53 protein-coding genes (2 of these 53 only partly in view) are annotated in these 54,979 nt (G+C 74.0%); 15 read left to right on the top strand and 38 right to left on the bottom strand.

Annotation, left to right across the window (positions count from 1 at the left end; genetic code table 11):
• From hpnH to K8Z49_RS37485, 10 genes are all read right to left on the bottom strand, one after another.
• Positions 1-778, bottom strand: partial view of an adenosyl-hopene transferase HpnH gene (gene hpnH / locus K8Z49_RS37530; protein ID WP_021595756.1) — the 5' portion only. Its footprint begins 227 nt before the window's first position; the window shows 778 of its 1,005 coding nt (coding positions 1-778); it begins with the start codon at positions 776-778; its stop codon lies beyond the left edge, outside the window.
• Positions 775-2,259, bottom strand: coding sequence for a 4-hydroxy-3-methylbut-2-enyl diphosphate reductase (ispH, locus tag K8Z49_RS37525; protein WP_412516383.1), 1,485 nt, complete (start codon positions 2,257-2,259; stop codon positions 775-777). The genes hpnH and ispH overlap by 4 nt, the downstream gene beginning before the upstream one ends.
• Positions 2,256-4,121 (bottom strand): squalene--hopene cyclase, encoded by a 1,866-nt coding sequence (gene shc, locus K8Z49_RS37520; protein ID WP_412516382.1) that lies wholly within the window; start codon positions 4,119-4,121, stop codon positions 2,256-2,258. Before shc ends, ispH begins: the two co-directional genes overlap by 4 nt.
• Before the next feature lie 35 nt (positions 4,122-4,156).
• Positions 4,157-5,167: a polyprenyl synthetase family protein gene (locus K8Z49_RS37515; RefSeq protein WP_075023639.1), complete on the bottom strand. Its 1,011-nt coding sequence runs from the start codon at positions 5,165-5,167 to the stop codon at positions 4,157-4,159.
• Positions 5,164-6,522 carry a hydroxysqualene dehydroxylase HpnE gene (gene hpnE / locus K8Z49_RS37510; RefSeq protein ID WP_075023638.1) on the bottom strand — a complete coding sequence of 453 codons (1,359 nt, stop codon included), beginning with the start codon at positions 6,520-6,522 and terminating at the stop codon, positions 5,164-5,166. The genes K8Z49_RS37515 and hpnE overlap by 4 nt, the downstream gene beginning before the upstream one ends.
• Positions 6,519-7,379: a presqualene diphosphate synthase HpnD gene (gene hpnD / locus K8Z49_RS37505; protein ID WP_021595762.1), complete on the bottom strand. Its 861-nt coding sequence runs from the start codon at positions 7,377-7,379 to the stop codon at positions 6,519-6,521. The genes hpnE and hpnD overlap by 4 nt, the downstream gene beginning before the upstream one ends.
• A gap of 9 nt (positions 7,380-7,388) precedes the next feature.
• The gene (gene hpnC, locus K8Z49_RS37500) at positions 7,389-8,246 is read right to left on the bottom strand and encodes a squalene synthase HpnC (RefSeq protein ID WP_412516381.1); all 858 of its coding nucleotides are present in this window, start codon (positions 8,244-8,246) and stop codon (positions 7,389-7,391) included.
• 305 nt (positions 8,247-8,551) lie between these two features.
• A complete protein-coding gene (locus K8Z49_RS37495) occupies positions 8,552-9,457 on the bottom strand; it encodes a helix-turn-helix domain-containing protein (protein ID WP_244938720.1) in 906 nt (301 codons plus the stop codon).
• A gap of 97 nt (positions 9,458-9,554) precedes the next feature.
• The gene (locus K8Z49_RS37490; protein ID WP_021595765.1) at positions 9,555-10,367 is read right to left on the bottom strand and encodes an SAM-dependent methyltransferase; all 813 of its coding nucleotides are present in this window, start codon (positions 10,365-10,367) and stop codon (positions 9,555-9,557) included.
• Positions 10,368-10,510: 143 nt separating this feature from the next.
• A complete protein-coding gene (locus tag K8Z49_RS37485) occupies positions 10,511-11,551 on the bottom strand; it encodes a PucR family transcriptional regulator (RefSeq protein ID WP_412516380.1) in 1,041 nt (346 codons plus the stop codon).
• A gap of 195 nt (positions 11,552-11,746) precedes the next feature.
• Here K8Z49_RS37485 and K8Z49_RS37480 point away from each other — a divergent pair, with 195 nt between their 5' ends.
• Together K8Z49_RS37480 and K8Z49_RS37475 are read left to right on the top strand one after the other, a co-directional pair.
• Positions 11,747-12,442 carry an SDR family NAD(P)-dependent oxidoreductase gene (locus tag K8Z49_RS37480; protein ID WP_075023636.1) on the top strand — a complete coding sequence of 232 codons (696 nt, stop codon included), beginning with the start codon at positions 11,747-11,749 and terminating at the stop codon, positions 12,440-12,442.
• Positions 12,442-13,191 (top strand): SDR family NAD(P)-dependent oxidoreductase, encoded by a 750-nt coding sequence (locus tag K8Z49_RS37475; protein ID WP_075023635.1) that lies wholly within the window; start codon positions 12,442-12,444, stop codon positions 13,189-13,191. Before K8Z49_RS37480 ends, K8Z49_RS37475 begins: the two co-directional genes overlap by 1 nt.
• A 34-nt stretch (positions 13,192-13,225) precedes the next feature.
• Here the strand turns inward: K8Z49_RS37475 and K8Z49_RS37470 are convergent, their stop codons facing one another.
• Positions 13,226-14,662 (bottom strand): FAD-dependent monooxygenase, encoded by a 1,437-nt coding sequence (locus K8Z49_RS37470; protein ID WP_412516379.1) that lies wholly within the window; start codon positions 14,660-14,662, stop codon positions 13,226-13,228.
• 162 nt (positions 14,663-14,824) lie between these two features.
• On the opposite strand from K8Z49_RS37470, the gene K8Z49_RS37465 reads away from it, so the two are divergent.
• Positions 14,825-15,760, top strand: coding sequence for an alpha/beta hydrolase family protein (locus K8Z49_RS37465; RefSeq protein ID WP_081842582.1), 936 nt, complete (start codon positions 14,825-14,827; stop codon positions 15,758-15,760).
• A gap of 6 nt (positions 15,761-15,766) precedes the next feature.
• Here the strand turns inward: K8Z49_RS37465 and K8Z49_RS37460 are convergent, their stop codons facing one another.
• The gene (locus K8Z49_RS37460; protein WP_075023665.1) at positions 15,767-17,035 is read right to left on the bottom strand and encodes a PucR family transcriptional regulator; all 1,269 of its coding nucleotides are present in this window, start codon (positions 17,033-17,035) and stop codon (positions 15,767-15,769) included.
• Positions 17,036-17,292: 257 nt separating this feature from the next.
• Between K8Z49_RS37460 and K8Z49_RS37455 the strand changes: the two genes are divergently transcribed.
• Entirely contained in the window at positions 17,293-18,813 is a 1,521-nt protein-coding gene (locus K8Z49_RS37455; protein WP_412516378.1) for an AAA family ATPase, read from the top strand.
• Positions 18,750-20,102: a LuxR C-terminal-related transcriptional regulator gene (locus K8Z49_RS37450; RefSeq protein ID WP_412516377.1), complete on the top strand. Its 1,353-nt coding sequence runs from the start codon at positions 18,750-18,752 to the stop codon at positions 20,100-20,102. Before K8Z49_RS37455 ends, K8Z49_RS37450 begins: the two co-directional genes overlap by 64 nt.
• A 21-nt stretch (positions 20,103-20,123) precedes the next feature.
• On the opposite strand, the gene K8Z49_RS37445 is transcribed toward K8Z49_RS37450, so the two are convergent.
• Together K8Z49_RS37445 and K8Z49_RS37440 are read right to left on the bottom strand one after the other, a co-directional pair.
• Entirely contained in the window at positions 20,124-21,233 is a 1,110-nt protein-coding gene (locus tag K8Z49_RS37445) for an SRPBCC family protein (protein ID WP_412516376.1), read from the bottom strand.
• A 13-nt stretch (positions 21,234-21,246) separates the two neighbouring features.
• Positions 21,247-22,047: an SRPBCC family protein gene (locus K8Z49_RS37440; protein ID WP_021600237.1), complete on the bottom strand. Its 801-nt coding sequence runs from the start codon at positions 22,045-22,047 to the stop codon at positions 21,247-21,249.
• Between the two features lie 176 nt (positions 22,048-22,223).
• Between K8Z49_RS37440 and K8Z49_RS37435 the strand changes: the two genes are divergently transcribed.
• Together K8Z49_RS37435 and K8Z49_RS37430 are read left to right on the top strand one after the other, a co-directional pair.
• The gene (locus K8Z49_RS37435; RefSeq protein WP_412521250.1) at positions 22,224-24,914 is read left to right on the top strand and encodes an ATP-binding protein; all 2,691 of its coding nucleotides are present in this window, start codon (positions 22,224-22,226) and stop codon (positions 24,912-24,914) included.
• A 188-nt stretch (positions 24,915-25,102) separates the two neighbouring features.
• On the top strand, positions 25,103-25,852 hold the full coding sequence (locus K8Z49_RS37430) for an SDR family NAD(P)-dependent oxidoreductase (RefSeq protein WP_412516375.1): 750 nt from the start codon (positions 25,103-25,105) through the stop codon (positions 25,850-25,852).
• Between the two features lie 41 nt (positions 25,853-25,893).
• Here the strand turns inward: K8Z49_RS37430 and hypE are convergent, their stop codons facing one another.
• The 16 genes from hypE to K8Z49_RS37350 all read right to left on the bottom strand — a co-directional run bounded on the left by hypE (position 25,894) and on the right by K8Z49_RS37350 (position 37,262).
• Positions 25,894-26,961, bottom strand: a complete 1,068-nt coding sequence (gene hypE / locus K8Z49_RS37425) for a hydrogenase expression/formation protein HypE (RefSeq protein ID WP_412516374.1) — start codon at positions 26,959-26,961, stop codon at positions 25,894-25,896.
• The gene (gene hypD, locus K8Z49_RS37420) at positions 26,958-28,082 is read right to left on the bottom strand and encodes a hydrogenase formation protein HypD (RefSeq protein ID WP_021599683.1); all 1,125 of its coding nucleotides are present in this window, start codon (positions 28,080-28,082) and stop codon (positions 26,958-26,960) included. Before hypD ends, hypE begins: the two co-directional genes overlap by 4 nt.
• Positions 28,082-28,351: a HypC/HybG/HupF family hydrogenase formation chaperone gene (locus tag K8Z49_RS37415; protein ID WP_021599682.1), complete on the bottom strand. Its 270-nt coding sequence runs from the start codon at positions 28,349-28,351 to the stop codon at positions 28,082-28,084. Before K8Z49_RS37415 ends, hypD begins: the two co-directional genes overlap by 1 nt.
• The gene (locus K8Z49_RS37410) at positions 28,351-29,022 is read right to left on the bottom strand and encodes a D-sedoheptulose-7-phosphate isomerase (protein WP_021599681.1); all 672 of its coding nucleotides are present in this window, start codon (positions 29,020-29,022) and stop codon (positions 28,351-28,353) included. The genes K8Z49_RS37415 and K8Z49_RS37410 overlap by 1 nt, the downstream gene beginning before the upstream one ends.
• Entirely contained in the window at positions 29,019-29,222 is a 204-nt protein-coding gene (locus tag K8Z49_RS37405; RefSeq protein WP_021599680.1) for a HypC/HybG/HupF family hydrogenase formation chaperone, read from the bottom strand. Before K8Z49_RS37405 ends, K8Z49_RS37410 begins: the two co-directional genes overlap by 4 nt.
• The gene (locus K8Z49_RS37400; RefSeq protein ID WP_024935001.1) at positions 29,219-29,815 is read right to left on the bottom strand and encodes a D-sedoheptulose-7-phosphate isomerase; all 597 of its coding nucleotides are present in this window, start codon (positions 29,813-29,815) and stop codon (positions 29,219-29,221) included. The genes K8Z49_RS37405 and K8Z49_RS37400 overlap by 4 nt, the downstream gene beginning before the upstream one ends.
• The gene (locus K8Z49_RS37395) at positions 29,812-30,354 is read right to left on the bottom strand and encodes a DUF892 family protein (RefSeq protein ID WP_021597127.1); all 543 of its coding nucleotides are present in this window, start codon (positions 30,352-30,354) and stop codon (positions 29,812-29,814) included. Before K8Z49_RS37395 ends, K8Z49_RS37400 begins: the two co-directional genes overlap by 4 nt.
• Before the next feature lie 5 nt (positions 30,355-30,359).
• Positions 30,360-30,491: a DUF6893 family small protein gene (locus tag K8Z49_RS37390; protein ID WP_021597128.1), complete on the bottom strand. Its 132-nt coding sequence runs from the start codon at positions 30,489-30,491 to the stop codon at positions 30,360-30,362.
• Entirely contained in the window at positions 30,488-31,255 is a 768-nt protein-coding gene (locus K8Z49_RS37385; protein ID WP_075023663.1) for a hydrogenase maturation protease, read from the bottom strand. The genes K8Z49_RS37390 and K8Z49_RS37385 overlap by 4 nt, the downstream gene beginning before the upstream one ends.
• On the bottom strand, positions 31,252-32,223 hold the full coding sequence (locus K8Z49_RS37380) for a hypothetical protein (protein ID WP_412516373.1): 972 nt from the start codon (positions 32,221-32,223) through the stop codon (positions 31,252-31,254). Before K8Z49_RS37380 ends, K8Z49_RS37385 begins: the two co-directional genes overlap by 4 nt.
• Positions 32,211-32,924: a DUF6084 family protein gene (locus K8Z49_RS37375; protein WP_412516372.1), complete on the bottom strand. Its 714-nt coding sequence runs from the start codon at positions 32,922-32,924 to the stop codon at positions 32,211-32,213. Before K8Z49_RS37375 ends, K8Z49_RS37380 begins: the two co-directional genes overlap by 13 nt.
• A 158-nt stretch (positions 32,925-33,082) precedes the next feature.
• Positions 33,083-33,286 carry a hypothetical protein gene (locus tag K8Z49_RS37370; protein ID WP_412516371.1) on the bottom strand — a complete coding sequence of 68 codons (204 nt, stop codon included), beginning with the start codon at positions 33,284-33,286 and terminating at the stop codon, positions 33,083-33,085.
• The gene (locus tag K8Z49_RS37365; protein ID WP_021597133.1) at positions 33,283-33,909 is read right to left on the bottom strand and encodes a DUF5947 family protein; all 627 of its coding nucleotides are present in this window, start codon (positions 33,907-33,909) and stop codon (positions 33,283-33,285) included. Before K8Z49_RS37365 ends, K8Z49_RS37370 begins: the two co-directional genes overlap by 4 nt.
• Positions 33,906-34,391 carry a hypothetical protein gene (locus K8Z49_RS37360; RefSeq protein ID WP_412516370.1) on the bottom strand — a complete coding sequence of 162 codons (486 nt, stop codon included), beginning with the start codon at positions 34,389-34,391 and terminating at the stop codon, positions 33,906-33,908. Before K8Z49_RS37360 ends, K8Z49_RS37365 begins: the two co-directional genes overlap by 4 nt.
• The gene (locus K8Z49_RS37355; RefSeq protein ID WP_021597135.1) at positions 34,391-36,199 is read right to left on the bottom strand and encodes a nickel-dependent hydrogenase large subunit; all 1,809 of its coding nucleotides are present in this window, start codon (positions 36,197-36,199) and stop codon (positions 34,391-34,393) included. Before K8Z49_RS37355 ends, K8Z49_RS37360 begins: the two co-directional genes overlap by 1 nt.
• A gap of 13 nt (positions 36,200-36,212) precedes the next feature.
• Positions 36,213-37,262, bottom strand: coding sequence for a hydrogenase expression protein HypE (locus tag K8Z49_RS37350; protein ID WP_021597136.1), 1,050 nt, complete (start codon positions 37,260-37,262; stop codon positions 36,213-36,215).
• Positions 37,263-37,383: 121 nt separating this feature from the next.
• Here K8Z49_RS37350 and K8Z49_RS37345 point away from each other — a divergent pair, with 121 nt between their 5' ends.
• The 4 genes from K8Z49_RS37345 to K8Z49_RS37330 all read left to right on the top strand — a co-directional run bounded on the left by K8Z49_RS37345 (position 37,384) and on the right by K8Z49_RS37330 (position 42,577).
• Positions 37,384-37,773: a hydrogenase maturation nickel metallochaperone HypA gene (locus K8Z49_RS37345; RefSeq protein WP_308209778.1), complete on the top strand. Its 390-nt coding sequence runs from the start codon at positions 37,384-37,386 to the stop codon at positions 37,771-37,773.
• A complete protein-coding gene (gene hypB, locus K8Z49_RS37340; protein WP_412516369.1) occupies positions 37,766-38,509 on the top strand; it encodes a hydrogenase nickel incorporation protein HypB in 744 nt (247 codons plus the stop codon). Before K8Z49_RS37345 ends, hypB begins: the two co-directional genes overlap by 8 nt.
• 243 nt (positions 38,510-38,752) lie before the next feature.
• The gene (locus K8Z49_RS37335; protein ID WP_152563947.1) at positions 38,753-41,473 is read left to right on the top strand and encodes a tetratricopeptide repeat protein; all 2,721 of its coding nucleotides are present in this window, start codon (positions 38,753-38,755) and stop codon (positions 41,471-41,473) included.
• 60 nt (positions 41,474-41,533) lie between these two features.
• Positions 41,534-42,577, top strand: coding sequence for an aldo/keto reductase (locus tag K8Z49_RS37330; protein ID WP_075023621.1), 1,044 nt, complete (start codon positions 41,534-41,536; stop codon positions 42,575-42,577).
• 53 nt (positions 42,578-42,630) lie between these two features.
• Here K8Z49_RS37330 and K8Z49_RS37325 read toward each other — a convergent pair whose 3' ends face one another.
• From K8Z49_RS37325 to K8Z49_RS37315, 3 genes are all read right to left on the bottom strand, one after another.
• A complete protein-coding gene (locus K8Z49_RS37325) occupies positions 42,631-44,781 on the bottom strand; it encodes an acyl-CoA dehydrogenase (RefSeq protein ID WP_412516368.1) in 2,151 nt (716 codons plus the stop codon).
• Positions 44,782-44,878: 97 nt separating this feature from the next.
• On the bottom strand, positions 44,879-45,469 hold the full coding sequence (locus K8Z49_RS37320; protein ID WP_412516367.1) for a TIGR03086 family metal-binding protein: 591 nt from the start codon (positions 45,467-45,469) through the stop codon (positions 44,879-44,881).
• A 102-nt stretch (positions 45,470-45,571) separates the two neighbouring features.
• The gene (locus K8Z49_RS37315) at positions 45,572-46,576 is read right to left on the bottom strand and encodes an oxygenase MpaB family protein (protein WP_412516366.1); all 1,005 of its coding nucleotides are present in this window, start codon (positions 46,574-46,576) and stop codon (positions 45,572-45,574) included.
• A 90-nt stretch (positions 46,577-46,666) separates the two neighbouring features.
• On the opposite strand from K8Z49_RS37315, the gene K8Z49_RS37310 reads away from it, so the two are divergent.
• Both K8Z49_RS37310 and K8Z49_RS37305 read left to right on the top strand, forming a co-directional pair.
• Positions 46,667-47,305 (top strand): TetR/AcrR family transcriptional regulator, encoded by a 639-nt coding sequence (locus K8Z49_RS37310; RefSeq protein ID WP_075023617.1) that lies wholly within the window; start codon positions 46,667-46,669, stop codon positions 47,303-47,305.
• Positions 47,306-47,454: 149 nt separating this feature from the next.
• On the top strand, positions 47,455-48,600 hold the full coding sequence (locus K8Z49_RS37305; protein ID WP_021598082.1) for an NDMA-dependent alcohol dehydrogenase: 1,146 nt from the start codon (positions 47,455-47,457) through the stop codon (positions 48,598-48,600).
• On the opposite strand, the gene K8Z49_RS37300 is transcribed toward K8Z49_RS37305, so the two are convergent.
• Together K8Z49_RS37300 and K8Z49_RS37295 are read right to left on the bottom strand one after the other, a co-directional pair.
• Positions 48,590-50,101, bottom strand: coding sequence for a sensor histidine kinase (locus tag K8Z49_RS37300; RefSeq protein WP_024934993.1), 1,512 nt, complete (start codon positions 50,099-50,101; stop codon positions 48,590-48,592). The two genes, K8Z49_RS37305 and K8Z49_RS37300, sit on opposite strands and share 11 nt — an antisense overlap.
• Positions 50,101-50,838, bottom strand: a complete 738-nt coding sequence (locus K8Z49_RS37295; protein WP_412516365.1) for a response regulator transcription factor — start codon at positions 50,836-50,838, stop codon at positions 50,101-50,103. The genes K8Z49_RS37300 and K8Z49_RS37295 overlap by 1 nt, the downstream gene beginning before the upstream one ends.
• Before the next feature lie 118 nt (positions 50,839-50,956).
• Here K8Z49_RS37295 and K8Z49_RS37290 point away from each other — a divergent pair, with 118 nt between their 5' ends.
• Positions 50,957-51,565 (top strand): PepSY domain-containing protein, encoded by a 609-nt coding sequence (locus K8Z49_RS37290; protein ID WP_021598079.1) that lies wholly within the window; start codon positions 50,957-50,959, stop codon positions 51,563-51,565.
• Between the two features lie 34 nt (positions 51,566-51,599).
• Here the strand turns inward: K8Z49_RS37290 and K8Z49_RS37285 are convergent, their stop codons facing one another.
• The 3 genes from K8Z49_RS37285 to K8Z49_RS37275 all read right to left on the bottom strand — a co-directional run bounded on the left by K8Z49_RS37285 (position 51,600) and on the right by K8Z49_RS37275 (position 54,093).
• Entirely contained in the window at positions 51,600-51,836 is a 237-nt protein-coding gene (locus K8Z49_RS37285; protein ID WP_075023662.1) for a hypothetical protein, read from the bottom strand.
• 402 nt (positions 51,837-52,238) lie between these two features.
• Positions 52,239-53,252, bottom strand: coding sequence for a methyltransferase (locus K8Z49_RS37280; protein WP_412516364.1), 1,014 nt, complete (start codon positions 53,250-53,252; stop codon positions 52,239-52,241).
• Between the two features lie 55 nt (positions 53,253-53,307).
• Positions 53,308-54,093, bottom strand: coding sequence for a DeoR/GlpR family DNA-binding transcription regulator (locus tag K8Z49_RS37275; RefSeq protein WP_021598076.1), 786 nt, complete (start codon positions 54,091-54,093; stop codon positions 53,308-53,310).
• 139 nt (positions 54,094-54,232) lie between these two features.
• Between K8Z49_RS37275 and nagA the strand changes: the two genes are divergently transcribed.
• Positions 54,233-54,979, top strand: partial view of an N-acetylglucosamine-6-phosphate deacetylase gene (nagA, locus tag K8Z49_RS37270; protein WP_412516363.1) — the 5' portion only. Its footprint extends 360 nt past the window's final position; only the first 747 of its 1,107 coding nucleotides appear in the window; its start codon is at positions 54,233-54,235; the stop codon falls past the right edge of the window.

The following is a 54,979-nucleotide window of genomic DNA, read 5'->3' as shown; positions in this document are numbered from 1 at the left end:
TCGCCCAGGCCGTGCAGGGGAAGTCGACCTTGCCTTCCAGGAAATCCAGGAAGAGCGGGGAGTGGTTGAAGCGCCAGCGTTTGCGGTTGCCGTCCGCGAACGCCTTCTTGAACAGTTCCCGGGTTTCCTGGACGCCGAGGAAGTGCTCCTGGTCGGGGGCTTTGTCGTAGGCGTAGCCCGGCGAGATCATCATCTCGTCGACCTTGAGGTCGTCGTTGAGGTAGTTGAGGACGTCGATGACGGTCTGCGGCGTGTCGGTGTTGAAGATCGTGGTGTTCGTGGTGACGCGGAAACCGCGCTTCTGGCATTCCTTGATGGCCGCCACGGCGTCGTCGAAGACGCCTTCCTTGCAGACGGACTCGTCGTGCCTTTCGCGCAGGCCGTCGATATGCACGGCCCAGGCGAAGTAGGGCGACGGCTTGAATTTGTCGATCTTCCTCGGGATGAGCAGCGCGTTCGTGCAGAGGAAGACGAATTTCTTGCGCTTGATGAGTTCGGCCACGAGTTCGTCGATCTGCGGGTGCATGAGCGGTTCCCCGCCCGCGATGGAGACCATCGGGGCGCCGCACTCCTCGATCGCGGCGAGGGCCTGCTCGACCGGCATGCGCTTCTTGAGGACGTCGTGCGGGTGCTGGATCTTCCCGCAGCCGGCGCAGGCGAGGTTGCAGGCGAACAGCGGTTCCAGCTCGACGATCAGCGGGAACTTCTCCCTGCCGCGCAGCTTGTTGCGGAGGATGTAGGTGCCGATGCGGACGCTCTGGCGAAGCGGCATGCTCATGTCCGGACCTCCTTGGGCAGGGTGAACTCGGTGGTCTCCACCGTGACCGTGTGCTCCTTGATGTCGACGGGGCCGAGGCCGCGCAGGGCGTCCACGACCGCGTCGAGGACGGACGGGGGCGCGGAGGCGCCGGCGGTCAGGCCGACGACCCGGGCCTCGCGGAGCCGTCCGAGCGGGATGTCGGCGGGGCCGTCGATCAGCACCGCCGGCGTGCCGCGGCTCTCGGCCACCTCGACGAGGCGGCGGGAGTTGGACGAGTTGGCCGAGCCGACCACGAGGACGAGGTCGGAGTCCCGGGCGACGCCGGTCACGGCCTCCTGCCGGTTCGTGGTGGCGTAGCAGATGTCGTCGGTGTGCGGGCCGACCGCGTCCGGGAACCGGCCGGTGATCGCGGCGGCGACCTCGCCGGCCTCGTCGGCGGCGAGGGTGGTCTGGGTCAGGTAGGCGACGGGACGGTCCGCGGGCAGCGACGCGACGTCCTCCGGGTTCTCGACGAGGTAGGTGGAGGACGGCGCCTCGCCGAGGGTGCCCTCGACCTCCTCGTGCCCGGCGTGCCCGATCAGCGCGACGAGGTGGCCCTGCGCCGCGAACCGGCGGGCCTCGGCGTGCACCTTCGACACGAGGGGGCAGGTCGCGTCGATCACCCGCAGCTCGCGCCGCCCGGCCTCCGCCCGGACGGCGGGCGCGACGCCGTGCGCGGAGAACACCGTGACCGAGCCGGGCGGCACCTCGTCGAGCTCGTCGACGAAGACGGCGCCGCGGCCGCTCAGGTCGTCCACCACATGGGAGTTGTGGACGATCTGCTTGCGCACGTAGACGGGCGGCCCGTGCAGGGCGAGCGCGCGTTCCACGATCTCGATCGCCCGCTCCACCCCGGCGCAGAACGACCGGGGACCGGCGAGGAGGAGGCGGCGCGGGCCGGCGGCGCCCGCCCATTCCCGCAGGGCGGGGCCGACCGTGCGCAGCCGGCGCAGCGCGGCGGTCCCGCCCGGGATCGTCGCGGGGCTGACCAGGGGGCGGCCCGGGGTGTCGACGATGGCGCGCACGACCGCGAACGGCCGCTCCCCCGCCGCCGCGGCCAGCTCGGCGGACTCCATGTCGGCGACGAGCGCGCCCATCGCGGCCAGCGACGCGCGCTCCGAGCCCGTCACCATGTGGTCCACCGTGACGAGCGGCCCCCGGTGGACGGTCGCGCCGGTGGTGCGTTCCAGCAGGCCGGCGAGGGGTTCGGCCGACCGGCACCGCACGGTGCCGGACGCGCCCCGCACCTCGGTCGCGACGAACAGGTCGCCGGGACGCAGCCGGTCGTCCAGCGCGCCGCCGCACCCCACGATGGCGAGCGCCCCGAACTCCGGCAGGTGCCCGGCGGCCGACCGCGCCTTGGCCGGCCCCATGCCGATGCGGACGACGTTCAGGTCGCCGTCCTGGGAGAGCGCGCGGGCCTCGATGCCGAGCGCCGCGCACACCACGAGCCGCGTCATGTGGCACCTCCGAGGTAGCGGCCCAGGGCGCTGACGGGGAACACCAGCCGGTACAGGTGGTAGTTGATGTAGAAGTCGCCGGGGAAGCCGGTGCCGGTGAACGCGTCCTCGTCCCAGTTCCCGTCCGGGCGCTGGTTGTCGACGAGCCAGCGCACGCCGGCGTCCACGGCGGCGGAGCGTTCGCCGGCGGCGAGCAGGGCCAGCAGCGCCCATGCCGTCTGGGACGGGGTGGACGCGCCCCGGCCGATCCACGCCGGGTCGTCGTAGGAGCGCAGGTCCTCGCCCCATCCGCCGTCCTCGTTCTGGTGCGCCTCCAGCCACGCCACCGCGCGCCGGATCGCGGGCTTGTCCGGGCGGACGCCGGCGGCGATCAGCGCCGGGACGACGCCGCCCGTCCCGTAGACGTGGTTGGCGCCCCAGCGCCCGAACCAGGAGCCGTCCTGCTCCTGCGCCTTCAGCAGCCACACGACGGCCCGCTTCACCACGGTCGACTCCGCGAGGCCCTCCTTGGCGAGCGCCTCGACGACGTGCGCGGTGACGTCGGCCGACGGCGGGTCGATGACAGCACCGAAGTCGCAGAACGGCAGCTTGGTGCACAGTTCGCGGGTGTTGTCGGCGTCGAAGGCGCCGAAGCCGCCGTCCCGCGACGCCATGCCGTCCAGCCAGCGGACCGCCCGCTCGATCGGCGCCTCCGCCTCCGGCAGGGCCACCCTCCGCAGCGCCAGGATCGCCTCGGCGGTGTCGTCGGTGTCGGGGTAGACGTCGTTGTCGAACTCGAACGCCCAGCCGCCCGGCGGGGTGTCCGGCCGCCGCACCGCCCAGTCCCCCGGCCCGCGGACCTCCTCCCCGACGATCCAGCGCGCCGCCCGCAGCAGCGCCGGGTCGTCCGGCGGGACGCCCGCGTCGGCGAGCGCGTTCACGGCGAGCACGGTGTCCCAGACCGGCGACTGGCACGCCTCCAGCCGGCGCCCCTTCTCGTCCCGGATCGTGAACCTCTCCAGCCCCGCCAGCCCGCGCTTGATGACCGGGTGGTCCAGGCCGTAGCCGAGCTCGTGCAGCGCCATCAGGGAGTACACCCACGGCGGCTGGATCCCGCCCCAGCACCCGTCGGCCTCCTGCCGCGCGATGATCCAGTCGGCCGCGCGGCGCATCGCGGCGGTCCGGAGCGGGCGCACCGGCCGCTTCTCGTACACGTGCAGGACGCGGTCGAGCGCGTTGAACGCCCGCCCCCAGCCCGTCGCCGCCCGCGCGGGCGCCCGCCCGGCGCGCAGCTCCGGCAGGTCGAACGGCAGGCTCCGGACGGGGCGCAGCGACCCGAGGATCGTCAGCGGGACGATCGTCTGCCGCGCCCAGCACGCCCAGTCGTACACGTTCAGCGGCACCCGGCTCGGCAGGAACATCAGCTCGGGCGGCATGACGGGCAGGTCGTCCCACGACCACTGCCCGAACAGCGCCAGCCAGATCCGGGTGAAGACGCGGCTGCCCTCGATGCCGCCCGCCTCCCGCGCGTACGCGGCGGCCCGGCGCATGTGCGGGGCGTCCACGGGGTCCCCGGCGAGCCGCAGCGCGACGTACGCCTCGACGGTCGTGGACAGGTCGGCGGGGCCGCCGTGGAAGTTCGCCCAGGTGCCGTCGTCCCGCTGCCGGGACCGGATCCAGCGGGCCGCCTCCCGGGTCTCCTCCTCCGAGCCGATGCCGAGGAACTCGCGGAGCAGCAGGTCCTCCGCGTCCATGGTCACGTTGGTCTCCAGCTCGGCCTTCCACCAGCCCTCGGGCGACTGGAGCCCGAGCAGGCGGTCGCGGGCGGCCTCGACGGCGGCGGAGGCCGCGCCGGTGAGTCCGGGAACTTCGGTCGTGGTCATTCAGCGCTTTCCCTTCTCGTCCGCGCGCCGGCGTGTCAGTGGTCCCGGGAGGTGACGAAGCGTGCGATGTCGCGGAACTCGGCGGCGACGAGGCCGTCCATGCCGGAGTCGTCGAGGCACCGGTCCGCGGCGGCGATGCGGCGGTCCGCCTCGGCCGCGGCCCAGTCCCGGCCGCCCGCCGCCTCGACGAGCCGGGCCATCTCCCGCAGGGCGTCCTCGGACGGCGGCTCCGGGTCGGCGTACAGGTCGGCGAGCCTCCGCGACTCCGGCCGGCCGGACGTCAGCGCGTACACCACCGGCAGCGACTTCTTGCGCGCCCGCAGGTCGGACAGGACGGGCTTGCCGGTCGTCTCCGGGCTGCCCCAGATGCCGAGCAGGTCGTCCACGAGCTGGAACGCGAGCCCGAGCTCGGCGCCGTACCCGGTCAGCGCGGTGACGAGGCGGGTGGGGCCCTCGCCGAGCATCGCGCCGATCGAGCAGGCGCAGGCGAGCAGCGCGCCGGTCTTGTCCGCCGCCATGGTCAGGCACTCGTCGAGGGCCACGTCGTCGCGGGACTCGAACCCGATGTCGAGCGCCTGCCCGGAGATGAGCCGCTGGGTGGCGGCGGTCAGGGCGCGCGCCGCCCAGTGCGCGCCCCGGGTGTGCTGGTCGAGCAGCAGCTCCTCCGACAGCGCGAGCAGCGCGTCGCCGCCGAGGATCGCGGCGGACGGGCCGAAGACCGTCCACGCGGCGGGCCGGTGCCGGCGGGTCCGGTCGCCGTCCATGATGTCGTCGTGCAGCAGCGAGAACGCGTGCACGAACTCGACGGCGACGGCGCCGGGCAGCGCCGTCTCGTAGGAGGTCTCGGCGGCCCGCGCGGACAGCAGCGCGAGCGCGGGGCGCAGCGCCTTGCCGCCCGCCGCGGCGGGCCGGCCGTCCTCGTCGGTCCAGCCGAGGTGGTAGGCGACGACGCGGCGGGTCCACGGGTCGAGCCGCTCCGCGGAGGCGCGCATGGCCTGGTCGACCAGGGCGCGCCCGTCGGTGATCGAAGTGGGGACGGTGGTCATCGGCCGTTCACCCCGCCGGTGTCCACCTGCTGCAGGTGCCGCCGGACGAGGCGGGCGGCGGTGAGGCCGCTGCGCACGGCTCCCTCCATCGTGTCGGGCCAGCCCGTGTCCGTCCACGCGCCGGCGAGGAACAGCCACGGCAGCCGGGTCGCGGACGCTGGGCGCAGCGCGCCGCTGCCGGGGCTCTGGCGGAATGTGGCGTGCCGCTCCCGGGTCACGAAGAAGTCGGTGACGCGGGCGCGGCGGGCGGCCGGGAACAGCCGCTCCAGCGCGGTGAGGTACACCTCGCGCAGTTCGGCGGTGGGCGTGTCGATCCAGCGGTCGGCCGCCGAGACCGAGACCGCGAGGTACTGGCCGCCGGTGAGGCCGCTCACCGCGGTGCGGTCGAACACCCACTGGACGGGCGATCCGACCGCGGCGGCGAACGGCTCGCGCAGGACGGGCCGGTCGTAGACGACGTGGACGTTGACGATGGGACTGGAGCCGAGGCCGTCCCATCTCCCCCGGTCCGGGGACGCCTCCGCGGGGACGAGCGCGGACGCGGCCCGGTGCGGCACCGCGACGACGACCGCGTCGGCGCCGACCGGGGAGCCGTTCACGACGAGCTTCGGGCCCGCGTCGATCGCCGTGACCTTGGCGCCGAGGTGGATCCGGCCGCCGTCCCGCTCGATCCTCGCCGCCGGGATCGTGCCGTGCAGGTCGCCGAGCGGGACGGTGGGCACGCCGATGTCGGCGGCGTCCTGGCGGCCGAGGAGCGCGGTCTTGCACACGAAGGCGGCCGGCCCGAGCGCGGCGTCGTCGAGCCGGACGTTGAGGGCGGCGGTGACGAACAGCTCCCAGAGCGCCTCGCGGGCCTGCCGCCGCTGGCCGTGGCGCGCCAGCCAGGCGCCCGTGCGGATCCCGTCGAGCGACGGGTCGGCCGGGTCGAGGCGGTCCAGGGCCAGGGAGGCGAGGGTCGCGCGCAGCCGGTCGGCCGGGGAGAGCAGCTCGTAGCGGGCGAGGGCGGGCAGGAGGTGCAGCGGGCCGGGGGCCTTGGCGCGGCGGAGCCGCCCTGCGGCGCCGTCCGGGGTGAGCACCCGGACGTCGAAGCGGTCCTGGACGCGGACGCGGTCCAGCGCGTCCAGCCTGGCCAGCAGCCCCTGGTACGCCGAGCAGCACTTGAGGAAGATGTGCTGCCCGTTGTCGACGGTCAGGCCGTCCCGGGTGAAGGAGTGGGTGGCGCCGCCGAGCCGGGGGCGCGCCTCGTAGATCGTGACCCGCGCGCCGGTCTCCTGGAGCGCCAGCGCCGCGGTGATCCCGGCGAGGCCGCCGCCGACGATCGCGACCTCTCCCCCGGTGCCGTCCCCGGCGCTCATCTGCGGATCCCGGCCATCGCCCTGGCGGACACGGCCGCCTTCTCCCAGGCCGGGAGGGACGTGCGCTTCTCCAGCGCGGCCAGCGGGTCGGCCGTGATGCGTCTCAGCACCTGCCGGTAGATGCCCGCCATCGCGCCCGCGCAGGCGGCGCTGCGCCGGTCGAGCATGGGCAGCAGTTCCAGGCCGGTGCCGTACCACTCGGCGGCCCGCGCCGCCTCGAACCGGACGAGGTTCGCCAGCCGCTCCGGGTCGTCGGTCAGGCGGCCGGACGCGTCCCGCTCCAGCGTGCACCCGAACCGGGCCAGGTCCTTGGCGGGAAGGTAGACGCGGCCGTTCAGCCCGTCCTCGCGGACGTCCCGCAGGATGTTCGTCAGCTGCAGCGCGACGCCCAGCGCGTCGGCGCGGGGCACGGCCGTGTCCGGGTCGGACGTCCCGAACACGCCGAGGGACAGGCGGCCGACGGCGCCGGCCACGCAGCGGCAGTACCAGTGCAGGTCGTCGAAGGTGTCGTAGGTCTCGCCGCGGACGTCGGCCTCGCAGCCGTCGATCAGCTCGCCGAACGCCTCCAGCGGGATCGGATGGCGGCGGGCCGCGTCGGCGAGCGCGACCAGGACCGGGTCGGACGGGTGGGCGTCCAGGTCGGCGAGGCGGGCGCGCTGGTCCGCCAGCCGGGCGAGCCGGCCGGCTGCCGGCGCGCCGTGGTCGTCGCCGATGTCGTCGATCCGCCGGGCGAACGCGTAGACGGCGCTCAGCGCGCGTCGTTTCCCCTGGGGAAGCAGCCGGATCCCGTACGAGAAGTTGCGCGCCTGCGAACGCACGACGTTCTCGCAGTGCCGGTAGGCGGTGGGTGCGTCCATCTGGTCTTCTCATCTCCTTCCCAAGGTCCGCGACCACTCGGCGAGCAGCCGCCCTTTGCGTGGTCGTGACGGGCCGCCCAGGACGTCGTAGGCGTCGCGTTCCAGCCCGGCGATCGCGGCGAGACCTCCCGCGACGTATCCGGCGACGGCGACGCGTGCGAACCCGCGGAGCCCGCCGGTGAGGGCGGCGCCCTCGTCCAGCATCCGCCTCGCCCGCTTCGCCTGGAGGGCGACGACCCCGCGCAGGCGGGTCGGGGTGACGGGCGCGGCCAGGTCGGCCTCGACGCAGCCGAACCGCCGCAGGTCGTCGCCCGGGAGGTAGATCCGCCCGTTGCGGTAGTCCTCGCCGGCGTCCTGGCAGTGCTCGATGATCTGCAGGGCGGTGCACACCTTGTCCGACAGCCGGAGCCGGGCCGGGGTGGCGGCGCCGAACACGTGCAGGACGATGTGCCCGACGGGGTCGGCCGACAGCGCGCAGTACCCCACCAGGTCGTCGAACGTGGCGTACCGGGTGACTGCCTGGTCCCTGCGGTTGGCCTCGATGAGGCGGCGGAACGGCTCCGCCGGGACGCGGCGGGCGACGATCGTCCCGGCGAGGTCGCGGATGACGGGAAGCTCCGGCGCCGTCCCCGCGTAGACGCGGTCGAGATCGCGTTCGACCAGGTCGAGCAGGTCCGCCCGGTCGCCCGGCGGCGCCTCGTCGCCGATGTCGTCGACCAGCCGGGCGTAGCCGTACACGTTCAGCAGGTGCTCGCGGTGGCGCGCGGGGAGCAGCCGGGTGGCGACCGGGAAGTTCTCCCGGGACTGCAGTTCGGCCCTGGTGCGGCGCTCCTCGTCGGCGTTCCGCAAACGCTCGCTGACGGACATGTGGTTCCTTCGGGGGCGGTGGCGGCACGGAGACGTACATCGATGCCCGATATCCGGGCGGTCACCCGGTAAACGTGGCCATCGAGAGGCTCCTGTGGCGTACGTCCCCGAAGAGCCGCGCGAACCCTCCCGAAATACCAGCATTTATCAATGTAGGCCGGAAGTGGTCAGACGGGAATATGTGATCATTCGCCCCGACGATCACCCTTTGTTATCGGACAATCTGGGCATACAACAATGAATCCGCAGGCAGCGGGCATGGGGCGGGCCGGCGGGGTTACGGACAGGCGCGGCGCGGGCGCGGATCAGTAGGTGGTGAGCATCTCGGCGAGGATGTGCGGCGTGCGCTCGGGCGGCGCCGCCTCCGTCACGAGGGTGTTGAAGACGTGCCAGTACCGTTCGATCTCCGCGCGGCGGGCCGGGTAGTGGGCGTTGTCGGGGCGCTCCAGGTAGACCATGTCCTGCAGCCCCTGCTGCGGGAACCGGACGAGCGTGAGCGGCCCCTCGCACCCCACCCGCCCGCTGATGCCGTACGGCGCGATCTGCACGGTCACGTTGGGGCGCGCGCAGATCTCGACGATGTGCCGGATCTGGTCGCGCATCGTCGCCGGCGAGCCGATCGGGCGCCACAGCGCCGCCTTGTCGAGGACGACCCACAGGTTGAGCGGGCGCGGCCGGCGCCGCAGGACGCGCTGCCGCCGCATCCGGAACGCGACGCGCCGCTCGACCTCCGGCTCGGGGTAGGCGCGGCGGATCACCGCGCGGGCGTAGTCCTCGGTCTGCAGCAGGCCCGGGACGTACTGCGACTCGAACGTGCGGACCAGCTTGGCCGCCTGCTCGGCGCTGAGGTAGGGCCGGACCCAGCGCGAGACGATGTCGCCGTCGTCCTGCCACCAGGCGCGGGCGCCCGTCTGCTCGGCGAGCGCGAGCAGGAGGGTGCGCTCGTCGCCGTCCGCGCCGTAGACGGCCAGCAGCCGGGCGACGTCGGCGGGCCTGGCCGCGGTCCGGCCCAGCTCCAGCCGGGTGATCTTGGACTCGGAGCCGTGCAGCCGCCGCCCCGCGTCCCGCCGGGACAGCCGCGCCGCCTCGCGCAGCTCGCGGAGCCTCCGGCCGAGCAGCATCCGCGGGACGAACGGGTCCCCCTGGGCGAGTGCCGAGCGGACGCGCGCCGAGGGCGACCGCGGGTTGTCGTTGATCGTGACGGAGGCCAAGGGGGACTCCTCAACGGAGGATGGCGAGAACGACCGCTCCAACTATAGCTTCACGCTCCGCGTCGGGAATAAGACCGTCTGCGACCTGTCTCGGGCGTCAGGGTTTGCGCGCCACGGCGCACAGGGTCGGAAGATCTTCGATGTCCATGGACCCCACCTCGGGGCGCCACGCACCGCTCGTGACCAGCCCGGGCTCGACCATCTCCAGGCCGTCGAAGTAGCCGCGGATGAACTCGGGGCTGCGCAGCCGGAACGGGATCGCGCCGGTCTCGTCGTAGGCGCGCTGCGCCGCGTTGAACGCCTCGTTCTGGTCGGTGGAGTCGTGCAGGATCAGGTAGCTGCCGGACGCGAGCGGCTCCATCAGCCCGCGGACGACGCCGTAGGCCTCGCCGGGGTCGACGACGTGCCCCATCACGCCGATCAGCAGCAGCCCGACCGGCCGGGAGAGGTCGAGGATCTCCGCCGCCCGGCCCATGATCGTCTTAGGGTCGTGCAGGTCGCAGTCGATGTAGGAGGTGCGTCCCTCGGGGGTGCCGGTCAGGAGGGCGCGGGCGTGCGCGAGGACGAGCGGGTCGTTGTCGACGTAGACGACCTTGGCGTCGGGGGCGGCGCGCTGGGCCATCTCGTGGGTGTTGTCGACGGTGGGCAGCCCCGTGCCGCAGTCCATGAACTGGCGGATCCCGCGATCGAGGGCCAGGAAACGGATCGCGCGGTCCATGAAATAGCGGCCGGCGCGGGCGATGTCCACGATTCCCGGATAGAGCGCGACGTACTGGTCGCCGGCGATCCGGTCGATCTCGTAGTTGTCGGTTCCGCCGAGCCAGTAGTTCCAGATGCGGGCCGACTGCGGAACGTCGGTATTGATCTTCGAGTCGGATCCCTCTTCGGGGCCGGGGGTGACATCCGTCATCGGTCTGGCGCTCCTTCCGGCATGCGAACTCCCGCCTTCCGCAAACTTAGCCCCGGCTTGACCGGGGCGGCGGGAAACGCGATATTCGGCTCCGTCAGCGGCGCCATTCGGGACATTGATGAATACGCGCGGGAGCCGGAGGATCAGCGTCCCGCCCACACCGCTATCGCGAGCGCCACCCGGTCCTCGAAGCGCAGCGGATTGTGGCCGGTGAGCGCCTCGATCCGGGAGAGCCGGTGGCGCAGCGTGTTGGGGTGCAGGAACAGCGCGCGGGACGTCGCGCCGACCGCGCCGCCCATGTCCAGGAACGTGCGGAGCGTCTCGACGAGCCGCGTCCCGTGCGCGCTGTCGTAGTCGCTCAGCGGCCGGGCGATCTGCTCGATGAACGGGGCCAGCTGGTCCTGGTCGAGCCGGCCGAGAAGGGCCGGGAAGGTGGCGAGGTCGGAGGCGTGCACGACCCCTCCGGAGCGGCGCGCGGCGTCCAGCGCGGCGAGGCTCTCGGTGAGGGAGACCGGCAGGTGCTCCAGCCCGCCGGGGCTGCCGATCCCCGCGGGCTCGGTCCAGGCGTGCGCGTCGTTGGTGATGAGCAGGGCCGTGTCGCCGTCCAGGCCGAGCACCCCCGGCAGCTCGTCCTCGACGCCGTCCATCGCGATCACGAGCAGGGACGCGGGGTCGAGCCCGGCGTCGTCGACCCGCGTGCGGAGCGTCTCGGCGGAGGCGAGCCCGTCCCGGACCATGCGCAGCAGCCGCCCGGTCTCCTCCCGCTCGTGCCGCTCGTCGGAGGTGGACGCGGCCTGCTCGGCGAACCACTCGGTGAAGCCGAGGAACGGCACCTCGGCCGGCACCTCCAGCAGCGGCAGGCCGGTGCGGTCGCAGGCCCGGCACAGCGCCTCGGGGACGGTGTCGGCCACGTCGCCGACGCCGTAGCCGATCGCGCTGCCGCGGCCGGCCTTCACCGAGTCGGCGAACGCCGCGCACGTGCCCGCGTCCCGCAGCGACGCGCCGGCCGTCAGGACGAGCTCGTGGCCGCGCAGGTAGGGGCCCGGGTCGAGCAGCTCGGTGGAGTGCGCCCAGCGGACCGGGCGGTCGAGCCCGGCCTCCCCGGCGACCAGGCGCAGCCGGAAGCGCGGCACCGCCAGGAGCTGCCGGACGGTGACGCGCGGCACCACGGGATCGCTGGTCACAGCCTCACCTTCTCACCCCGCCCCGGCGATGGCCCGCGCCCGTGACCGACTTTTTGGAGAACGGCACGAAAGGCCGGGCGTGGCGCGGTGCGTTCGGCCAAGAAATCCCCACGTCCCTTGTCACCTGGTGCGATGCCGGGTTTGCCTGGAGCTTTCCAGGGTGAGCCGGAGCTTCGGCGGAGGCGGGGTGATCGGATGCGGGGACGGGTCGCGCTCGTCACCGGCGCGGCCGGCGGCATCGGCGTCGCGACGATGCGCGAGATGTCCGGGCGCGGGTGGCGGACCGCCGGGCTGGACCTGCGTCCCGCCCCCGAGGCCGACCAGTCGGTGAGCGTGGACGTGGCGGACGAGGCGCAGGTGACCGCGGCGGTCCGGCGGATCGAGCGGGAGCTCGGCACGGTGGAGGCGGTGGTCTGCGGGGCCGGGCACTACGCGATCGTCCCGGTGTCCGACATCGCCTGGGCCGACTGGCGACGGATGCTGCGGGTGCACCTCGGCGGCCTGGTCAACGTGTGCAGGGTCGTGACGCCCGGGATGGTGGAGCGCGGCCGCGGCAGCGTCGTCGCGGTCGTCTCCGACCTGGCCGTCGGCGGCGGGCACGCCGAGGCCCACTACACCGCCGCCAACGGCGCGATGATCGGGTTCGTCCGGTCGCTGGCGGCCGAGCTGGCGCCGTCCGGCGTGCGGGTCAACGGGGTGGCGCCCGGCCCCACCGACACGCCGCTGCTGGCGTCCGACTCGCCGTGGCGCAGGCCGTCCTACCTGCAGACCCTGCCCACCGGGCGGCTGGCGGCCGCGGAGGAGATCGCGCTCGCCACCGCGTACCTGATCGAGGACGGGACGTTCTGCACCGGCGAGATCCTCTCCCCGAACGCCGGGGCGGTGATCTGATGACCGTCGCGCTGATCACCGGGGCGTGCGGCGGGCTCGGCGAGGCCGTCGCGCGGCGGCTGGCGGCCGGCGGCCGCCTGGTCGCCGTCAACGACCAGCCCGGCCGCGACGTCGCCGCCCTCGCCACCGAGCTGGGCGGCGTCGCCGCGCCGGCGGACGTGTCCGACCCGGGCGCGGTGGCCGCGATGGTCGAGCGGCTCGAACGCCAGACGGGCGAGCACGTCGGCCTCCTCGTCACCGGCGCCGCCCAGATGACGATGGCCCCGTTCCCCGAGATCGACGACCTCGCCGGCTGGTGGCGCGCCATCGACGTCGACCTCGGCGGGACGTTCGCGTGCGCGCAGGCCGTCATGCCGGGGATGGTGGAGCGCGGCGGCGGCCGGATGGTGTTCGTCGCGTCCGAGTGGGGGCTGATCGGCTGGCCGCACGCGACCGCCTACTCCGCGGCGAAGGCCGGCATCGTCGCGCTCGCCAAGTCGCTCGGGCGGGAGCTGGCCCCGCTCGGCATCGCGGTGAACGCGGTCGCGCCGAGCGTGATCGACACGCCCCGGCTGGAGGTGGACGCGGAGTTCGCCGGGGTGACGGTCGAGGAGATCCGCGACCGGTACGCCGCCCGGGTGCCGCTCGGCCGCATCGCGACGCCCGAGGAGATCGCGGCGGCGATCGCGTTCCTGGCCGACGAGCGGCTCCCGACGCTCGTCGGCCAGATCCTGCACGCCAACGGCGGCACCACCAGGGCCCGCGCCTGACCCGGCTGGAGCGGCGGAGGGCCGGTCGCGGCCCTTACGCGGGGGCGGTGAGGCGCGCCAGGTGTGCCTGGACCACGGTCGCGTCGCCGGTGCAGGCGATGTAGCCGTCCGGGCGGATCAGGACGGCCTCGGCTCCCTCGTACGCGGCCCGCAGCCGGCCGCCGGGGTCGGTGTGGCCGCCCGGCCCGCCGACCGTGACGACGCGGACGTCCGGGTGCTCGATGCCCACCCGCACACCGAAGGCCAGGACGGTGGCATGGGGGCCGCGCAGCAGGTCGTGCAGGCGGACCCGTGCACCGGACCCGTCGTGCAGGACGGCGTCAGCGGCGCGGGTACCGCCGAGCGAACCCTCGGACAGGGAGCTGTCGGGGTAGGCCAGAAGGAGCTGCTGGGTCTCCTCGCCGCGCTTGAGGGCGTCCGCCTGTCCCTCGGCGGCCTTCTGGTAGAGCTTCGTGCTGAGGCCCAGCACTCCGGCGGCCACGGGCAGGCGCTCCTCCTCGTAGGTGTCGAGGAGCGCGGAGGGGCCGCCCTTGATCACGGTGGCCAGCTTCCAGCCGAGGTTGTAGGCGTCCTGGACGCCGGTGTTGAGGCCCTGCCCGCCCGCCGGCGAATGGACGTGGGCGGCGTCGCCGGCCAGGAAGACCCGGCCGGCCCGGAACCGCTCGGCCATCCGGATGTTGACCCGGTAGATGGAGCTCCAGGTGAGGTCGGTCAGGCGGACGTCGGTCCGGCCGCTGCCCTCCTCCAGCATCTTCTGGTATGTGGCCAGGGTGAGCTCCGGGTCCTCGTCCGGCCGGAGGGGCGCGGTGAACTGGAAGTCGTCCGTGCCGGCGAGCGGGCACAGACCCACGCGCAGCGTCCGGGTCTGCATGTCGGCCCAGGTGTGCCAGTGGTCGCGGTGGAGGTCGGCGGTCCGCACGTCCCCGATGAGCATCCGCTCCTCCTCGCGGGTCTCGCCCGCGAACGCGATGCCGAGGGTCTTGCGGACGACGCTCCTGCCGCCGTCCGCGCCGACGAGGTGGGCGGCCCGCAGGGTCGTGCCGTCGGCGAGCACGGCGGTCACCCCCTCGGCGGCCTGGGCGAAGCCGGCCAGCTCGCCGCGCTCCACCCGTCCGCCCAGCTCCTCCAGGCGGTCGCGGAGGATCTCCTCGGTGCGCCACTGCGGCACCATGAGGCCGTTCGGGTACGGAACGGCGTCGGACGGCTCCTTCCGCTCGCCCATCTCCCCCTCCCACACGACCTCCGTGCCCGCGTAGGCGCGGATGGGCGGGTAGGCGCCGCCGGCGCCGAGCACCGCGCCGATCACGCCGAGGTCGTCGAAGACCTCCATGGTGCGGGGCTGCAGCCCCTTCCCGCGCGACCCCGCGCGGGTGCCCGGGTCGATGATCCGGTGCCGGACTCCGCGGCGCGCGAGGTCCACCGCGAGGGTGAGGCCGGTCGGCCCGGCCCCGATGATGAGGACGTCGTCCATGCTGGTCTCCCTTCTCCGCCTCCGAGTCTCGGAAGAGGGCCTGGCAGACCGCTGGCAGACCACTGGCAGCCGTGACACGGGCCCCGTCCGGGCCGGTCAGGGCGGTCGCCGCGGGATGACCGGCGATTTCGCCGATGTCCGCGGGGCGGGCGGCTGCCGAGAATGTGCGCGTCCCGGAGCCGGCCCACGGCTCCGCCCCCCGAACAGGAGCGAACCGACGTGCACCCCATCACCGCCCGCGCGGCGAAGACCCTGGTCGCCGCGGCGCTGACCGCCGGCGCCCTCACCGCCCCGCAGGTCGCCGCCCGGGCCGCCGACAACCCGTACGAACGCGGCCCCGCGCCGACCGAGCAGAGCATCGAGGCCCTGCGCGGCCCCTTCGCGACCTCGCAGACGAGCGTGTCGTCGCTCGTCGTGACCGGCTTCGGCGGCGGGACGATCTACTACCCGACGAGCACCGCCGAGGGGACGTTCGGCGCCGTCGTGGTCACGCCCGGGTTCACCGCCGACCAGAGCAGCATGGCGTGGCTCGGGCCGCGGCTGGCCTCGCAGGGCTTCGTCGTCTTCACGATCGACACCAACACCCGTTCCGACCAGCCGAGCAGCCGGGCGCGGCAGATGCTCTCCGCGCTCGACTACCTCACCCAGCGCAGCGGCGTGCGGTCCCGGATCGACGCGAGCCGGCTCGGCGTGATGGGCCACTCGATGGGCGGCGGCGGCTCGCTGGAGGCCGCCGAGGACCGCCCGCAGCTCCAGGCGGCGATCCCGCTGACGCCGTGGAACCTGCAGAAGAACTTCTCCGGGGTGCGCGTCCCCACCATGATCATCGGCGCCGAGGCGGACTCGATCGCGCCGGTCGCCTCGCACTCCGAGCCGTTCTACACGAGCATCCCGGCGTCGTCGGAGAAGGCGTACCTGGAGCTGAACGGCGCCAGCCACTTCGCGCCGAACATCTCGAACACGACCATCGCGAAGTACAGCATCTCCTGGCTCAAGCGGTACATCGACAACGACACCCGCTACGACCAGTTCCTGTGCCCGGCGCCCGGCCGGGACGCGAACATCTCCGAATACCGGGACACCTGCCCGAACTCGTAGCCCGGTTCATCGGCTGGGCCGCCCGTCGCCGTTGCGCGCGGGCGGCCCTTCGGCGTGCGCGCCGTCCGCGGCCCCGTGGAGGCGGAGCGCGCTCAGCGCGAGGACGAGCTCGACGAGGTCGCCGGGCCGGGCCAGCGTCCGCCCGGTGAGCTGCTCGATCTTGCGGAGCCGGTTGAGGACGGTGTTGCGGTGGCAGAACAGCCGGTCCGCCGCGCGGGCCGCGGACCCCTCGCACTCCAGCCAGGTCTCCAGCGTCGCCAGCAGGGCGTCGCGGAACCCCGGCTCCACCTCCGCCAGGCCGCCGAGCGCGACATGCCCGAGCCGGCCGGCGAGGCGGGGCTGGGACAGCACCAGGGCGTCGGGGAGCCGGCGGTCCAGGCGGGCGATCTGGTTGCCGGGGCCGCGGCACGTCCGCAGCGCCAGCTCGGCGAACCAGCGGGCGCCGCCCAGCTCGGCGAGGGAGCCGACGACCGGGCTGACGCCGGCGTGCGAGCGCGCGCAGGGGCGGACGGCGGCGACCAGGTCGTCGAGCCCGGCGGCGCCGAGCGCGACCAGCGCCACCTGGGCGTCGGTGCGCAGCCGCCAGATGAACCGCATCCCGCCCGTGTCGCCGGGGCGCCGGTCGACGCCGTCGCCGAAGCCGCCCTCCGCGCCGAGCATGACCACGGCGTAGCGGCCGGTCGCGGGCAGGCCGAGGACGGACGTGGCGGTCGCGAGCAGCCCGCCGTCGGCGCCCTGCCCGTCCAGGAGCGCGTCCACGATCGCCTGGACGCGCTCCTCGCTGCGCCGTGCCAGGTCCAGCTCGGTGCGGTGGTACGCGGCGGCCGCGGCGCCGGACTGCTGGTCGATCGTGTCCCAGGTGCGGGTCGCCTGCCGGATCAGCGCCGGGACGTTCTCCGGGTCGTGCCGCCCGACGACCTCGACGACGGCCTCCCAGAACACCCGTCCGGCGAGCCGGTAGGAGCGCAGCAGCTGGTCGAGCGGCTGCCCCTGGTGGGCCCGGCGCTGCCCGAGCCGCCGCGCCCACTCCAGGTCGGCGCGGCCCCGGTCCGGGTCGAGGATCGTGTCGAGGCCGTGCCCGAGCCCGGTGTGGCACATCTCCCAGACGTCGCCGCGGTACGGGTCGTCGCGGTCGCCGCGGTCCCCGGACAGGATCTCGGCGGTGAGCCGGTCGGCGAGATCGGGCAGCCGGTCCGCCAGGCGCAGCACCGCCTTGCGCATGATCGTGCGGTCCGCGTCGACCTGACCGGCCGTCCCGGATCGTCCTCCCGTCATCGGCGGCACCTCCAGCACAACGCAGGGGCCTCATCGTGCCATCGCGGGCACGGGGCGGGCCATCGCGGGACGCCGGGACTGTGCCCGCTCACAATCGGCGCCCGCCCGGATTGCGCCGCGTCCCCGAAACGGGGACCTGCTCTGGACCGGTGGCGGGTCCCCGTGGTGCCCTATGGGCCCCTTCCCTTTTTGAGATCTCGTCCAATAGGGGCCGGACGGCCGCGGGCGGGGTCGGTTCCCGCCGAGGAGGGACCCGCATGGCACACGAACGGGCACACGAACGGCTGCACGGACGTGAACGCGAGCTCCAGGCGATCGAGGTGATGCTCGACCGGGCCCGGGACGGGCACGGCGGCGCCCTGGCGATCACCGGGGACGCCGGGATCGGCCGGACGGCGCTGCTGGAGGCCGCCGTGGGGAGGGTCACCGTGCGCACGCCCGGATCCCGCAAGGGCAAGGCGTTCCGGGTGCTCGGGACGACCGGCGTCCCCGGGGAGACCGCCGTCCCCTACGCGGGGCTGCACCGGCTGCTGCGGCCCCTGGCCGGCGAGGTCGCGCGGCTGCCGTCGGCGCACCGGGACGCCCTCGCGACGATCCTGGACGGCGCGCCGCGCGCCGAGCCGTTCGTCCTGTTCACGGCGGTGTGCGAGCTGCTGGGCCGGGCCGCCCGGAACGGGCCCGTGCTGTGCCGGGCGGACGACGTGCAGTGGCTCGACCGGGGCTCGCTGGAGGTGCTGGCGTTCGCCGCCCGCCGCGTCGAGGAGGAGCCGGTGGCGGTGCTGTTCGCCGTCCGCGACGGCCGCCGGGACCCCGGCGGGCTCGCCGGCGTCCACCGGCTCCGGCTCGCGCCGCTGGACGAGGACGCCGGCCGCCGCGTGTTACGGGACGCGCTCGGCGACGCCTTCGACGGGGCCTTCGACGGCGCGGCGCGCGGCGACCTCGCCGAGGAGATCGTCGACCTGGCCTGCGGGCGGCCCGCCGCGATCCGCGACCTGGCCGCCGCGCTGACCCCCGGGCAGCTGTCCGGCGCCGCGCCGCCGCCGCGGGCGCTCCCGGCCGCCAGCGCCCTGCGCGCCCTGCACCGCCGCCGCTACCTGCGGCTTCCGGCAGGAGCGCGGCGGCTCGTGCTGATGGCGGCGGCGGAGGAATGGCTCGGCGCCGCGACCGTGGCGCGGGCCGCGCGGGCGGACGGCATCGGCGCCGGCGACCTGGACGCGGCCCGCGAGTCCGGGCTGCTGCGGTTCGAGGGCGACGGGGTCACGGTGCGGAACCGGCTCGTCCGGTCCTCGCTGTGGGCGGACGCGTCGCGCGAGGAGCGGCAGGGCGCCCACGCGCTGCTCACCGCCGCGCTCGTCCAGGAATGGCAAGCGCCCCCGGCGGCTCTGGCACCGCGCGGCCGTGTCCGGCGAGCCCGACGACGGGCTCGCCGCCGAGCTGGCGGACGCCGCGGCCGCGGCGCGGACGGCGGGCCGGTACGCCGACTCCTGGCGGTCCTGGCAGCGCGCCGCCGCGCTGACCGTCGACCACGCCACCCGGACGGACCGCTACCTGGCCGCCGCCGACGACGCCTGGGCGAGCGGGCGGTCGCGCCGGGCCCGCGCCATGCTCCGGCAGGCCCGCCCGGACGGCCGCGACGGGACGCACGCCGCCCGCGCCGCCGGCCTGCGCGGCCGGATCGAGGCGGCGGCCGGCTCCCCCCGCGGCGGCGCTGCCGATGCTGCGCGACGCCGCCGAAGGGCTCGCCGGAAAGGACGCGGAGGCCGCGCTGGACGCGCTGATGTGGGCGGCCGAGGCCGCCGACGCGTCCGGCGACCACCGCGCCTACCTGGAGGTCGCGGGCCGCGGCGCCTCCCTCGATCTCGCGCGGCCCGGCCCGCGCACCCGGCTGATGCTCGACCACCTCGCCGGCGTCGCCGCCGCGATCCGCGGCCGGTACCGCGAGGCGGCGGACCGTCTCGGCCGCGCCGCGGGCCTCGGCGCGGCCGTCACCGACCCCGCGGCGGGCGCGTGGGCGGCGCTCTCGGCGTTCGCGCTCGGCGACGGCACCGCCGCCCGCGCCCTGGCGGCCGGGGCCGTGGCGTCCGCCCGCCGGTCCGGCGACGCGCCCGCCGAGTCGTTCGCGCTCGTGGTCGCCGGCCGCTGCGAGGCGCTGCTCGGCCACCCGCCGGCGCCCATCGCCGCGTGCCACGACGGGCTGCGCCTCGCACGGGCGACCCGCCTGCACGGGCACGCCGCCGAGCACCACGCCACGCTCGCGCTCACCGCAGCGTTCAACGGCGACGAGGACGCCGCGCGCGGCCACCTGGAGCGGCTGGCCGGGACCGCCGACCAGCACGGCCTCACCCGCGCCGCCGCGCTCGGCTCGTGGGCGCCCGCATGCCTGGACCTCGCCGCGGACCGGCCCGCCGACGCCGCCGCCCGCCTCGCCCTGCCCGGCGGCGCCGGGCTCGCCCACCCGCCGGCGCGGCTGCTCGCCGTCCCGCACCTGGTCGAGGCGCTGGTGCGCACCGGTGAGCACGACCGGGCCGCGCGGGCGTTCGAGCACTTCGGCCGCTGGACGGACGCCGCCGGCACCGGCCCCGGGCCGCGGGCGCTCTCCCGGCGCTGCCGGGCGCTGCTCGCCGGCCGTGACGGCGAGGCCGAGGAGCACTTCGCCGAGGCGCTGCGCCTGCACGAGGCCGCCGACGCCGTGTTCGAGCTCGCCCGCACCGAGCTGCTCTTCGGGCACCGGCTGCGGCGCGGGCGGCGGCCCCGCGCCGCCCGCGACCACCTGCGCGCCGCGCTGCGGATCTTCGAACGCTACGGCGCCGTCCCGTGGGCCGCGCGGGCCCGCGCCGAGCTGCGCGCCGCCGGGTCGGGCGACGACGCGTCCCGCGCGGCGGCCGGCGTCGCGAAGCTCACCGCGCAGCAGGCCCACATCGCCCGGCTGGCGGCCGAGGGGGCCACCAACCGGGAGATCGCGGCGCGGCTGCTGCTCAGCCCGCGGACCATCGACCACCATCTGCGCAACGTCTTCACCCGGCTCGGGATCCGCTCGCGCGTCGAGCTGGCCCGGCTGATCCGCTGACCGGCCGGCGGGCCGCCGGGGTCAGCGGACCTCCTCGTACTCCTCCTCGCGGTCCTCGGCCGTCTTGGAGTTCTTGGAGGCCGACTTGGACCCGCGGGAGTTGCCGGCGCTCTTGGCGTTCTTCGAGGACGAGGAGTCGGCGTCGCCGCGCTTGCCGGACTTCTCCTCTTCCTCCAGCGCCTCCTCGTGCGTCTTGACGACCTCGCTGTCGCGGATCTCGCCGCGCCAGCCCTCGATCTCGTCGGCGCGGGTGATCGAGTTCGTCATCACGTACCGGCGGAAGTGCTTCAGTTCGAGCCGGGCGCGGCGGCCCTGGGCGCGCCACATGTTGCCGGTCTTCTCGAAGAAGCCCTGCGGGTGGTATTCGAGGACGACCAGGACCCGGGTCAGGTTCGGCGCCAGCTCGTGGAAGCTGACCGTCCCGTCCACGTGCCCCTTCGGCCCCTTCGAGCGCCACACGATGTGGTCGTCCGGGACCTGCTCGACGATCGTGGACTCCCACGTCCGGCTGGACCAGAAGATCTTGGCCTTCCAGTTCAGCTTGGTCTCGTCGGCCTGGTCGACGCTGATGACCTTCTTCATGAAGGACGGGTAGTCCTGGAACTGCGTCCACTGGTCGTAGACGAGGCGGCGGGGCGCACCGATGTCGGTGTGCTCGATGATGTTGGTGACCTTCACCTTCTTCCCGCCGCCGCTGCCGCCCTTGCCGCCGCCCTTGAGGACGCCGCCGACGGTGTCCTTGAGACGTCCGAACAGGCCCTTGCCGGCCGACTGCTTCTCCTCGGACTTGCCGGACCCTTCGTCCTTCTCGTCCTTGGTGTCGTTTCCGGCCTCGTTCGTGGCGCCGCTCTGCTCCGGCGCCTCCTTCTCGCGGCCCTTGCCCTGCTCCTGCTCGCCGGAGTCGGACGAGCCCTGCTCGTTCCGGCGCCCGGTCAGCGCGCGGCTCGCGGCGACGGCCGCGCCGGCGCCGAGCAGCAGGCCGCCCGCCGTCCCGGCGGTCCGCCCGCCGGGCAGGCCGGGCAGGGCCTTGGTGATGGTGCTCAGGCCGGGGGTGCGCTTGCGCCGCCCGCCCGGCAGCCGTTTCGCGATGGCGCCGACGGGCAGCCGCCCGATCGTGCTTCCTCGTTTCATGTCCGGTTCCTCACTACGGGGTTGTGACGGTCTCGCCGTCGCGGATCTCGCCGCGCCAGCCCTCCACCTCGTCCGGGCGGGTGAGCGCGTGCGTCATCACGTGGCGGCGGAAGTGCTTGAGCTCCAGGCGGACGCGGCGGCCCTGGGCGCGCCAGAGGTTGCCGGTCCGCTCGAAGAGGCCGACGGGGTGGTACTCCAGGACGAGCAGGACGCGGGTCATGTCGGGCGACAGCTCGTGGAAGCTGACCGTCCCGTCCACATGCCCCTTGGGTCCCTTCGAGCGCCACACGATGTGCTCGTCGGGGACCTGCTCGACGATCGACGACTCCCACGTCCGGCTGGACCAGAAGATCTTCGCCTTCCAGCTCAGCTTCTCGTCGGAGAGCTGGTCGACGCTGACGACCTTCTTCATGAAGGACGGGTAGTCCTGGAACCGCGTCCACTGGTCGTAGACCAGGCGGCGCGGCGCACCGATGTCGGTCTGTTCGACGATGTTGGTCAGCTTCCCCCTCCGCCCACGCCCGAAGATGCGGGCAAGGGTCTCCTTCAGGGCCGTCCAGCCGAAGCTCAGCAGCGCGCGGAACGGGGACCTGCCCTCCCGCAGCGCGGTGAACCCGGCCAGCGCGGCCTTGACCAGCGGCCCGCCCTGCTCCGCCTTCGCGGTGAGGCGCCGGACCTCGCGGTCGAGCCGCCGCCCGAACCGGGCGAGGGCCCGGTCCAGCACGCGGCGTCCCAGCCGGCGGGCCGAGAGCACGGCCAGCGCTCCGCCCGCGCCCGCGGCGGTCCCCGCCGCCAGCCCGGTCCGGAAGTTCATGTCCTGTCCATTTCGTCGTCCACTCGGGTACTGCGCCGGGTTACCCGGTCAATTCACGGCAAAACAGCCCCAAGCCCAGGAAAGACGGACCGGTGCCGGTCCCGGCCACCGGACAGGCTCTCCGGTCAAGGCCGGTATCCCGGCACCGTCCCGCCTTGTACTGTTTCGGCGTGCTCATGGGGCGAGACCGCGAGATGGACCGCGTCACCCGGCTGCTCGACGGCGCGCGCGACGGGCGCAGCGGGACGGTGGTCCTCCAAGGGGAGGCGGGGATCGGCAAGACCGCGCTCCTCGACCGGATCGCGTCCGGCGCCGGGGACCTGCGGCTCGTCCGCGGTGTGGGCATCGAGTCCGAGACCGAGCTGGCGTTCAGCGGCCTGCACCTGATGCTGCACCCGCACATCGACCGGCTCGGCGCGCTGCCGGCGCGGCAGGCGGCAGCGCTGCGGTCGGCGTTCGGCGTCGGCGACGGGCCCGCCGGCGACCGCTTCCTGATCGGCGCGGCCACCCTCACCCTGCTGTCCGAGCTGGCCGCCGACCGGCCGCTGGCGTGCCTGGTCGACGACGCGCAGTGGCTCGACACCGCCTCGCTGGACGCGCTGCTGTTCGCCGCCCGCCGTCTCGGCGCCGACCGGATCGCGATGCTCTTCGCGGTGCGGGACGGCGCCCGCCCCTTCCCCGGCCACGGCCTCGACGTCGTCCGGCTGGCGGGGCTGGACCGCGCCGCCGCCGAGCAGCTCGTGACCGCGCACGCGCCGGCGCTGACCGTCCCGGTGCGGGAGCGGCTGCTGGACGAGGCGGCCGGCAACCCGCTCGCCCTCATCGAGCTGGCGAGCGCGCTCCAGTCCCGCCCGGCCCGGCACGCCGGGCCGCTGCCGGTCGGCGGCCGGGTCCAGGAGACCTTCCGCCGCCGGCTGGCCGAGATGCCGGACGCCACCCGCCGGCTGCTGCTGGTGGTCGCCGCCGACGCCACCGCCGACCTCGGCGTCGTGCTGCGGGCCGGGGAGGCGCTCGGGCTCACGCCGGCCGACCTCGGTCCCGCCGAGGAGGCCGGGCTCGTCGTCCTCGACGGCGACGAGGTGCGGTTCCGGCACCCGCTCATCCGCGCCGTCACCTACCAGGACGCCCCCCACCACCGGCGGATCGAGGTGCACGGCGCCCTGGCCGCGACGCTCGCCGGCGACGGGCACGCCGACCGCCGCGCCTGGCACCTGGCGGCCTCCGCCACCGGCCCGGACGAGGACGTCGCGGCCGAGCTGGAGCGGGTCGCGCACCGCGCCGGGCGCCGCGGCGGGTCGGCCGCCGTCGCCGCCGCCTACGAGCGCGCGGCGCGGCTCAGCACCGCGTCCGAGAGCAAGGCCCGCCGGCTCGTCCAGGCGGCGCGGGCCGCCTACGACGCGGGCCGCCCCGACCAGGCCACCCGCCTCGCCGCCGAGGCCGAGCACAACACCGAGGACGCCGGGATCGTCGCCGAGGCCACCTTCGTCCGCGCCCAGGTCGCCTACGAGCGCACCTCGCCGGCCGCGGACGCGGCACTGGCGCTGCGGGGCGCGGCGCTGATCGCCGCGAGCGACCCCGAGCGGGCCGTGTCGATGCTGACCGAGGCCGTCTGGTGCGCCCGGGACGCCGGCGCGCACGACCTGGTGCGGCAGAGCGTCGATCTGCTCCGCCAGATCGAGCTTCCGGCGGGGTCGGCGAAGGCGCCGGTCGCCGCGGGCCTGATCGCCTACGGGCGGCTGGCCGGCGGCGCGGCCGGCGCGCCCGGCGCGGTCCCCGCGATGCGCGCCCTGTTCGAGGCGGCGCGGGACGGCCTCGTCGAGGACGTCGTCGACAACATCATCGGCGGCTTCATGGGGCTGCTCGTGGCCGCCGACCGTCCCGCGACCGAGCTGCTGGAGCGGCTGGCGGCGCAGGCCAGGGCCGAGGGCGCGCTCGGCTTGCTGCCCTACATCCTGGAGCCCCTCGCGATCGGCCGGCTGCTGCTCGGCGACCTGCGCGGCGCGGACTCGGCCGCGCAGGAGGGCCTGTCGCTGGCCGCCGACATCGGCATGGACATACAGGTCACCGCGCTCCGGTGCATCGTGGTGCGGCTGGAGCCGGACCCGGAGCGGTCGCGCGCCATGGCGACCGGCCTCCGCAAGCACGCCGATGTGCACCCGACCAACACGGCGCTGGCGTCGTGGGGCCTCGGCCTTCTCGACCTCGCCGGCGGGCGCGCCGAGGCCGCCCTGGAGCGGCTGGACGAGGTGTGCTCCGGCCCCGCGCGGTACGACGTGCTGATCCGCGCCGTGCCGGACCACGCGGAGGCCGCGGTGCGGGCCGGGCGCCCGGACCTCGCCCGGACCCACCTCCCCGCGTTCGAGGCGTGGGCGGCGGCCGCCTCGTGCACCGCCCTGCTGTCGCGCTGCCGCGCCCTCCTCGCGGACGGTGGCGCGGCCGAGGAGCACTACCGCGCCGCGCTGGACCTGCACGGCGACCACGCCTACGACGCGGCCAGGACCCGGCTCCTCTACGGCGAGTGGCTGCGCCGGCGGCGGCGCCGCACCGAGGCCGGGACCGAGCTGGCCGCGGCCCGGGACGCGTTCGCCCGGCTCGGCGCGGCCGGCTGGGCCGAGCGCGCCCGCGCCGAGCTGGAGGTCCTCGGCGACCGCCCGGCGGCCCGCGCCGGGGACGCCGACCCGCTGAAACGGCTGACCCCGCAGGAGCTGCAGGTCGTCCGGCTCGCCGCGGCCGGGCTCAGCAACCGCGAGATCGGCGCGCAGCTCTTCCTGAGCCCGCGCACCGTCGGGCACCACCTCTACAAGGCGTATCCGAAGATCGGTGTGACCCGCCGTGTGGAGCTCGCCCGCCTCGTATCGGACACATGACTTACCCTCTCCGCGCCGTCCCGTCACGCGCCCGCAGCCGAACCGCCCCGCAGGCCTGATTCGCCCTCTGACCTGCGCCGTTCAAGGCCCGTACCGCGACCGATGCGGGCCGTCCGGCCGCGCGCCTAGCGTCGGTTCCGATCGGCGGGCCGCACCGGACGGGCGGCCCCGGACGGACGGAGAACGGCATGCTTCTGGAGAACAAGACCGCGGTCGTCTTCGGCGGCGGCGGACAGATCGGCGGTGCCATGGCACGCGGCTTCGCGGCCGAGGGCGCGCGGGTGTTCCTCGCCGGCCGCACCCCGGCGACGCTCGACATCGTCGCCGAGGACGTCCGCGGCAAGGGCGGCCTCGCCGAGACGGCCCGCGTGGACGCCCTGGACCGGGACGCGGTGAACGGCTGGGTCGACTCCGTCGCGGAGACCTCGGGCAGCGTCGACATCGTGGTCAACGTCATCTCCCACGACGCCCTGTTCGGCCCCATGATCGAGGCGGAGCCCGCGGCCTTCGCCCGCTCGCTGGAGAAGGTCGCCCTGTCGTTCCTGCTGACGACCCAGGCCGCCGCGCGCCACATGGTCAAGCAGGGCTCCGGCGTGATCCTGCACTTCGGCGGCTCCGACAGCGGGAACCGCATGGCCGGCCTCGGGAACGTGCAGGTCGGCAACGACATGGTGGAGGCGATGCGCCGCCAGTGGGCGTGCGAGCTCGGGCCGCACTCGGTCCGCGTCCTGTCGATGCGCACCGGCGGCATCGCCGAGACCATCCCGGACATGCCGGAGACGGAGCCGGTCAAGCAGCAGATGGTGGACGCCACCCTCACCAAGCGCGCCGCGACGCTCGCCGACGTCGGCCGCGTCGCCGCGTTCCTGGCCTCCGACCACGCCGCCAGCCTGACCTCGACGCAGGTCAACATCTCCGCCGGGGCGATTGTCGACTGACCCCGGTGGTCGGCCGGGCCGGTCGGCTGACGGGGCCCGCGTCAGCAGATCCGGGGCAGCGGGTCCCCGACGAGCAGGTCGACGATGCGGGTGCCGCCGAAGGCGGTCTTCATCAGGACGAGCCCGGACGGGTCGTCCCGGACATGGCCGATGAGGGCGGCCTCCGCGCCGAGGGGGTGGGCGCGGAGCGCCGCCAGCGCCGCGTCCGCGTGCTCGGGCGCGACCACGGCCACCGCGCGGCCCTCGCACGCCACGTACAGCGGGTCGATGCCGAGCAGCTCGCAGGCGCCGCGCACGGCGGGGCGGACGGGGATCGCGTCCTCGTCCACCGCCACCGCCAGCCCCGCGTCCGACGCCAGCTCGTTGAGGACGGTCGCCACGCCGCCCCGGGTGGCGTCCCGCATCCGGCGGACGCCGCCGGGGCACGCGTCGGCCAGGCCCGCGAGCAGGCAGTTCAGCGGCGCGGTGTCCGAGCGCAGGTCGGCCTCGATGTCCAGCTCGCCGCGGGCCAGCATGATCGTGACGCCGTGCTCGCCGATCGGCCCGGTCACCAGCACGGCGTCGCCCGGCCTGAGCTCGCCGGACGGCGCGGCGCGCACGACGCCCACGCCGGCGGTGGTGACGTAGCAGCCGTCGGCCTTCCCGCGCTCGACGACCTTGGTGTCGCCGGTGACGATGTCGACGCCCGCGGCGTCGGCCGCGGCCCGCATCGACGCGGTGACGCGGCGCAGGTCGGCGACCGGGAAGCCCTCTTCCAGGATGAACCCGGCCGACAGGTGCAGCGGGCGGGCGCCGCAGACGGCCAGGTCGTTGACGGTCCCGTTGACGGCGAGGTCGCCGATGTCGCCGCCGGGGAAGAACAGCGGGGACACCACGTAGGAGTCGGTGGTGAAGGCGAGGTCGGCGCCGTTCAGCGTGAACCGCGCCGAGTCGTCCATCCGGTCCAGCAGCGGGTTGCCGAACGCCTCGCGGAACACGGCGTCGACCAGCGTGCGGGTGGCCTTGCCTCCGGCGCCGTGCGCGAGCGTGATGGTGTCCTCGCGGAGCCGGGCCTTGCGCCCGCGCGCCCGGTCGATGCGTTCGAGGACCTGCTCTTCGCGGATCGTCATCGGGTCGCCTCCTTGACGCGCTCACGGGTGAAACGGCCGAAGTTGTAGTAGGCGGCGCACGCCCCCTCGGACGAGACCATGCAGGTGCCGATCGGCGTCTCCGGAGTGCAGGCGGTCCCGAAGACCTTGCACTCCCACGGTTTCAGGACGCCCTTCAGCACCTCCCCGCACTGGCACGCCTTCGGGTCCGCGACCCGGCCGCCCGGGATGTCGAAGACGCGCTCGGCGTCGAAGGCCGCGTACTCGTCCTTCAGCCGGAGGGCGGAGTTGGAGATGAAGCCGAGGCCGCGCCACTCGAAGTACGGGCGCGGCTCCATGGTGCGGGCGATGGCGTCCAGCGCCCTGGGGTTGCCGTCCCACGGGACGACCCGGCCGTACTGGTTCTCGACCTCCGCCCGGCCCGACGCGAGCTGGGCCAGCAGCATGTGCACCGACTGCAGCAGGTCCAGCGGCTCGAACCCCGCGACGACCAGCGGCCTGCCGTAGTCGCCGGGGATGAACGAGTACGGCCCGCAGCCGATCACGGTGGACACGTGGCCGGGGCCGAGGAAGCCGTCCAGCCGCAGGTCGGGCGAGTCGAGGATGGCCTTGATCGCCGGGAGGATCGTGACGTGGTTGCAGAACACCGAGAAGTTCTCCACCCCGGCCGCCGCCGCCCGCAGCACCGTCATCGCGGTGGACGGCGCGGTCGTCTCGAACCCGATCCCCATGAACACCACGCGCCGGGACGGGTTCCGCTCGGCGATCCTCAGCGCGTCCAGCGGCGAGTACACCATCCGGATGTCGGCGCCGGCGGCCTTGGCGTCCAGGAACGAGCCGCTCCCGCCCGGCACCCGCATCATGTCGCCGAACGACGCCATGATCACGTCGGGCCGGGAGGCGATGTGGATCGCGTCGTCCACCCGCCCCATCGGGATCACGCACACGGGGCAGCCCGGCCCGTGCACCAGCGAGACGCTCTCCGGCAGGTAGTCCTCGATGCCGTGCTTGTAGATGGTGTGCGTGTGGCCGCCGCACACCTCCATGAACTTGTACTGCCGGCCGGGCTCGCACAGCGCGGCGATCGACGCCGCGAGCGCCCGCGCCTTCTCCGCGTCCCGGTACTCGTCGACGAAGCGCATCAGCCGATCCCCGATTCCCGCAGCGCGTCGATCTCATCGTCGTAGGCCGCGCCGACGCCCTCCAGCATCCGCAGCGTGGCCTTCGCCTCCGCCTCGTCGATCCGCGACATGGCGAACCCGACGTGGATGAGGACCCAGTCGCCGACGGCGAGCCGCTCCCCGTCGAGCAGGGCGATGTTCACGGCCCGCCGCACGCCGGTGACGTCCACCGTCGCCAGCGGGCGGTCCGGCATGATCTCCACGATCTCGCCCGGTATCGCCAGGCACATCAGACGGCCTCCCGTGTGAGTTCCCGCTGCGTCAGCTCCCACAGCGCGTGGTAGATCGTCGTCTGCGCCTCCTGGATCCGGTGCACAGACGACGACGGGACGACGAACAGGTGGTGCAGGCCCGGCAGCTCCGCCATCTGCCCGCCGGTGTATCCGGCGAGGCCGGCCGTCACCATCCCCCGCCGCGCCGCCTCCCGCAGCGCGGCGATCAGGTTGTCGGAGTTCCCGCTGGTGGACAGCGCCAGCGCGATGTCGCCCGGACGCCCGAACGCGGCGAGCTGCCGGGCGAACACCACCTCGAACCCGACGTCGTTGGACAGCGCGGTGACGACCGCGACGTCGGTGGTGAGCGCCAGCGCCGGCAGCGGGCGCGCGGCCCCGCCCGGGTTGAGGAACGCCGCCCCTCCCGGGTTGAGGAACAGCGCGGCGACGTCCTGAGCGTCCGTCGAGCTGCCGCCGTTGCCGAACGTGAAGAGCCGGCCGCCGGAGCGGAACGCGTCCGCCATCCGCGCGGCGCAGCCGGCGAGGTCCGCGCCGTACTCCTCCAGCACGGCCTCGCGCAGCCGGACGATGTCGCGCACCTTCTCCGCGGTGGAACGGCGGACGTCCTCCATGAGGGTGTCCAGGCCCGAGCCGCCCGCGTAGAGGAACGGATAGAGCATGTCGGTCATGTCACGACCCCGATCGCCTCCTTGGCGTGGACGAGCACGGTGTCGCCGGGCCTCGCGTCCACGAGCGCGACGCTGACCCGCTCCAGCCGGCCGCCCCCGGTGTCGACGTCGGCGAGGCCGTCGCCGAGGAGTCGCGCGACCACGACGGGGACCGCCTCGTCCGAGCAGGTCACGCAGTGGTCACCGGTGCACTCCGTCACGCGACCACCTCCTGGGCGAGCACGCCCGGCTGCTCCAGGAACACGTGCACCAGCTCCCAGAGCAGGTGGTACGCCGTGACGTGCACCTCCTTGACGACCAGCGGATCGGCGGACCGCACGGTCACCAGATGGTCGGCCGCCCCGGCGAGCGTCCCGCCGTCGCCGCCCGCGAGCGCGACCGTCAGCATGCCGAGGTCCCGCGCGCTCCGCAGGCCGCGCAGGACGTTGCCGCAGCGGCCGTCCGGCGAGATCCCGAACGCGATGTCGTCCGGGCCGCCGAAGCAGCGGACCTGGTGCGCGAACACGTCGTCGAACCCGGCGCCGGCGCACACGCCGGTGAGGGTCGCGACGTCGCCCGTGAGCGACAGCGCGGGTAGCGCCCGCTTCCCGACGATCACCGGGTGGACGAACTCGACCGCGACGTGCTGCGCGTCCGTCGCGGCGGCGCCGTTGCCGAACGTGAACAGGCGCCCGCCGCGGTGGAACCGGACCGCCATCGCGTGGCAGGCGGCGGCGATCGCGCCGGCCTCGTCCGCGAGGGCGGCGGCCGGTTCCGCGCGCCGCCGGAAGACCTCGGCCGCGGCGCCGGTCACCGGTCACCACCTCCGGGCGGCGGCGGGACGTCCCGCACCCCGTGCCGGCGGAGCGACATCTCCACGGCGAGGTCCCACCGGTCCGACAGCTCCCGCGACATCGCGTGGGCGTCGTCGCACATCGCCGCCGCGACCGCCGCCGTCTCGCGGTCCCCCGCGCGCTCGGCGACCCGCCGCAGCATCTCGCCCGCCGCGATCTGCAGGTGGACGGCGACGTAGGCGTCCCGCACGTGCTTGCCGGCGCGGTCGCGGCGGCTGCGCCCGAGCCCGCCCTCGACCACGGCGGCGAACAGCATCCCCGCGTCCTTGATGATCGACGGCGCCGCGCCGTGCGCGCGCAGCCGCCCCTCGATCGCCCGCGTGTGCGCCCGCGACCGTTCCGCGTACCGCCCGAGCGGGCGGCAGATGCGGGGTTCGTCCGCCGCGGTGGTCAGCAGCTCGCTCAGCGCGGCCTCGACGTGTTCCTGCAGCGCGTGCGCGTCCTTCAGGTAGCCGACGAGCTGCCGCTCGACCGTCGTCATCAGCGTCCGATCGGGCACCCCGATCACATGGACTCGGACTTGAGGTACCGGCGCAGCGCCGGCATCTCCTTCACGAGCACGACCAGCGCGCCCGCCGCGAACAGCCCGGCCATCAGCCTGAGCATGCCCGGACCGATGTGGATTCCCTTCCTCATGTCCCTGCTCCCCCCTGAGCGAGTTCCTCTTCCAGCAGCCCCTCGACCAGCCGGACGGCCTCCTCGACCGCCGCGCCGGCCGCGGCGCTGAGCTCCATCTCCCATGTCGCCTCCGTGGTCCGCGCCGACGGCTCGCACGCCACGAGCAGCACCCGCGGCGGGACGGCCCCGTTCTCCCTGGCCAGCCTCAGCACCCGCGCGGGGTCGAGGCCGTGCGCGTCGACGGCGGCGCCGAAGCCGTCCTGGCCGTCGCGGTCCGGCTCGATGAGCGACACGGTTCCGGGCGCGTGGCCGCGCTCCGCCGCGTCGACCAGCACCACCGTCCGGTACCCGTCCCCGAGCGCGTACATCAGATCGAGACCGCGGATGCCGAAGTCGACGACGTCAACGCCCGGCGGCGTCTCCCGTGCCCTCAGCCGCCGGACGACCTCCACCCCGAACCCGTCGTCGCCGTGGAACACGTTCCCGATGCCCGCGACGAGCACCTGCCGCGGCGGCGCCTCCCCCGGCAGCGGCTCCACCTCGTCCGGCCGGACGAAGAACCGGTGCCCGAGCTGGTCGCGGGCGCCGAGGTCGCGCCCCGGGTCGCCGTCCACCGCCACGACCAGGTGCAGGCCGCCCTCCATGTCCTCCTCGACCCGCTCGACGGTGGCGGCGCGCCCGACGAGGGCCAGGTCGAAGATGTCCGCGCCGCCGCGGGGACGCAGCCGGACCCGGCTCCCGGGCGCCGGCTCCGCGCCGCCGGCGATCGCCCGCCCGCTCACCACACGTCCCTCCGCGGGTCGCGCAGCGCGCCGTGCAGGGCGAGCAGCTCGCCCGCGGACAGGGCGCCGCACCGCTCCAGGATCTCCCGCGCCTTCGGGTCCGTCGCCGCCATCTCCCGCCGCTCCTCCTCGGTCAGGCTGAGCACGCTGAGGATCAGCAGCCGGTCGATCTCCGTCCCGTCGAACAGGTCGCCGGGGCTCTCCGCCGCCACCTGCGGCCAGTCGTACAGGACGATCGGCGCCGCGAGGACGGTGTCGTAGGTGCCGGGCCGCCCTGCGAGCACCGGCCACAGCCCGTCCTTGCCGCACTCCGCCACCGCCCCGGCCAGCGCCTCCGGCGGATCGGTCGGCGAGACGAACGAGCCGCCGGTGGTGTGCGCGACGACGTGCGCGCACAGCATCCCGGACCGGACCGCCTCCGCGCGCTCCCCCGCGTCGGCGGCGTTGACGACCTCCACCCGCACCCGCACGGCGCCGTCCCCCGCGGGCACGGCCGACACTTCCGCCCACCCGTCCACGCGGCCCCAGGACCGGGTGAACCGCACGTCCCCGTCGATCCGTTCATCTTCGGCGCCCGCGGCGATGGCGACCGGCAGCCGCACGGCGCCGTCCAGGAGACGGTCGACCGGGACCCGGCCGGTCGTCAGCTCCCGCTCGCGCGCCTCCTGCCAGGTCGTGAACGTCTCGTCCCCGAAGCGGACCCGCTCGACCGGCGTGTCACCGTCGATGACCTGGCGGTGCACCTCCTGCAGGAACCGCAGCGTCACCTCGACATCGGCGCCCGGCGCGGTCTCCAGGACGAACTCGGCGTGCACCGTCCAGCGGTCGTCCTCCCGCTCGGCGTACGGCCGCGGGTAGACGCCGCCGATCGTCCACCGCCGCTGGTTCTTCAAGGCCGACTGCCGGTAGGGCCACAGCAGGTAGCCCTCGTAGAGGACCGCGTCCGCGATCGACCTCACGCGGTCCACTCTTCCTCCTCCTCGTCGCGCAGCCTCTCGGCCCGGCGGAGCAGCTCGTCGACCGTGTCGTCGAACGAGGAGTGCGCGCGCCGCGCCCGGTAGGCCGACAGCCGGGCGAAGCAGTCGTCGTCCAGGCGGAGCCAGCGCGCGGTGCCGTAGTAGCGGCGCATCAGGTCGCGCCACGCCTGGACCGGCAGCACGCCCGTGGCCTCGTGGTGCCACGGGATCTGCCCGGTGCGCAGCCGACCGTCCTCGCCCGGATAGAAGACGGTGCCGTTGAAAGTGAGGTCGAGCGGCACGTCGCCGCCGCCGAGCGCGTGCAGGTACCGGTCGGCCGCCACCTGCATGTCGTGCCCGCACGGCACCGCCAGCGTCACCTCCGTCCCGCCGCGGAACGACGGCACCGTGGCGCCGACGCGCGCCCACGTCAGGCCGTGCAGCGACCGGTCCCACATGTCCGGCGTGCCGAACACGCCCGCCAGCCGCTCGCGCTCGCCGTCGTCGTAGCCCCGGCGCGCCGCCGCGATCGTCACCGTCGTGGTGAGCAGGACGCACTGCACCCGACCGCCGTCCAGCCGCCGCAGCCCGATCCGCAGGTTCAGCGTCGGCGTCGCCGCGAACGTCTCCGCCTCCACCCCCAGCAGATCGAGCCCCAGCTCAGGTGTCACCCCGCCCGTCTCGTGCACAGGACCGGCCTCCGAGGTGCTCATGCCCGTCTCTTGCGGGGGGCCGACCCCCCGCACCCCCCGCTTCGCTTCGCTCATGCCCGTCTCTTGCGGGGGGCCGACCCCCCGCACCCCCCGGTTCGCTTCGCTCATGCCCGTCTCTTGCGGGGGGCCGACCCCCCGCACCCCCCGGTTCGCTTCGCTCATGCTGGTGACAGATTCGGCATCGAGTCGAGGATCGGTCCGCGGGCCGACGGGTTGATCCCGGTGGACCGCGCCGCCGTGGACGTGCCGTCGGGCAGGTGCCCGACCTGCTTGTCGTAGTTCCCGACGCTGTTGCCCTCGTGGACGCCGCGGGTGTGCGCCGGCGCGTCGGGCTTCACGTCGCGCTTGCCGACCTTGATCATCTTTCTCCCCTCATCTCCTCGAAGAACCTGCCGATGTGGTCCCACACCGCGTCCCCGCCGGCGAACCCCGCCCAGTGCTCGCGCAGCAGCGCGGTGAGCCGGTAGCAGTCGTCGACCGGAAGGATCCAGTGCTCGGACGCGCCCTTCGCCCGGTGGACGACGAGCGCCTCCACGTCCGGGCGCAGCTCCGCCAGGACGGGGTTGGCCTCGGCCAGGCGCCGCCAGCTATCGGCGTGGACGGACGCGTGCAGCGCCCCGGCCGGGCTCGGGTAGCGGGCGGTCACCTCGCCCGTCCCGGCCACGGAGAAGAACGCCAGGTCGACGGGGACTCCGAGGCCCGCCCAAAGAGGGCCGTCCAGGACAAAGCCCCGCAGCTCGCGCCGTCCGGCCGGGACGAGCCGGTAGTGCCGTCCGCCCGCCGCCTGGTCGTCGAACAGGACGGCGCAGGCCTTGCACGCGCACAGCAGCTCGTCCTTCTCCAGGTCGAGCACGTGCCGGTGCGCGCCGTGCAGGGGCTCGGCGCACAGCTCGCACGCCTCCGCGGCCTCGGCCGCGGGCGGCGGGGCCGACATCGGGGACGCGGCCAGCGCGGCCAGCCGCGGCGTGGACAGCCCGGAGGTCATACCCGGCTCCGCACCTGGTCCAGCGTGATCAGGACGGGCTCCGGCGCGGGCGCCTCCATCTCGACCCGCGACAGCTCCGGCGCCGCGGCGAGGACGGCCCGCTCCACGGCCTCCAGCACCGGGCGGGGCGCGGCGGCCCGGCCCTCGGTCGCGACCTTCAGCCGCACCGTCGCCCCCTCGATCCCGGAGAACTCCACGGAGGTGCGGTGCTTGCCGAGGAACGCGTCCATGGCGCCGAGCGCCCGTCCCACCCGCGTCTCCGGTGACTCGGGGTGCAGGCCGTGCGTGAGCAGCAGGTGGCCGATCAGCTCGTCCCCGGTGAGCGCGGAGAGGTCCGGGGTGCTCCGGACGACCCGGTCGAGGGCCTCCCCGTACAGCTCCACCAGCGCCTGGACGACCGGCGCGGCCGCCGGGTCCAGCCGTCCGAGCAGCCCTTCGAGGTGCCGGACGTGCTCCCGGACGCGCTCGTCGTCCCAGGCCATCAGTGCCGCCCGTCCTGCGCGCCGAACATCGGCGAGTGCCGCTTCTCGATCGTCCGGCCGCCGCCGACGTACATGTGCACGCCGCACGGCAGGCACGGGTCGAAGCTGCGGACGGTCCGCATGATGTCGATGCCCTTGAAGTCGTCCGGCCCGTTCTCCTCGAAGATCGGCTGGCCGGCGACCGCGTCCTCGTACGGGCCGGGCGTGCCGTAGGAGTCGCGCGGGCTGGCGTTCCACGGCGTCGGCGGGTACGGGTGGTAGTTCGCGATCTTGTGGTCGCGGATGACGAGGTGGTGGGACAGCACGCCCCGGACGGCCTCGTGGAACCCGCAGCCGATCGCCTCCTCGGGGACCTCGAAGTCGGTGAACACCTTCGTCCGCCCCGCCCGCACCTCGTCCAGGGCCTTCTCGGCGAAGAACAGCGCCATCCCGGCCGCGTAGGCGATGAAGTAGGCGCGGGCCCGGTCGCGCTCGATCGTGTTGGCGTACCGCGGCGGCGTCCACTCCAGGTTGACCTCCGGCATGCCGGGCGTCTTCGGCAGGTCGATCTGGACGCTGTGCCCCGTGGACCGGACGTACGGCGTGTCCACCTCGCCGGCCAGCGCGGTCGCCCACAGCCGGGCGAGCGGCCCGCCACCGGTGTCGAGCGCGAGATGGTCGCCGGTCTCCGGGTGCTTCCACCGCGGGCTCATCACCCAGCTGTACTTGCCGCCGTCCAGGTCGCGCTTCTGCGGGTGAGGCAGCGTCGTCTGGTTCCACGGGTGCCGCTGGTCGATCGGGTTGCCGAGCGGGTCCTCCTTGACGAACGTCTCGTCGTTGACCCAGTCGTCGTAGTACGAGCTGCCCAGCAGGATCCGCATGCCGAGGTTGATGTCGACCAGGTCCGTGGTGAGGAGCTGCCCGTCCACGACGATCCCGGGGGTGACGTAGGCGGCGCGCCCCCACTCGGACATGTGCCGGTAGTCGTAGTCGCAGACGTCGGGGTTCTGGAACGCGCCCCAGCAGCCGAGCAGCGTCCGCCGCCGCCCGACCTGGTCGTAGCCGGGCAGCGCCTCCAGGAAGAAGTCGAAGATGTCGTCGTTCATCGCGACGGCCCGCTTGACGAAGTCGAGGCATCGCGTCAGCCGGACGAGGTAGTCGGTGAACACCTGCGGCGTCGCGACCGTCCCCACGCCGCCGGGATACAGGGTGGACGGGTGGACGTGCCGCCCCTCCATCAGGCAGATCATCTCGCGGGTGATGCGGCTCAGCTGGAGGGCCTCCTTGTAGACCGAGCCCTCGAACGGGTTGAACGCCGCCATGATGTCGGCGATCGTCCGGAAGCCGTGGACGGAGCCGCGCGGCGCGTCGGTGTTCTTCGCCGTCGCCAGCAGGCTCGGGTTCGTCTCGGCGACCATCCGCTCGCAGAAGTCGACGAACACCAGGTTGTCCTGGAAGATCGTGTGGTCGAACATGTACTCGGCGGCCTCGCCGAGGTTGATGATCCAGTCGGCGAGCGGCGGCGGTTTGATCCCGTACGCCATGTTCTGTGCGTAGATCGAGCAGGTCGCATGGTTGTCGCCGCAGATGCCGCAGATCCGGCTGGTGATGAAGTGCGCGTCCCGCGGGTCCTTGCCCTTCATGAACACGCTGTAGCCGCGGAAGATCGACGAGGTGCTCTGGCACTCCGCGACCTGCCGGTTCGCGAAGTCGATCTTGGTGTAGATGCCGAGGTTGCCGACGATCCGGGTGATCGGGTCGAACGCCACCTCGACGAGGCCGCCCTGCGTGGCCTGCCGGCCGCTCCTGGCCTCGGTGCCCTGTTTCATCGCACGACGCCTTTCAGTTGTGCGGCCAGCGGGGCTGGTAGCCGCTGGTCAGCCTGTCTCGGTTGTGGCGCCACTTCGGTTCCCGGTTGGCGCTCCTGTTCGTGATCGACCGCAGCGTCCGGATGAACGGCCCGTACGTGCGCAGCAGGGTGGAGGACAGGCTCGCGCCGGGCGGCTCGTCCATGAACGGCATGAACTTGTCGGGAAAGCCCGGCATCGTGCAGCCGATGCAGATCCCCCCGACGTTCGGGCAGCCGCCGACGCCGTCCATCCAGCCGCGCTTGGTGACGTTGCAGTTCACCACCGGGCCCCAGCAGCCGATCTTCACCTGGCACTTGGGCGAGTTGTAGTCGCGGGCGAAGTCGGCCTGCTCGTAGTAGGCGGCGCGGTCGCAGCCCTCGTGCACCGTCTTGCCGAACAGCCAGGTCGGCCGGAGCTGCTCGTCCAGCGGGATGACGGGCGCCTGCCCGGCCGCCTGGTGCAGCACCCAGAGCAGCGTCTCCATGAAGTTGTCCGGCTGGACGGGGCAGCCCGGCACGTTGACGATCGGCAGGCCGCCCGCGGACCGGAAGTCCCAGCCGAGGTAGTCGGCGAGGCCCATGCACCCGGTCGGGTTGCCGGCCATCGCGTGGATGCCGCCGTAGGTCGCGCACGTGCCCGCCGCGACGACCGCCCACGCCTTCGGCGCGAGCCGGTCGATCCAGGTGTTCAGCGTGATCGGCTCGCCGGTCTCGGGATCATTGCCCATCGACGTCCAGTAGCCGTCCCCGTTGATGTTCTCGTTGGGGACCGACCCCTCGACGACGAGGACGAAGGGCTCCAGTTCCCCCCGCGCGGCCCGGTGGAAGGCCTCCATGAAGTCGTCGCCGGTCTCGTAGGCGAGCACCTTGTTGTGCAGGTGGACCTTCGGCAGGCCCGGTATCGCTCCGAGGACGACGTCCTCGATGCTCGGCAGCGAGGCCGCGGTCACCGAGATCGTGTCCCCGTCGCAGCTCATTCCCTCGGAAGTCCACAGAATGTGGATCTCCTCCGTCAGTGGTCGCTCCGGAGCGACGCCCGCCATGGCTTTCCTCCCCCGAGATCATCGCCAATGCCGCCCTGCCCGCCGGGAACGGCGCGAAACACCGCCCGAAAAGCCCCCCAACCGAGTTTCTCCATTCCGTAAAAACGCCGTTTGAGCCGGGGTGATCGGGGCAGCAGACCAGCGTCGGAGCAGCGGAAACCGGGCGGGAGGACGGGTGCACGAATTGGCCGTCACGGAGAGCGTCATAGCGGCGATTTCAGCGCAATTGCCCGATTCGCGAGTGGTGGTGGTCCACCTCGACATAGGGAGACTTTCCGGAGTCATGCCGGACGCGGTGCGATTCTGCTTCGAACTCGCCGGCGAGGGGACGTGCGTCGAGGGCGCCCGGCTCGACATCACCGAGACCGACGGGGTGGGCGAGTGCACGGACTGCGGGACGTCCTTCCCCGCCCGCGACGCGCTCGCCGTCTGCCCGTGCGGCAGCGCCGACGTCACCGTCAGCGGCGGCGCCGACCTTTCGATCCGGGGCGTGGAGGTCGCCGATGTGTGAGACCTGCGGCTGCGACGGCGAGGACGCCCCGCGCATCACCCTGGAACCCGGCCGCCCCGTGCCTCTGGAACAGGTGCCTCTTGAGCAGGTGCCTCTTGAGCACGTGACGCTGGAGCAGAAAGTCCTGGCCCGCAACGACGACCTCGCCGGCCTGAACCGGACCTGGTTCGCCGAGCGCGGCATCGTCGCGCTCAACATGATGAGCTCCCCCGGCTCGGGCAAGACGACGCTGCTGGAGCGCACCGTCGCCGACCTGAGCCCGGACCGCCCGATCTCGGTGATCGAGGGCGACCAGGAGACGCTGCTCGACGCGCGGCGGCTCACCGCCGCCGGGGCCCGGACCGTCCAGGTCAACACCGGCGCCGGCTGCCACCTCGACGCCGCGATGGTGGCCGGCGCGCTCACCGCGCTGGCGCCGCCGGACGGCTCCACCGTCTTCATCGAGAACGTCGGCAACCTCGTCTGCCCCGCGCTGTTCGACCTCGGCGAGCGGGCCCGCGTGGTCCTGATGTCCGTCACCGAGGGCGCCGACAAGCCGCTGAAGTACCCGCACATGTTCCGCGGCGCCGACGTCCTGCTGGTCAACAAGGTGGACCTGCTCCCCCACGTCGACTTCGACATGGACGCCTGCATCGCCGCGGCCCGCCGCCTCTGCCCCGGCCTGGAGGTCCTCCCCATCTCGGCGACGCGCGGCGACGGCCTCAAGACCTGGTACGACTGGCTGGCCGAAGCCTGACCCGCGGGGCTACCGGTGTCGCCGCCGACGGCGGTCACCGGCACCCCGACGCATCCTGGGCGTTCCGCGCGTGGGAACTATGGCGCGTGCCTCAAAGACGACGTCCACAAGCGGCATCTGAAGGCGCGCGTGATCAGCGGTGCCCGAGGGCATGGAGACACGATCAATGATGTCCCAGCGCCCGATGTGGTCGTGGGACGCCGTATTCCGGGCGGTGTGAACGTCATGTTGTCAGAGGCCACCATGGCTTTGGCGGGAGCCGGCGGGGCCGCCGTCGTGCAGATGATGGTGAGCGACGGATGGGAGTCGGCCAAGGGACGGCTGGCGCGCCTGCTCGGCCGCGGCACCCCCGCCGAGGTCACCGCCATGGAAGACCGGCTGGAGTCCGCACGCACGCAACTGGCGTCCCTGCCCGAGAACGAGCTCGAACAGGCCATGCGAGTCCAGGCGGCCGTTTGGCAGGAGCAGCTCGCCGATCTTCTGGAGGCGGCCCCGGAGGTCGAGGAGGAACTTCGCGGCCTGGTCGGCCGGGTCGACGCCCGGCAGGGCACCACGGGCGTCCGGCAGCAAGCCGTCCTGCTCTCCGGAATCCAGATCAACCGGTTCTCCGCTCCGCCGGCGCTGGACGAGGCCATCGGCACGATCGCCGTGCCGGCCGGCCGCCGCTACGAGGACGCCCCGCTGCGCGGCCGTGACGAGCTGATCGCCGAACTGGTCGAGGCACTGTCCCGTCCCGGCTCGGCCGAGCGCGTTCACCTCCTGCACGGCCTCGGCGGCGCGGGCAAGTCCAGCGTGGCGTTGGAGGTCGCCTGCCGCGTCCAGGAGAAGGGCGCCGGCGTCTGGTGGATTCCGGCCTCCGACGCTGGACGGGTCACGATGGGCATGCTCAACCTGGCCCGCCGGCTCAGGCTCAGCGATGCCGAGATCGCCCACCGCGATGTCGCCGATCTCATCTGGGAGCGGCTGGCCGACCGCGACACTCCCTGGCTGCTCGTCTTCGACAACGCCGACGACCCCGCCGTCCTGACGATCGACGACGCCCCGCTCCCCGACGGGACCGGCTGGCTCCGGCCCGTCGCGACCGCCGCCGGGATGGCGATCGTGACCAGCCGGCACGGTCGCGTCCCGGACTGGGGCGGCTGGTGCCGTGCCCACGACGTCGGGATGCTCACCCCCGCCGAGGGGGCGCAGGTGCTGTTGGACGGGACGGGCTCCAAGGCGGGGTCCCGCGCCGATGCGGAGTCGCTCTCGCGACGGCTCGGCGGGCTGCCGCTGGCGCTGCGCCTGGCCGGAAGCTACCTCGCCCAGTCCCAGCAGATGCCGCGGATCTTCGCCGATCCCGAGCGCGCCCGAACGTTCGCGGAGTACCGCTCCGCCCTCGATGTGGATCCGCCGGAGGCGGGCTTCCCCTCCCAGCAGGTGCAGGTGTCCGATCGTGAGGCCCGCCAGATGCTCGGGCGCACCTGGGAGCTGTCGCTCGAACTGCTGGAGCGCCGCGGCACCGGGCCGGTGCGAGCCTTGCTCAACCTGCTTTCGTGTTTCGCGGACGCGCCGATTCCGTACGAGATGCTTCTCCTGCCGCGGCTGCTCGCCGAATCCGAGATCTTTCCGTCATCGACGACCGGTGGCGAGATCTGGCAATCCCTGGTCGCCCTCTCGGACACCGGACTCCTCGATCTGGATTCGCCCAGCCATGAGGAGGACATTCCTGTACTGCGCCTGCATCCGCTCGTCCGGGACGTGAGCCGTCCGCGAGAGCAGGAGGACCGCTACCTCACCACCGCGGCGAAAGTCCTGGTGGGTGCGACGCATGGCGAGCAGAGCGGATTGCCGGAAGATCCAGCGAAATGGGAAGTATGGCAATTCCTCGTCCCCCATGCGAGGCAGGTCCTCGACGCCGTCAGTGCGCTGCCCCGCCTCGGCCGGCAAGCCCGGCTGGATTCCGCGAAGGCCGCCTACATGAGCGGACGGCATCTCGCCTCCACGGGCGCCTACGCTCAGGCGAGGGCCGTTTACGCAGAAGTCTTCGCCATCAGGAGCCGCCTCCTCGGCCTCGATCACGAAGACACTCTCAGCGCCCACTACGGCATCGCCCGCATGGCGGCCGGCCAAGGCCGGTACGGCGAGGCGGAGACGGCTTTCCGCGAGATCCTCGCGTCCAGGGAACGGATCCTCGGCCCCGGGCATCCGGACACTCTCAACGCTCGCTACGGGGTCGCCCGGATGGCCGCCGCCCAGGGGCGGTACCACGAGGCCGAGCAGGTCTATCGCGACATTCTGGCCGACGGAGACCGCACCATGGGGCCCGGCCACCCGGAGACCCTCCGCGCCCAGTACGGCATTGCCCGGATGGCGGGCGAACAGGGCCGGTTCAGCGAGGCCGAGGCGATTTACCGGGAACTGCTCGGCACCCAGGAGACCAACTCCAGCGCGCCTTTCTCGGACCATCCGGAGCATCTGGAATCGAAGACCGTCTACCGGGAGGTTCTCGCCGTCGAGGAACGCGTCCTCGGTCCCGACCAACCCGATACCCTCACCATCCGCTACGCGATCGCGAGGACGGCGGCCGCACAGGGCAGGCACGACGAGGCGGAAAGGGCCTACCGCGAGGTCCTCCTGGTGGAGGAGGAGACCCTTGGGCCCGACCATCCCGACACGCTGACCACATGCCACTGGGTGGCCCGCATGGTCCTCGCCCAAGGCCGTCACGAGGACGCCGAGCGCCTCTTCCGGCAGGTTCTCGCCACACGAGAGGAGGTTCTGGGCGTTGACCACCCCAACACCCTCATGACCCGTTACTGGGTCGCCAGGACTCTGGAGACCCAAGGTCGTCGCCGCGAGGCGGAGGCGCTTCTCCGGTCTGTCCTGCGAGGGCGACGACGAGTTCTCGGCGCGGACCACCCGCACATAGACCAGACCCTCCAGGCCCTGGAGAAGTTGAACGGGGATGAACGGCGCACTTGACCTGGAGTGTGCTCCAGTTTCTAGCGTTCTGGGCGTTCGCTAACGAGGGAGCACGCCAGGATGCAGTACCGCAAGCTCGGCCGGACCGGCGTCGAGGTCAGCACCCAGTGCCTCGGCGCGATGATGTTCGGCGCCGTCGGCAACCCCGACCACGACGACTCCGTGCGCATCGTCCACAAGGCGCTGGACGCGGGGATCAACTTCATCGACACCGCCGACATGTACTCCGCCGGGGAGAGCGAGGAGATCGTCGGCAAGGCCCTCAAGGGCCGCCGCGACGACGTCGTCCTCGCGAGCAAGTTCTTCTTCCCGCTCGGTGAGGAGCGCAACGGCCGCGGGGGGTCGCGCCGTCACATCGTCCGGGCCGTGGAGGACAGCCTCCGCCGCCTCGGCACCGACCGCATCGACCTGTACCAGATGCACCGCCGCGACTGGGACACCGATCTGGAGGAGACCCTCGACGCGCTGACCGACCTCGTCCGGCAGGGGAAGATCCTCTACGCCGGGTCGTCGACCTTCCCGGCCGACTGGATCGTCGAGGCGCAGTGGGCCGCCGAGCGCCGGGGCGGCGTCCGGTTCGTGTGCGAGCAGCCCCAGTACTCGATCTTCGCCCGCTCGATCGAGGAGGCCGTGCTCCCCGCCGCGCAGCGGTACGGCATGGGCGTGATCCCGTGGAGCCCGCTCGCCGGAGGCTGGCTGACCGGCAAGTACCGGCGCGGGCAGGAGGCCCCGGCGGGCGCCCGGTTCACGCCCGCCGACGGCACGCCGCCCGCCTGGCGGGACCGCACCGTCGACGTGGACCCGAGCGCCCCCGTCCGCTACGACGCCGTCGAGCGCCTCGAGAAGATCGCCGAGAACGCCGGCCTGTCGCTGACCCGCATGGCGCTGGCCTTCGCCGGCGAGCACCCGGCGATCACCTCGACCATCATCGGCCCGAAGACCATGGACCAGCTGGACGACCTGCTCGCCGCCGCCGACGTCCGCCTCGACGCCGCCACCCTCGACGCGATCGACGAGGTCGTCCCCCCGGGCACCGACATCGCCCGCATCCGCCACATGACCGGCAACCCGTCCCTGAACCTCGAACACCGCCGCCGCCCCTGAGACGCCCGCCCCTGAACGCTCCGGCCCCGGCGCGGTCGCGCCGGGGCCGGTCCCTACCTGATCAGGGGGTCGCGGGGGAGGCCGAGGATGCGCTCGGCGATCTGGTTGCGGGTGATCTCCGAGGTGCCGCCGGCGATGGACAGGCCGCGCGAGCCGAGGCGCACGAGGGAGGCGAGCTGGCCGGGGCCGTCGGTGAAGGCGGCGTCCGGGCCGGCGAACTCGGCGAGGAGGGCGGCGGTGGCGTGGCCGTGCTCGGCGAGGACGAGCTTGGTGATGTTGCCCTCGGGGCCGGGCTCGCCGCCGGCGACGGCGCGTTCGGCGGAGCGGAGGTTGAGCAGGCGCAGGGCCTGCTCCTCGGCCGCGTGGGCGCCGACGCGCTCGGCGCCGCCGGGGACGCGGTCGCCGTGCTCGGCGTAGAGGGAGACGACGTCCGGGCCCGTCCGGCCGCCGGCACCGCCGCCGATGCTGACGCGCTCGTTGCCGAGGGTGGCGCGGGCGACCGTCCAGCCCTGGTTGGGGGTGCCGACCACGTCGGCGTCGGGGACGAAGACGTCGGAGAAGAACACCTCGTTGAACTCCGAGTCCCCGGTCGTCTGCCGCAGCGGCCGGACCTCCACGCCGGGGTGCTTCATGTCGATGACGACCATGGTGACACCGGAGTGCTTCGGCGCGTCCGGGTCGGTGCGGACGGTGGCGAAGCCCCAGCGGCAGTAGTGCGCGCCGCTCGTCCAGACCTTCTGGCCGTTGACCACCCAGCCGCCGTCCACCTTCTCGGCGCGGGTCTTGACGGCGGCGGCGTCCGAGCCGGCCTCCGGCTCGCTGAACAGCTGGCACCAGATCTCGTCTCCGTTCAGCGCGGGACGCACGAAGCGGTCGATCTGGTCCTGCGTGCCGTGCTGGACGAGGGTGAGGATCACCCAGCCGGTGATGCCGAGCTGGGGACGCCTGACGCCGGCGGCGCGGAACTCGTCCTCGATGACGAGCTGCAGCCCGGCGCTCGCCTCCACGCCCCAGGGGCGCGGCCAGTGCGGCTGGACGTACCCGGTCTCGATGAGCCGGGCCCGCTGCCCGGCGGCCGGCAGCGCGGCGATCTCCCGGGCCAGCGCGCGGATCCGCGGGCGCTCCGCCTCGGCCTCGGGCGGCAGGTCCAGGCTCGCCTCCCGGACGACCCCGGCGGTCCGCAGCCGGGTCACGTCGCGCTCGGCGGCGTGCGGGTCGAGGACGGCCTCCAGGGCCGCGGCCCGGCGCAGCAGCAGGTGGGCGTCGTGCTCCCAAGTGAAGCCGATGCCGCCGTGCACCTGGATGTTCAGGCCCGCGTTGGCCGTGAACGCCGGGAGGGCGAGCGCCGCCGCGACGGCCGCCGCCAGCTCGAACTGGTCCGCCGGCCCCGAGGCGGCCCGCGCCGCGTCCCAGACGGCCGCCGTGCCCAGCTCGGCGGCGACGAGCATGTTCGCGCAGTGGTGCTTGACGGCCTGGAACGTCGCGATCGGGCGGCCGAACTGCCGCCGCACCTTGGCGTACGCGGTGGCGGTGTCGACGCATTCGAGCGCGCCGCCGACTGCCTCGGCGGACGCCAGCGTCCGGGCGACGGCGGTGGCGCGGGCGCGGGCGCCGGGGAGCACCTCCACCGCGGCGCCGTCGAGGCGCACGCGGGCGGAGCGGCGGGACGGGTCGAGGTTCCCGGGCACCTCGACGGCGACGCCGGGGGCGTCCGCCCGCACGACGAGCAGGTCGTCGCCCGCCGGGAGGAGGAGCAGTTCGGCGAGCCCGCCGCCGAGCACGACACCGGCGTCCCCGGTGGCGGTGCCGCCGGTGACCGTCAGCGCGCCGCCCAGGCCGACGGCGGCCGTGGTGTCGCCGGAGGCGAGGCCGGGCAGGAGCCGCGCCCGCTGCTCCTCGCCTCCGGACGCGGCGATCGCGGCGGACGCCGTCATCGTCGGCAGCATCGGGCCCGGCGCGGCGGCGCGGCCCAGTTCCTCGGCGACCACGACCAGCTCCTGGAGCCCAGCGCCGCCGCCGCCGTGCTCCTCGGGAAGGTGCAGGCCGAGCAGCCCGAGCGCGGCGAAATCCGGCCAGAAGTCCGGCAGCGTCTCCTTGTCCGCCTCCAGGAGCGCGCGGTTCGCGGCGCGCGCGTCGTGGTCGCGCAGGAACGAGCGTGCCGTCCTCGCCAGCTCCCGGTGTTCGTCGCTGATGGCGATCGCCATGGCCCCTCCAAGCGTCGTGCCGTCAGACACCAGAATGTCATTCGGTTTCTGTCCGGCGCTAGGGGGCGCCGTTAGGGGCCCCCGGCTAGGGCCCCCGCTAGGCGGTCTCCGGCCCCGCGGGCGGGTGGCGGCCGAGGAAGGCGACCAGCCGGTCGGCCGGCCCGGCCCGCGGCCCCGGGTCCACGGGCCCGGCGAACAGGGGACCGCGCTCCTCCGGCACCACCAGCGGGCTGATCTTCAGCAGCTCGTCCGCCAGCGCGGACGGGATGGGACGCCCCTCCCCCGTGGCCTGCGAGATGTCCCACCCGTGCACGGCCACCTCCAGGGCGCCCGTCACCACCATCAGCCCGCCGGCCAGCCGCCGGTCACCGATCGCGACCGTTCCTCGCGCGGCGGACGCCTTCAGCACCCGCACGGCCTGCACCCGCAGGGCGGACACCGGGTCGTCCACGGGCGCCCTCTGCGCCGGCACCGTCTCGACATGCCCGAGGCTCATCCCTTCATGGAGCGCCTCAAGCGAGTCACGGACGTGCAGCAGCAACATGTGGAGGTCCCAAAGCTCACAGGGCGTCGGCCGGGTGAGCATCTGCGGCGTGACCGCCTGGACGGCCGTCAGCACGAAGCCGACCGCCCGTTCCAGCAGCCCGCCGTGCAACGCGGTCTGCGCCGTACACGTCCGCTCGCGCATGCGGCCTCTCCAATCGAGGATGACGGTCTCTGTTCTATGGACCGTCGCCGCACGCCGAAATCATCGGCGCCGTAGGGCCTGGCGGCGTTGGACCCGCCTGCGTCAGGCGGTGGCCTCCACCTCCTGGCGGGTGAGGACGGGGTCGGGGGCGGTCGGCGCGGTGGAGGCGACCGGTTCCGTCACCCCTTTCGCCACGCGGGCCTCGGCCTGGCGGAACTCGGGCAGCGGCCCGGTCGCGTCGTGCAGGGTGTTGAGGACGAACCACAGCGTCGTCCGGCGGAGCCGCAGCGTCACCGGGTTGGGCGGCCGGTAGAGGACGAGCTTGCGCGCCCACTCCGGGAGCATGTCGCGCGCCGCCCAGTCCATGAAGGGGCTGCCGGGCTCCCACGGCTTGACCTTGCCGTCCCGCAGGTTGGGCCCGGTCGCGAAGGCCTTGATCGGGGTCACCGCCAGCCGCGGCAGGTAGGACTCCAGGCACTCGGCGACCTCGGCCTTGGAGGCGGGCAGGTCGGTCCCGCCCAGGGCCTCGCCGACGCGGACGAACTCGCGGTAGTAGCGCTCCAGGTCGTCCCCCTTGAGCGGGCGCCGGTGGTAGCGCTCGTGCGCGGTGGCGAGGCCCCAGACGACGGTGGCGTAGTTCCAGCGCAGCCATTCGGGGTCGTCGGCGTCGTAGGGGAGCCCGTCCGGGCGGGTGCCCTTGACCGTGTGGTGCATGGCGCGGACGGTGCGGGCCAGCCGCTCGGCGGTCGCGGTGGAGCCGTAGGCCGTCCCGATGAAGAACGACAGCGAGTGCCCGAGCCGGACCGCGGCCCCTTCCGGGTCGATGTTCCCGGTGGGGACGCCGTCGACGCGCTCGGGGATGCGCGAGTGGTCGTAGGCCATCCAGCTGATGCTCGGGTCGAGGCCCTCGATGTAGGCGGCGCCGACCAGGCCGAGCATCAGGGTCGGCAGGTGCGAGTGGACGTACCAGACCGCGCTGTCCGGCCCGAACCAGCCCGGGTCGCCGTCCGGTCCGGCGAAGTCCAGGCCCTTGAAGAACCTGGAGCGGATCTCGGTGTCGAAGGCGCGCTCGAACCGTGCCGCGATGACGTTGCTCTTCGGTGCCATGCCGTGCTCTCCCGGGCCCATTCTGGTGACATGTGTATCCAGAGTAAGTGTCTGGGTACACGCGTGTCCAGACTTGCTAGGGTGTGCGCCATGGCGACCGCGCGCACGGCCACGTCCACCCGGTGGGCCGGGGTGCCCGCCGACCGCCGCCGCGACGAGCGGCGCGCCATGCTCGTCCGGGCCGCGTTCCGGCTGTTCGGCGAGGAGGGCGAGGCGGCGCTGACCGTCCGGGCGGTGTGCCGCGAGGCCGAGCTGCACACCCGCTACTTCTACGAGAACTTCGCCGGCACCGGCGACCTGCTGGCGGCCGTCTACGACCGGGAGGCCACCGCCCTCGGCGAGGACCTGGCCCGCGCCCTGGACGAGGCGGGCCCCCGGCCGGACGTCCGCACCCGCGCCGGCATCCGCAGCGTCCTGCGGTTCATCAGCGACGACCCGCGCAGGGGACGCGTCCTGTTCGCCGAGGCGCGCGGCAACGAGGTGCTCGCCGAACGGCGCCGGGCCGCGCAGACCGCGCTGCTCGACGGCGTGCTCGCGATGAGCAGCGCCGAGAACCCCGGGCTCCCCGTCGTCATCGCCGCGACCATGTTCACCGGCGCGATGACCGAGCTGGCCCAGCAGTGGGCGGACGGCCGGCTGGGCGACGACCTCGACGCGGTGGTCGACCACGCCGTCGAGCTGTCGCTGGCGCTCCACGCGACCGCCGCGCGCCACGTCCCGTCCGGCTGAGCCCGGCTGAGACCGAGCCGGTGATCAAGGTTGGCGGGGGCGCCCGTTTTTGACTCGATCAACTTGCGCCCGCCTCTAGCTTCCCGAATCAAGTTCTAGTATCCAGGAGTCATCACTTCGACAGGCGGCCCGTCCCGCGGGAGGTACCAGTGCAGACCAGAGCGGCGATCCTGTGGGAACCGCACACCGACTGGAGCATCGAGGACATCGAGCTCGACGACCCCAAGGCGGGCGAGGTCAAGGTCAAGTTCGCCGCGTCGGGGCTGTGCCACTCCGACGAGCACCTGGTCACCGGGGACATGGTGCTCGACCCGGAGATCGCCAAGCTCATGGGCTGGGAGCAGTTCCCCGTCATCGGCGGGCACGAGGGCGCCGGCGAGGTCGTGGAGGTCGGCCCCGGCGTGACCACGCTGCAGGAGGGCGACCACGTCGTCCTGTCCTTCATCCCGGCCTGCGGCCGCTGCCCCTCGTGCGCCCGCGGCCGCCAGCACCTCTGCGACCTCGGCGCGGTGCTGCTCGCCGGACGGCAGATCGGCGACATGACCGCCCGCCACCACTCCAAGAGCGGCAAGGACCTGGGCATCATGTGCTGCACCGGGACCTTCTCCCCCTACACCGTCGTCAACGAGGCCACCGCCATCAAGATCGACGACTGGATCCCGCTCGACAAGGCCGCGCTGGTCGGCTGCGGCGTCACCACCGGCTGGGGCTCGGCGGTCAACGCGGCCGGCGTCCAGCCCGGCGACACCGTCGTGGTGATCGGCCTCGGCGGCATCGGGATGAACGCGGTGCAGGGCGCGGCGATGGCCGGCGCCCGCCACGTCGTCGTCGTCGACCCGGTCGACTGGAAGCGCGAGAAGGCCACCGAGTTCGGCGCCACCCACTCCGCCGCGTCCGTCGAGGAGGCCATGGCCACCGTCGGCGAGATCACCTGGGGCGCCAACGCCGACAAGGCGATCCTCACCACCGGCGTCGCCACCGGCGACCTCGTCGCCCCGATGATGGGCATGGTCGCCAAGGGCGGCCGCGGCGTCGTCACCGCCGTCGCGCCGATCGTCCAGGAGGACGTCAAGCTCAACCTGTTCGACCTCGCGATGCAGCGCAAGGAGCTGGTCGGCTGCATCTTCGGCAACGCCAACCCGCGCCGCGACATCCCGCGCCTCCTGCGCCTCTACGACGAGGGCAGGCTCAAGCTGGACGAGCTGGTCACCACCACCTACGAGCTCGACGACGTCAACAAGGGCTACCAGGACATGCGGGACGGCAAGAACATCCGCGGAATGATCAAGTACTGATCTCCCGGGGACGGGCGGCGCCTCGCGCCTCCCGTCCCCCGGCGGCGGGCCGGGTTCCGGCGGGCGGGAGCCGCACCTCGAACAGGGCGCCGCCCTCGGGCGCGTCACCGACCGTGATCATCCCGCCGTGCGCCAGGACCAGGTCGCGGGTGATCGCCAGGCCGAGCCCGGAGCCGCCGTCGTCGCGGCTGCGCGCCTCGTCCAGCCTTACGAACCGCTCGAAGATCCGCTCCCGGTCGTCCGGCGGCACCCCGGCGCCGTCGTCGGCGACCCGCAGCACCGTCGCGCCCTCCTGCGCGCCCAGCCCCACCCGGATCCTCCCGGCCGCGTGCCGCTCGGCGTTGTCGAGCAGGTTGGACAGGACGCGGGCCAGCCGCGTCCGGCTGCCGAGGGCCCGCGGGGCGCCCGCCACCTCGGCCTCGATGGCGAGGGCGCGGCCGCCCGCGGGACGGCGCCGCAGCTCCTCGCGCACCAGCTCGGCCATGTCCACCGCCACCGCCGGCGCCGGGTCCGCCCCGGCGTCCAGCCGGGCCAGCAGGAGCAGGTCGGCGGCCAGGTGCTGGAGCCGGACGACGTCGGCGGCCAGCTCGGCGACGTCCAGCAGCCGGGGATGCGCCGCGCCCACCTCCAGTTGCGTGCGCAGCGAGGCGATCGGCGTGCGCAGCTCGTGGGCGGCGTCGGCGACGAACCCGCGCTGCCGGGTCACCGACCGCTCCAGGGCGGCCAGGGTCTCGTTCGTCGTGCCCGCCAGTTCGGCCACCTCGTCCCGCGTCCCCGGCACGGGGACCCGGCGGGTCAGGTCGCCGGAGGCCGTGATCTCCGCCAGCTCGCCGCGGATCGCCGCCACCGGGCGCAGCGCCCGCCGGGTGACCAGCCAGGTCACGGCGGCGACCACGGCCAGCAGCAGGGGCAGCCCGGCGAGCATCGCCCGGCCCACCGCGGCGACCGCGTCGCGCGTGGCGGTCAGGGCGGCGCCCGCGTAGACGGTGACGGTCTCGCCCGCGGGAGTGGTCGCCTCCACCGCGGCGAACCTGTAGTCGTCGGCCCGCCCGCCCATGGTGGCGCGTCCCGTGGCGTGCCGGACGTCGTCGGAGACGTGCCCGGGGCGCGGGTCCTCCTCGTCCAGGTCGTCGTCCCCCTCCCCCGGCAGGGCGCCGGCCCCCGGCCGCGCCGCCGCCGCGGAGCCGCCCGTCCCGGAGCCGCCCGTCCCGCTGACGGCCTCCAGCTGCTCGCTGGCCGCGCGCACCCGGCCGGACGCGTCCACGATCTGGATCGGGCGCTCCTCGGTGTCGTCCAGGTCCAGCCGGTGGACGGGGGTGCCGGTGGCGAGCTTGGCGGCGATCTCGCGGGCGCTCATCTCCGCCTGCAGGTCGGCGTGCCTCGCGAGGTTCGCCCGCAGCAGGGACATCACGGTCAGCCCCGCGACGGCGAGCGCCACCGCGACCACCGCGGTCGCGCCGACCGTGGTGCGGGCGCGCACCGAGTCGACCAGGCGCGGCATCAGCCGCCTCCGTCCGGCCGGACGGCACTGCCCGGCCCGAAGGCACCGCCCGGCCGGTCGGCGCCCCCGTTGGTGGCCAGCCGGTACCCGGCGCCGCGGACCGTGGTGATCGACCGGCGCCCGAACGGCGCGTCCAGCTTGCGGCGCAGCGCGCTCACGTAGACCTCGACGATGTTGGGGTCGCCGTCGAAGGCGCCGTCCCAGACGTGTTCGAGGATCTGCGACTTCGACACCACCTGGCCCGCGTTGGACGCCAGGTGCTCCAGCACCGCGAACTCCTTGGCGGTGAGCTCCACCTGCACGCCGGCGCGCAGCACCCGCCGGGCGGCGGGCTCGATGGTGAGGTCGCCGAGCTCGATGAGCGGCGCGGCGCCCCGGGTGCGGCGCCGCAGCAGGGCCCGGATGTGGGCGAGCAGCACCACGTAGGAGAACGGCTTGGTGAGGTAGTCGTCCGCGCCGATGTCGAGCCCCTCGGCCTGGTCGTACTCGCCGTCCTTGGCGGTCAGCATCAGGATCGGGGTCTCGTCGCCCGCCGCGCGCAGCGCCGAGCAGACCCGGTACCCGTTCATGCCGGGCAGCATGATGTCGAGCAGGATCAGGTCGTAGTCGTTCTCCAGCGCCCGGCCGAGGCCGGTGGCGCCGTCGTGCGCCGTGTCCACCGCGTAGCCCTCGGCGGCCAGCCCCTGCGCCAGCGACCGGGCCAGCCGTCTCTCGTCCTCGACGATCAGCAGGCGCATCGCGGTCCGGCCCTTCTCATCGCCACTGCGTGTTGTGATTGACTCATCGCACAGTGTAATCGGAGCGGCGCTCGGGGTGATGTCCGGCCGAGCCGTCCGGTGGCTTCGGGAGGTTGGGATGAGGGCGCTGTCGGGGCGCGGGCCGGTGCTGGTGATCGCGATCGCGCTGGGCGGGCTGGCCGGGTCGGCCGCCACCGTGCTCGCCGCCGGGCTCGCCGGCGGGGACGACGTCCGCGCCCGGCCGGTGGCGCTGCGCCTCGGCATCGAGCGGGCCGCCGGCATCGCGTCGCGGACGGTGCCGGGCGGCCACATCGAGGGCCTGGAGCTGGGCTACAACGGCCGGACGCTGATCTGGGAGGCCGATGTCATCGCCACCGACGGCACCGCGCGGGAGCTGCACATCGACTCCCGCGACGGCCGCGTGGTGGCCGACCGCCTCGACCCGCCGGAGGAGGGCGAGGACGGCGACGACTGCGACGACGGCACCACCGGCCGTCCCGACCAGGCCGCCGCGCTGGGAGCCGCGAAGATCACCGCGGCCCGGGCGGCGCGGGCCGCCCTGGAGGAGGTGCCCGGCACCGTCGCCGCGGTCGACTTCGAGTACCGCCGGACCGCGCACGTCTGGGAGGTCGACGTCACCGACCGCGACGGGCGGGAGCACAAGCTGCGGGTGGACACCGCCACGGGCGAGGTCATCGCCGACGCCCCCGGCGAGGACGACGGCTGACCGGCCGGGCGCCGCGTCACGCGGCGGCCCCGCGTCACTCGGTGGTGCCGCGCCGCGCCACGAGGCCCGCCGAGAGGACCTTCACCCGCAGGCTGCCGCACGACGAGCAGGCCCGGTCGACCCACGGCGGCTGGACGGCCACCCCGCCGAGCCTCCACGCGACCGCGTCGCCGCAGTACCGCACCACGTACACGTCCTCCCACACGCGCATGCAGCCGAGGCAGTGGGAACGCCATTTCTCGGTCGCCGTCTGCACGCTGCGAACCCGCACGCGCAGCCCCTTCGAGGCCACGTGGAGCTGACGGACCTCGCACCGCGGGCGGCCGGGAAAACCTTCCACGGCACGACCGCCCACATTGGTGACATCCAGGCCAACGGTCATCGCTTCCTCCTCCATCCGGAGCACTGAGGGCTTCGACGACCATCACTCTGACGAACATTTCTGAGCCCAGCCTGAAGCACCCTGAAGCGACCTTCAGAACGGCCCACGCCGACAGATCGCACCGACAACGTGCAATTGTCACCAAGAGGGCGAATCGGGCTATTGACACCGCGTCCAGCCAGCTAGACCGCCCGTTGCCGGGATCGCATCATGTCGGCATGAAAGGCATTCTTGGCGACTTGTTTTGCCTTTCACAGCCCATTGCTCGGGCACTTCATGAAAAGGGGTGGTTCAGCTGGACGGGAGGAATTCGATGATCGAGCGGGAGGCGGCCGGCGTGACCGATTCGAGCCGCAGGCCGGCCCGCCCGGCCAATTCCCCCAGCCGGTCGAGGGTGCGCTCCCGGCCGCGGACGTAGCACAGCATGCGCAGGTCGCCCTCGGTGTGCTGCGCGCCTTCGCCGCCATCGGCGACGTGGTCGACGGCGAGCACCCGTCCGGCGGCCCCGGCCGCCTCGGCGCACCGTCGCAGGATGCGCAGGGCGTCCTCGTCGTCCCAGTCGTGCAGGACGCCCGAGAGCAGGTAGCCGCCCGCCCCGGCGGGAAGCGCGTCGAAGAAGCTGCCCGCCTGCGCGCCCGCCCGGTCGTCCAGGCCCGCCGAGGCGATGGCCTGCCGGGCGCGGTCCACCGGTCCGGCCAGGTCGATCACCGTCCCGCGCAATCCCTCGTGGGCGCGCAGGAGGGCGATCAGCAGGCTGCCGTTGCCGCCGCCCACGTCGACGACATGACCGAGCTCGCCCCACGGGTAGGCGGCGGCCACCGCGGGCGCCTCCGCGACCAGCCGGGACCCCATCAGGGCGTCGAACGACGCCGAGCGCGCGTCGTCGGCCGCCAGGTCGTCCCAGTACGGACGACCGAACTGGCGTGGGAACGCGGGCTCGCCGGTGCGGACGGTGTGCAGCAACTGGACGAAGCACAGGTCGGCCCGTCCGATGGCGCCGTCGAGGTCGAGCCACGGCCGCAGCCCGCCGGGGTGATCGTCCCGGAGCTGCTCGCCCAGGGCCGTCAGGCCGTAGGCGCCGTCCCCGGCTCGCGAGAGCACCCCCGACGTCACGAGGTGGTCCATCACCCGGCCCAGGGCGTCCCGGTCGGCGTCCACCACCGCGGCCAGGTCACCGGGCGTCGTGCGGCCGGCGGCGATGTGGTCGGCCAGCCGCAGGGTCGCCGCCACCCGGACGGCCATCGGTGTCAGCAGGTCGGCGGCCTTCCACAGATCCCCGCCCCACCCGGTCCCCTCCTCGGCCATGGCGCCTCCTCGCGGAACGTCCGTCCCAGAACGCTAACCCCGCCCTACGACACCGCTACGCCTGGATCACGCGCACCCCGGCCTCGGTGAAGGCGGCCACCTCCGCCTCCGGCACCGTCCCGTCCGTCACCAGGACGTCGATCCGGTCGGTGTCGCAGATGCGGGCGAACGCGCGGTGCCCGACCTTCGAGCCGTCCGCCACCACGACCACCTGGTCGGCGCGCTCGGCCATCAGCCGGTTCACGTCGGCCTCGCCCTCGTTGTGGCAGGTCGCGCCGTGCCGCGCGGTCACCCCGTTCACCCCGATGACCGCCATGTCCAGCGTCACGTGGTCGAAGATCCCGGTGGCGAGCGGCCCGGTCAGCTCGTAGGACTGCGGGCGCGGCACCCCACCGGTCAGCACGATCTTCACATGCGGCCGGACGGCCAGCTCGTTGCCGATGTTCAGGGCGTTCGTCACGATCGTGACCCCCGGCGTCGTCCCCTCGGCGTGCAGGTCGGCGCGGGTGGCGAGGACCCGGGCGACCTCCGACGTCGTCGTCCCGCCGTTCAGCCCGATGATCGAGCCGGGCTTGGCCAGCTCCGCCGTCGCCGCCGCGATCCGCTGCTTCTCGGACGCGTGCCGCGCCGCCTTGTAGCGCAGCGGCAGGTCGTAGCTGACGCTCTGCGCGACGGCGCCGCCGCGGGTGCGGGTCAGCATCTGCTGCTGCGCGAGCTGGTCGAAGTCGCGGCGGATCGTCGCGGCCGACACCCCCATGCGCCGGGACGCCTCCTCGACGGTCAGCTGCCCGGCGTCCGCGAGCATTTCGAGCAGCGCGTTCCAGCGCTCGTGCCGGGCCACACGGCCCCCTTTCGTGCGGGTGGACGGGCTGGGCGATCTCCGTCCCGCGGATTCTAGCCCTGCGCGCCCCTGGTCTTACCTGCGCGTTCTCGCCATGGAACAATCAGCATCGATCATATGCGCGCAGCGAGAGGATCCCATGCCCGTCGCCTCCCTGGCCAACGCCCGGGTCGTCCTGCCGGACGGCGTCCGGCACGGCGCCCTCCACATCGCCGGCGGGACGATCGCGGCCGCGCCCGGACCGGGCGACGTGCTCGACCTCGGCGGCCGGTACGTCGTCCCCGGCTTCGTGGACATGCACGTCCATGGCGGTGCGGGCGCGTCCTACCAGAACCCCGCCGAGGCCCGCCGGGCCGCCGAGTTCCACCTCGCGCACGGGACGACCACCACCATCGCGAGCCTGGTCACCGGAACCCCAGACGAGCTGGCCTCCGCCGTCGCCGGGCTCGCCGACCTCGCCGCCGACGGCGTCATCGCGGGCGTCCACCTCGAAGGCCCCTACCTGTCCCGCGACCGCTGCGGCGCCCACGACCCGGCGCTGCTGCGCCCCCCGGACCCCGCCGAGTTCGGCCGGCTCGTCCGGGTCGGCCGCGGGCACGTCCGCATGATCACCCTCGCGCCCGAGCTGCCCGGCGCGCTCGACCTCGTCCGGGCCGCCGCGGACGCCGGCGTGATCGCCGCCGTCGGCCACACCGACGGCCCCGGCGCGACGGCGCGGGCCGCGTTCGACGCCGGCGCCCGCGTCGCGACGCACCTGTTCAACGCGATGCGCCCGCTGCACCACCGCGAGGGAGGGCCCGTCGCCGCCGCGCTCACCGACCCCCGGGTCACCGTCGAGCTGATCAACGACGGCGTCCATGTGGAACCCGCCGTCGCCCGCCTCGCG

The sequence above is a fragment of the Actinomadura madurae genome (genome assembly GCF_047130825.1).
GTDB classification, from domain to species: domain Bacteria; phylum Actinomycetota; class Actinomycetes; order Streptosporangiales; family Streptosporangiaceae; genus Spirillospora; species Spirillospora madurae.
The sequence above is the reverse complement of the archived record's forward strand: the minus strand, read 5'-3'. Positions and strand labels throughout refer to the sequence as shown.

What these genes read in the sequence shown, in the direction of transcription:
- K8Z49_RS37450 (WP_412516377.1), top strand. Translation starts at nt 18,750, where the DNA reads ATGCTGCGCGACGCCGCCGAAGGGCTCGCCGGAAAGGACGCGGAGGCC.
- K8Z49_RS37325 (WP_412516368.1), bottom strand. Translation starts at nt 44,781, where the DNA reads ATGGCGATCGCCATCAGCGACGAACACCGGGAGCTGGCGAGGACGGCA.
- hpnD (WP_021595762.1), bottom strand. Translation starts at nt 7,379, where the DNA reads ATGGACGCACCCACCGCCTACCGGCACTGCGAGAACGTCGTGCGTTCG.
- K8Z49_RS37410 (WP_021599681.1), bottom strand. Translation starts at nt 29,022, where the DNA reads ATGACCGACATGCTCTATCCGTTCCTCTACGCGGGCGGCTCGGGCCTG.
- K8Z49_RS37515 (WP_075023639.1), bottom strand. Translation starts at nt 5,167, where the DNA reads ATGACCACCGTCCCCACTTCGATCACCGACGGGCGCGCCCTGGTCGAC.
- K8Z49_RS37330 (WP_075023621.1), top strand. Translation starts at nt 41,534, where the DNA reads ATGCAGTACCGCAAGCTCGGCCGGACCGGCGTCGAGGTCAGCACCCAG.
- K8Z49_RS37370 (WP_412516371.1), bottom strand. Translation starts at nt 33,286, where the DNA reads ATGATCAAGGTCGGCAAGCGCGACGTGAAGCCCGACGCGCCGGCGCAC.
- K8Z49_RS37315 (WP_412516366.1), bottom strand. Translation starts at nt 46,576, where the DNA reads ATGGCACCGAAGAGCAACGTCATCGCGGCACGGTTCGAGCGCGCCTTC.
- K8Z49_RS37360 (WP_412516370.1), bottom strand. Translation starts at nt 34,391, where the DNA reads ATGGCCTGGGACGACGAGCGCGTCCGGGAGCACGTCCGGCACCTCGAA.
- K8Z49_RS37430 (WP_412516375.1), top strand. Translation starts at nt 25,103, where the DNA reads ATGCTTCTGGAGAACAAGACCGCGGTCGTCTTCGGCGGCGGCGGACAG.
- K8Z49_RS37440 (WP_021600237.1), bottom strand. Translation starts at nt 22,047, where the DNA reads ATGAACTTCCGGACCGGGCTGGCGGCGGGGACCGCCGCGGGCGCGGGC.
- shc (WP_412516382.1), bottom strand. Translation starts at nt 4,121, where the DNA reads ATGACCACGACCGAAGTTCCCGGACTCACCGGCGCGGCCTCCGCCGCC.
- hypB (WP_412516369.1), top strand. Translation starts at nt 37,766, where the DNA reads ATGTGTGAGACCTGCGGCTGCGACGGCGAGGACGCCCCGCGCATCACC.
- hpnE (WP_075023638.1), bottom strand. Translation starts at nt 6,522, where the DNA reads ATGAGCGCCGGGGACGGCACCGGGGGAGAGGTCGCGATCGTCGGCGGC.
- K8Z49_RS37490 (WP_021595765.1), bottom strand. Translation starts at nt 10,367, where the DNA reads ATGACGGATGTCACCCCCGGCCCCGAAGAGGGATCCGACTCGAAGATC.
- K8Z49_RS37435 (WP_412521250.1), top strand. Translation starts at nt 22,224, where the DNA reads ATGGGGCGAGACCGCGAGATGGACCGCGTCACCCGGCTGCTCGACGGC.
- K8Z49_RS37355 (WP_021597135.1), bottom strand. Translation starts at nt 36,199, where the DNA reads ATGAAACAGGGCACCGAGGCCAGGAGCGGCCGGCAGGCCACGCAGGGC.
- K8Z49_RS37470 (WP_412516379.1), bottom strand. Translation starts at nt 14,662, where the DNA reads ATGGACGACGTCCTCATCATCGGGGCCGGGCCGACCGGCCTCACCCTC.
- K8Z49_RS37445 (WP_412516376.1), bottom strand. Translation starts at nt 21,233, where the DNA reads ATGAAACGAGGAAGCACGATCGGGCGGCTGCCCGTCGGCGCCATCGCG.
- K8Z49_RS37280 (WP_412516364.1), bottom strand. Translation starts at nt 53,252, where the DNA reads ATGGCCGAGGAGGGGACCGGGTGGGGCGGGGATCTGTGGAAGGCCGCC.
- K8Z49_RS37290 (WP_021598079.1), top strand. Translation starts at nt 50,957, where the DNA reads ATGAGGGCGCTGTCGGGGCGCGGGCCGGTGCTGGTGATCGCGATCGCG.
- K8Z49_RS37350 (WP_021597136.1), bottom strand. Translation starts at nt 37,262, where the DNA reads ATGGCGGGCGTCGCTCCGGAGCGACCACTGACGGAGGAGATCCACATT.
- K8Z49_RS37480 (WP_075023636.1), top strand. Translation starts at nt 11,747, where the DNA reads ATGCGGGGACGGGTCGCGCTCGTCACCGGCGCGGCCGGCGGCATCGGC.
- K8Z49_RS37375 (WP_412516372.1), bottom strand. Translation starts at nt 32,924, where the DNA reads ATGAGCACCTCGGAGGCCGGTCCTGTGCACGAGACGGGCGGGGTGACA.
- K8Z49_RS37300 (WP_024934993.1), bottom strand. Translation starts at nt 50,101, where the DNA reads ATGCCGCGCCTGGTCGACTCGGTGCGCGCCCGCACCACGGTCGGCGCG.
- K8Z49_RS37335 (WP_152563947.1), top strand. Translation starts at nt 38,753, where the DNA reads ATGGCTTTGGCGGGAGCCGGCGGGGCCGCCGTCGTGCAGATGATGGTG.
- K8Z49_RS37310 (WP_075023617.1), top strand. Translation starts at nt 46,667, where the DNA reads ATGGCGACCGCGCGCACGGCCACGTCCACCCGGTGGGCCGGGGTGCCC.
- K8Z49_RS37320 (WP_412516367.1), bottom strand. Translation starts at nt 45,469, where the DNA reads ATGCGCGAGCGGACGTGTACGGCGCAGACCGCGTTGCACGGCGGGCTG.
- hypE (WP_412516374.1), bottom strand. Translation starts at nt 26,961, where the DNA reads ATGACGATCCGCGAAGAGCAGGTCCTCGAACGCATCGACCGGGCGCGC.
- hpnC (WP_412516381.1), bottom strand. Translation starts at nt 8,246, where the DNA reads ATGTCCGTCAGCGAGCGTTTGCGGAACGCCGACGAGGAGCGCCGCACC.
- ispH (WP_412516383.1), bottom strand. Translation starts at nt 2,259, where the DNA reads ATGACGCGGCTCGTGGTGTGCGCGGCGCTCGGCATCGAGGCCCGCGCG.
- K8Z49_RS37365 (WP_021597133.1), bottom strand. Translation starts at nt 33,909, where the DNA reads ATGACCTCCGGGCTGTCCACGCCGCGGCTGGCCGCGCTGGCCGCGTCC.
- K8Z49_RS37475 (WP_075023635.1), top strand. Translation starts at nt 12,442, where the DNA reads ATGACCGTCGCGCTGATCACCGGGGCGTGCGGCGGGCTCGGCGAGGCC.
- K8Z49_RS37295 (WP_412516365.1), bottom strand. Translation starts at nt 50,838, where the DNA reads ATGCGCCTGCTGATCGTCGAGGACGAGAGACGGCTGGCCCGGTCGCTG.
- K8Z49_RS37460 (WP_075023665.1), bottom strand. Translation starts at nt 17,035, where the DNA reads ATGACGGGAGGACGATCCGGGACGGCCGGTCAGGTCGACGCGGACCGC.
- K8Z49_RS37390 (WP_021597128.1), bottom strand. Translation starts at nt 30,491, where the DNA reads ATGAGGAAGGGAATCCACATCGGTCCGGGCATGCTCAGGCTGATGGCC.
- hypD (WP_021599683.1), bottom strand. Translation starts at nt 28,082, where the DNA reads ATGCGCTTCGTCGACGAGTACCGGGACGCGGAGAAGGCGCGGGCGCTC.
- K8Z49_RS37415 (WP_021599682.1), bottom strand. Translation starts at nt 28,351, where the DNA reads ATGTGCCTGGCGATACCGGGCGAGATCGTGGAGATCATGCCGGACCGC.
- K8Z49_RS37465 (WP_081842582.1), top strand. Translation starts at nt 14,825, where the DNA reads ATGTGCGCGTCCCGGAGCCGGCCCACGGCTCCGCCCCCCGAACAGGAG.
- K8Z49_RS37455 (WP_412516378.1), top strand. Translation starts at nt 17,293, where the DNA reads ATGGCACACGAACGGGCACACGAACGGCTGCACGGACGTGAACGCGAG.